Origin of the sequence: Pseudomonas sp. Irchel s3h14 (assembly GCF_900187425.1) — a bacterium.
In the GTDB taxonomy this organism is placed as follows: Bacteria; Pseudomonadota; Gammaproteobacteria; order Pseudomonadales; family Pseudomonadaceae; genus Aquipseudomonas.
The window spans coordinates 1-57,013 of record NZ_FYDJ01000027.1 but is presented as its reverse complement, the minus strand read 5'-3'; the positions used below and the strand labels follow the sequence as shown (position 1 = coordinate 57,013).

Genomic DNA, 57,013 nt, shown 5'->3' with positions numbered 1-57,013 from the left:
GACTTAAGCCGCTTATTTCAGGATTCGCAACACCGGACGGTCATATACAAATTGTTCGGGCAGACAATAACCAAGCGTTAAGTGCTCAAGCAACCGTGGTAGGTGCCAGTAACTGGTCAGTCGCGCTTAATGCGTTAGTGCCCGCGATCTACAGGGCAAAGGTTAAACATTGGATGGCTGGCTACTCGCCGATCTACTCCAATACCTTTACCTTCGACTTGCGCCCGGCACCGTGCATCAGCCTCCCGGGTACGAATGGTGTGATTGAGGTGAGGCCGGTTGTTTCAGGAACGGGTGAGCCAGGTGCGACGGTCTATATCCACAAATCGGGTGATGGTTCGACGGTTTATGGCACCGCAACGGTACACGAAAATCATAACTGGTTGACAACGCTCACTCGCGACCTGCCGCAAGGCGTCTACAAACTTAGTGCAAAGCAGTACAAGGATAATAGTGAAAGTTTGTGGAGTGAGACCCCTCGTCCGGTGAAAGTCCTGGGTGTACCTTCTATCAGCAGTCCAGCCGCGGGGGAGCAGGAGCAAAACTTTACGATGACCGGTGGCAGCGGGTTGGGTATTGAGGAAGTCCAGGTCGAAGTCTTGACTGACTCTACATACAAATCTTGGGGCGTCGGCGATGTCCAGAGTAATGGAAGCTGGAGCGTAGTACTCAGTAACTTGACCCCGGGGCTTCTTTCCCTCACTGCGCTGCAAAAGCTAGAGCCTGTCAGCGGTGAAAAAGCTGCGCCGAGGACGTATAAAATCCGCCCGCCCAAACTGGCCTTCACAGTGTCCTACCCCAACGATAAAACCGTGAGGTTTTCCGGCCCCGGGTACACCGGCGCCACGGCCGAGATTTGGTACAAGAGTAATGCGGGGGGGAGGCAGGGGGCGGCGCTCGTGGGGGATGGCAACTGGCAAATAGAGCTCACAAACCGGATGCCGGGCAGTTATACGATGGTGGCGTGGCAGCAGGTTGCCGATGGCAGTGGTGGCAAGATCTATTCACAAGGATCGAATGATGTGCTCGTGACGGTACCGGTCCCCAAGCCGATGCTCACACCGGTCACTTTGAACGGGCAGATCCCTACGTTCAGAGGTACGCGTGATGTTTGGGAGGGCACTCGGGGTGGGGATATTCAAATCCAGCTCGATGGCCAACCCCATACACTCCTTCCGGACCTGCAAGGTTCGACGACCTCCTGGAACATCACGGCCTCGGACAAGATTGCCCCAGGCACTCACACCGTCAGGGCGCGGCAAGGGATCAACGGCCTTTGGTCCGCGCTGACGGAGCCGGCTACACCGCTGATTATCAAGCCCGATCTGCCGGAGCTCTTCAACCCGCCTGCTGGAGTTGAAATGCCGCGGGCGGTGCAGTTTCATGGCAAGACCTGGCCCAACGCCAAGGTTGTTGTGCGCTTTAAAAGTGGTGTCCTGATCAAAGAGGTGACCTCCAACGCGACGACGGGCGAGTGGAGCTTCAACTACACCTTACCGTTAGGGCGGGTCGAGGTTGAGGTGCTCTCTACGTTTGGTGGGCAGACATCGGACGTCAAGAGTCAATCCTTTCCGGTCAAGACTCCGCTCCCTGTAGTGACCTCCCCGGGGAACAACGGTGAAGTGTCTCCGTTCCCGATCATAGAGGGCATGGGTATTAGCGGGTGCTGGGTTTACGTTTATTCGCCGGGCTCGACTACCTCGATAGGTAATGCTCAGGTGGGTACGGACAATAAATGGAAGGCGCCGCTTACTGAGCGACCCATCGGTAACCTGGATATTTATACGAAGCAGATTTTCAATAACACCTTTGCATCAGAGCCGACTGCAACACTGTCACTCAAGGTGATTGTTCCGGCCCCGGGGATTGACCGACCTGCACAGGGCTCCAGGCCCACGCGCACCATGACGGTTGAGGGCAAGGGGGCTTTGTACGGTGGTTTTATCGATTTGATGTTCAATGACTCGCTTTCGCCTTACAAGGGTATCCAGGTGCGGACGGACGGTTCGTGGCAGGTTGAGGTCCGCGGGATGGAGGCGGGGCCATTAAGGATTAAGGCAATCCAGCACTACAAGACGTTTGCGTCGCTACCCGGCAGCGAGTGCAGCGTGACGGTGGTGCCGGCGGTGCCGGTGGTCGATACGCCCCGAAAAAACGAAGCGCTAGGCGCCATATTAAGGATTTCCGGGTTCGGTTATCGGGGGGATGTCATACATGTCTACAGGCGAAACCGTTATCTCCTCTTGGGTACCGCCACTGTTACGCCTGCCGGCACCTGGTCGGGCAGTTTCCAGCACAACATGGTGGACGGCGACGGCATTAGTGTTTTAGCGCGAGCCGGTGTGGGGCTGGATTCCGGTTTTTTACCCGTGATTACTGTTCCCTTGCGAATTGCCCCGCAAATCACCGCGCCGATGGCGGGCGATTGGGTCGTGGCCAGGCCGCAGTACAGCGGTGTGGCAGCGCCTGACGCCACCATCACCGTTGCCTCATGGTTTAACACCGACAACCTGCTGGCGCCGTCAACGATGGCGGGTCCCGATGGCCGATGGACAGTGACGGGCAACCAGAGTCTGCCCGTTGACGCGGCGTGGGTGGTCGTGCGCCAGACCCTGCCGGACGGTACGGCATCGGAGTGGGCCGAGAGTGGGCGTTTTATGGTGGAGCAATAGCCACCGGTTTGAAGCGCCCGCGAGGGTGATTTTCGGTTGATACCCCGCTGCCCCCCAATGGCCCTCTTGTGAGGGCCATTTTTCTGCTTTCGCTGGCTTTCCAGTACCACTGGATTCCGACCAGTGGTCATCACAACTGTCATTTATGACAGTAGATCGTACCTCATCGGCAAGCGCTAAATCGAGTTGACGAGAGCACCTACCCACTCACGGGTGACGCTCGGTATTGGTTTTTGCCTGAGGGGGAAATACCGCAATGAAAACATCTGACAATCGGCCGATTCATCAATTGATCAAGGCAGTGCTGGGGGAACGGCGCATTGGCGTGTTCGAGCCTTTAGATGACTACATCGCGAAAAACCCCAGCGTGTTCGACCTGATAAAACTAGGGCCTACCGGGTTAGAGAAGCTTGGCCTGAGTCAGGAAGACGCCCACTCCCTGATAGTCCGTGGCAATGCCCTGGCCCTGTACATCGCCAGGGCGTTTCGTGAACAGAGCCTGAGGCCGGGCGGCCCGAATGCGCAGATCGCAGGGTGGGTGATACCCGAGGTTCCGACCTACGCAAATTTGTTCAATCCTGATTTCTCCGGCTGCAGCCCGGTCGACGCTCTTGAGTCCAGCGCCTCGACGACGGCCTATCTGGTGGAACTGCGCGAATGGGTGCGCGACAAGCTTGTCCCCCTCGGCGATGAAGATCGAACGCTACCGCTGGAGGTACGGCGGCCGGATGTGGACACGCATCTGATCGACCCTATGGCGGTGAACCGCACCTTGTCCGCGCTTGAGATCGTCAGGTGTTGAGGCGCTTTTGGGATTGGCAGCCTTTGCCCCCACACTCTCTGAAAATGCCCCTGCGCTGACCGAGCGCGGGTTGACTTGGAAGGTTCATTCAACCTCCGAAATCAGTGCTCGTTTCCAGTTGAACGTGTGCCATGACGAAATGTCGCCTTTTGAGTTGCAGGGGCGACTGCTGTCGAAAACACTTGAGGAAGAGGGAACGTTCGAGTTTGACGACAAGAAGCTGGCCTTCGGAAGCACGGCGTACCCCTGTCTGGGAGGTGCTCACACCTTACGCTTTACTCCCAATCCCGGCAGCCTGTTGATCGGGCTTAAGGTCGCGGCAACGTTGGCCGATGCGTCAAGCCATGCACTCAATCCGGAGCTTGAACCTAAAACTGCGCGAGATCTCACAAGTGACGGCCTGGAGTGGACGCTGGACGGTCGCGACAGCACCGAAAGCGGGATGTTGGGGCTCTCGCTGGAGCTCAATCAGGCCGGGTTTACTTTCCCTCCGGTGCCTATGTCGTTGGGGCACAACCGAGTCGAGATCGCCGGCGAACGTAACCCTTTTGATCCGGAGGTGGGGCAAACCGTCCCACTGCAGCTCAAGGCAAAATCTCACTATACCGAGCAGGCAGTGGCAGAGGTCGAGGTGGGTTTTATGCACGGAGGCACTTCAACACCGATTTTGACCGAGAGTGACGGCTGGGCAAAATTTGATTACCCCGCCACACAACCGGGCGAAGACTCCGTTATCGCCACGCTGCGAAGCCCATACGATGAGCCTGATGCGTTCCCTTCTCATACCTTTGAAATCAAGGTGATAGCCGCTGGCACCGAAGAGTCGGGCACCCGTGTGTCGACTTCAACAATGCAGACGAAAGAGGGATGACTCATGGTCGACCAAAAAGATTTGCAGGATAACCGTGTTGAGATTGGCCAAGTGCGTGAAGCCACTTTTGATCCGGTAGTCGGTGAAAGCGTTGTCCTGTCGCTCAGGGTGCGCTCGTCCAGCACCCAGTTGGCGGCGTCGAATGTGGGGGTGATCTTTACGATTGGAACAACGACTTGGCGGGTGGGTACCGACGATACTGGCTGGGCAACTTTTACCTATAAGGCTGAAAGACCAGGGGACGTTGTAGTGGTCGCTACGCTGGACAGCGTAAACGATGGCCCCCAGGCGGCTTCATTACATACATTCCGCTTCAAGGCACTGGCCGCGGGTGTCTGGGGCGATGCCCGGTTCCAACTGAATGTTGAACCTGAAACGGTCTGGGGCGCCGAGACCAGGTTTCCTCGGGTCGCGCAGCTTCATACCGTCAAGTTATCGGTCACTTCGGATAGCCAATTGATGGGTCGCGACATTTGTCTGGGGTTGAAGGGCTACTCCTCGGCCAGTGAACTGGGATTGACCTCCGTGACGCCACCGTTGGGTGAGTCCCGACGATTGACCTCAGACGGTTTGAGTTGGCAGTGCACCGGCACGATCGGCGGGGCTTATGGGTTGCAACTGGCGGCCTCTCGCCTGCTCAATCAGTCGCCGGTCAATGCGATGTCGTTGGGGGCGTTCATCCCCACGACCGGGTTGCTTGCCGGTATTACTTACCGGGTGGGTGATCAACAGTCCGAGGTGAAGGATTCCGAGATTGTCGCGAGGATTCCGTTGGGAGCCCCTGTTATGTTTAGCATTTCGGTTCCTTCTGAGATGCTGAATGGGATGGCGTCGTTCGAATTGCTTGAGGGGCGAGACGTAGGTTTTTCCTCGATGCTTGATTCCCCACAGCAGTTCAGCCAACTGACTAAAGAATGGGAAGTTCTGGCTTCGGTGTGGGGACTTGACGAGTACATCTTTCGGTTGACGTACTCCGCATTCCCGGATTCTCCACAGATACTGAAATTTCTGGTTGAGTAATCTGACGTTGTCCCCGATCAATGGTCATCAGGCTCCCGCTTTTTTCCAGCTCAAATACCGCGTCACCAACTCGGCCCCCAGTTCCGCGGGTCGAGCATCCACCACCGACACTCCATGAGCACTCAACCGCTCATGGAGTTCCACCCGTTCATTCAAATATTCCACCGTCCCGCAATAGGTCAGCGCCTCCGGCAAGGTTTGCACCGGCGTGTGCCGCAGCGTATCGAGCACGTCTTCGCGCAGACTCGCCACCAGCACCCGATGCTGCTTGCTCAGGCGTTTGACGGCGGTGAGCAGTTCTTCGTCGTCTTCATCCCGCAGGTTGGTCACCAGCACCACCAGCGCCCGGCGTTTTTGGCGGGCCAGCAGTTGGCTGGCGGCGGCTTGGTAATCAGCGGGGCGTTGGGTGCTGTTGAGGTCGTAGACGGTGTTGAGCAGGACCTTGAGTTGATCGGTGCCTTTGACCGGGGCGAGGTAATGCGGTCGGTCGCTGGCGAAGGTGCTCAGGCCTACCGCATCGCCTTGGCGCAGGGCGATGTAGCTGAGCAACAGGCAGGCGTTGAGTGCGTGATCGAAATGCGCGAGTTCGCCATCCTGGCTGCGCATGCGGCGGCCGCAGTCGAGCATGAAAATGATCTGCTGGTCGCGCTCGTCCTGGTATTCCCGGGCGATGGGGGTGCGTTGGCGGGCGGTGGCTTTCCAGTCGATCTGGCGCAGGCTGTCGCCTTCGCGGAATTCACGCAGCTGATGAAATTCCATACCCAGACCGCGTCGTTGGCGTTGGCGCACGCCAAGTTGGCTGAGCCAGTTGTCGACTGCCAGCAGTTGGCCGCCGTAGAGGCGGGCGAAGTCGGGGTAGACGCGAGTGTTGTCGACCACGTTGAGCAGGCATTTGTCGGACCATAAACCCAATGGGCTCGGCAGGCTGATTTCGCAGTGTTCGAAGGTGAAATGGCCGCGCTTGAGCGGGCGCAGGCGATAGCCGGTCTGGCTGTGCTGGCCGGGTTGCAGTTCGACCGACAGGGGCAGGTTTTCGAAGCTCAGACTTTCCGGTACATGGTCGAAGATCTGAATGTTCAGTGGCTGGTGAAAGTCATGCTCGACTTCCAGTCGCACTTCGCTCCATCGGCCGAGCGCCAGGCTGCCGGGCATCTGTCGTTTCACGCGTGGGGAGGGCAGTCGCTTGAGACCGACACCGTCGAGTAATGCCAGGGCCAGCAGCGCCAGCAGCAATCCCCAGTTGATTGACAACAGACTTGATGGAACCGCGAATTCCAATGCCCGCAACGCACCCAGCACGATGCCGATGGCTAGCAGGATCGCGAGCCAGATCAACAGCAGACGCGAGGGTTTCACAGGCGCGGCGCCGGCACTTGATCGAGCAGTTGCTTGAGCACTTGATCGACGTCCAGCCCTTCGATGTCCAGCTCCGGGGCAATCCGCACCCGGTGACGCAACACCGCGAGGGCGCAGCCTTTGATGTCGTCCGGAATCACAAACTCGCCACCGCGCAACAAGGCGCGGGCACGGGCGCAGCGCACCAGGGCGATGGAGGCCCGAGGCCCGGCGCCGAGGATCAGGCCCGGCCAGTTGCGGGTGGTGCGGGCCAGGCGCACGGCGTAATCGAGGACCTGATCGTCCAGCGGCAGATCGCTGGCGATGCGTTGCAAGGCCAACACGTCTTTGGCTTGCAACACGGTACGCAGCGGTTGTACGTCGAGCATGTCGGCCCGGGTCGAGCGGCTGACCTGGCGGACCATGTTCAGCTCCTGATCGGCGTCGGGGTAGTCCATGCGCACCTTGAGCATGAAGCGGTCGAGCTCGGCTTCCGGCAGCGGGTAAGTGCCTTCCTGTTCGATGGGGTTTTGTGTGGCGAGCACCATGAACGGTTGCACGATCGGCAGGGCGCGGCCTTCGAGGGTGACTTGCCGTTCCTGCATGGCTTCGAGCAGCGCGGCCTGGGTTTTCGCCGGGGCGCGGTTGATCTCGTCGGCCAGCAAAAGGTTGGTGAACAGTGGACCTTTGCGCAGTTTGAATTGCTCGGTCTGCAAGTCGTACACCGCGTGCCCAGTGACATCGCTGGGCATCAGGTCGGGGGTGAACTGGATGCGTGCGAACTCGCCGCCGAAGCAGCGGGCGAGGGCGCGCACCAGCAACGTCTTGCCCAGCCCCGGAACGCCTTCGAGCAGTACGTGGCCACCAGCAATCAGAGCGGTGAGGACGTCGTCGATCACTGTGTTTTGGCCGATCACGGCTTTCTGTAATTCGGTGCGTACCGCTTGGGCCAGTTGGCTGGCGCGCTGGCGTTGCTGCGCAGCGTGGCTCAGTGTGCCGGGCTCGATCTGTTCACTCATAAGGCGTTCCTCAAGGTTTGCAGGTGGGCGACCTGACGACTGAATTCAGCGCTGGACAGCCGCTGCTTCGGTCGCGGGCTCATGGCCTGGCTGATAGCGCGTGTGGGTTGGCCGGTCAGGCGTGCGAGCACCAGCCATTGTTCGGCGACGCCGAGTTGTTCGAAACCGGGATGACGGCGCCGCACACGACGCAAGATGTCGTGCTGCAAGGCGTGCACCAGGTGCTGTTGACCGTTTCGGCGCAGCATGAAATCGGCGCTGGCGCGCAGGTGTTCCTGAAGTTGACGGCGGGCTCTCGGGGCCGGTTCCAGCAACGGACCCTGGCGCACACCGACGTGCCAGACGCCAAGGCCGATCAGGGCAAAAAGGGCGACCAATGCTTGAGGGAAATAGCGCAGGAGCAAGGTCAGCAATCCGTCGTGATCGGTGTTGAACAGCAGGGTCACGTTCGTGTCCGCTGTCAGGTACCAGAGCAGCCAGGCGTTGTCGTACTGGTCGATGGCCGGGGTTTTCCACAGGTCGGCGTCGGTGACCACGGTGATCGAACCGAGCCCGTGATTGAGCTGCATCATGTGCGTGGCCTTGCCGCTGTTGGCCCAGGCTTGCGCGAGGTTTTTCGGGTCTTCGAGATGGAATGCGGTATCGAAACCGGCGTAGGCCGGCGCGTCTTCGTCTTCCAGATACAGCTTGGTCAGTTTGGGATAAGGATCGTCGTCGATAGCGGGCGGCGGGTCCTTGAGTTCTTTGCTCAGCGACTGGTGCAGCTGCACCCGGTCGAGCAACAGGTCATTGCTTTGGCCGGTCTTTTCATCCCACAGCGACTGGGCAACAAACAAAAGTCGCCCGCCGGCCCGGGTCCAGTTCAACAGCTGATCGATCTGGCGCGGGGTCATGTTGTACCGGTCCCCGAGCAACAACAGACTGTGCTGATGCGGCTCCAGGGTGGGCAGAATGTCGAGGCTGTTGGCGTGGCTGACGGTCAGGTTCTGTTTGCGCAGAAAATGCTCGGCGGCGAGGTACGGATTGGCCTGGGCTTCGGGCGAGGGGCCGTGATCGATGTCTGCCTGATAGGGCGTCGCCTTGACGTACAGATAAACACTCAGCGCGATCACTAGCACGGCAATGAACACGCCGACCGCCAGCCAGCGTTGCCGGTTCAACGCAACGCTCCCGGGCCGAACAGGGCTCGCCAGCCGTCACAGAGTTCCTGTTGCAAATGCGCGGGAGGCAGGCGATGCCCGTAGGCCATGTTCTGCCAGTGCCCGGTCAGGTTTTTACTGAAGGCAAGCAAGGCAGGTTGTTGCAGGTGTTCGATGCGCTCCAGGACCTGGCCTTCGGTGTCGGCGGGTTTCAGCGCCATGTTGAAGTCGTGCAGCAAGTGGCTTAGCAGACCGCGATAGAGCAATCCGAGGGCCTCGCGAGGGTGGGTTTGCCAGAGACGTTCGGCGCTGGCGGCGATGTCGGCAGGCAGGGTTTCGCGGTTGAGGTCCAGGCCGAAAGCCTGTTGCGGTAATGGCCGCGCGACTTTGCTGTTCAAGGTCGGTCGACGGCTGACGAAGGCTTGCAACCAGTCACGGTAATGCCAGATCAATAAACCGATGGCACCGATCACGACACTCCACAGCACGGCTTCAATCAGCGTGGCCGCTACGCCGAATCGTTGGTTGTCCAGAAGCTTGAGCAGCGCCTCCAGCCATTCGGTTGTTGGGTCATCGTCCGCCGTATCAGTGGCGGGTTTGTCCTCGCCAAACCGATAGCGCGTGACCGATTCCTTGTTCTTGAACGGAGGCTGATCAAGGATCGCCTTGATGCTGTCCCGGGATGCCTGACTGGTTAACGGCTGGTCCATCAGGCGTGGGCTTTCGGGTGAAATGACCGGCTCGGCGGCCCACCCGGTTTGCGCTGTCGGCATCAACAGGAACGCTGCCAGCAGCAGGGTGATGGCGGCGCTGCTCAAGCGTTGGCGCATGCGGCGGAACACCAGCTCGATATCCCAGGCCTCCAGCACCGTGCGCCGATTCAGATAAAGGCTGAAGCCGCAGGCTACATAAATCGGTTCCCAGGCAATGAGCACCAGTGCGTAAAAGGCATTGGTCAGGTGTTCCAGCCATCGCCAGTCCTGTGTGGCAGCGGTGATCAAGGTCTGCCAGCTCCAGTCGAGTTCGACCTGTTGCGGCAAGAACAGGTAGAACAACACCATCAGGCCGATCCATAACGCGCTTTCCAGGTGTACGCCGATGATGGTCAGCCACCGCGCGGCCCCGGCGTTGCGCTGCAACAGCACCTGCAAACGCTGTTGTCGCGCTTGCCCACTCAGCCCTTCGAGTTGCACCACCGGCATCAGGAAACTGCGACTCAGGCTCAGTCGTCGCCAGGTCAGACTCGCCAGCAGTTGCGGTTGGAGCAGCCGCGGAAATTGGCGCAGCGCCTGCTTCAGCGTGGGCGTTTCGCCAAACATGGCTTTGGACAAGATGTACAGCGGCAGGCGGTCGAACGCCGGTTTCAGCCACCAGAAAATGAACACGGCGAGGGAGGGTGAATCCCACAACACCCAACTGAGCAGCGCGAAAATCGGCAAGGTCACGATGGCCCAACTGGTCATCAGCAGACGTCGGTGTCGCTGGCTCAGCAGGACGCCCAGGTCCATGGCTTCCCAGGTCGTGCGCGGGCGGATCACTACCGTGGCGTCACTCAGGCGCATGGCGGGTCCGTCCGGCAAACAGCAGGTAAGTCGCCACCAACAACCAGAGCGCTGCACCGACCAGGTATTTGGTCATTGGCGTGACCCCGACCGTGGACGACCAGTAAGCTTCGATAAACGCCGCAATCAGCAGAAACAGCATGACCCCGCAAATCAGCAGTACGCTCTTGCGCGCCGCCAGCCGCAGGGCTTCGGAGCGGGGCAGACGCCCCGGCGCGATCAGTGCCCAACCCAATTGCAGGCCGGCGGCACCGGCCAGGGCGATAGCACTCAGTTCGAAGGCGCCGTGGCCAACCACGAATGACCAGAAGGTTTGCCCGTAGCCGATGTGCGTCAGGTGCCCGGCCACCGCACCAATCATCAAACCGTTGAAGAACAGGAAAAACGCGCTGCCCAGGCCAAACAGCAAACCGCTGGCGAAGGTCTGAAAGGCGATGCCGATGTTGTGCATGATGTAGTAACCGAACATCACCCAGTCTTCACTGGCCGCCCGTTCCGCGGAGCGCCCCAGATGACCGGCCTCGGGGTCGTACATGCCTTGCATCTCGCTGACCTGCTCGGCCGGGATCAGGTTGTAGACCAGGTCGGGGAACAGATACACCAGCAGTGCGATGCCGATCAGGCTGCCAAAAAACATCAGGCCGGCGGCGAGCACGAAGCGCCACTGTTCGCGCACCAGTCGCGGGAAGTCAGCCAGGATGAAGCCCAGCACGTTGGCACCCAGTCGACTGCGGTGGCGATAAAGCTGTTGATGCCCGCGCAGCACTTGTTGCTGTAACGAGTCGATCAGAAAGCTGCTGTAACCACGTTCCTGGGCCAGCGCCAGATGCTGGCAGAGACGACGATAATCGCTGGGGAAAGCGGCGACTCGTTCGGCTTCCTTGCCTTGCTCCAGCTGTTCAAGCACGAGAGCAAATTGCTCCCATTCGGCCTTGTGGCGACTTTCGAAAAGGCTTTGCTTCATGTGGGGCCCAACAAGCCGCGGGCGATGCCATTGAGTTCGTCCACGGCCCCTGGCGCCGACACCTGCAGCGGTTGCGCGAGTATGGCCGCCAGCTCTTTGCCCCGTGCTTCAGAGAGTTCACCCTGGCGCTCGGCAAACCCGAGGATGGCGCGTTGTTCGGTCAGCGTCAGTGCAAAGGCCGGGCGCCGGGGCTGGACGGCGAGCAGTTGTGGTCGGGCGAGCGGTAGTTCGCGGTAGATCACCAGCGTGCCGGCGGCCAGATCGCCTAGGCGCTTGAAGGTGGGATGTTGCAGGCAACTGATGGCCCCGAGGAAGTAGCCGAACGGCAGCATGTCGACAAATCGCAGCAGGTTGCGCAGCAGCGAAGCAGACCAGCCGATCGGCGTGCCATCGTCCTGCACCACCCGTAGGCCCATCCATTGCTTGCCGGGCGAACGCCCCTGATTGAGCACTTCGAACAGCACCATGTACCACCAGCTCACCACGAACAACAGAATCGAGCCGAGCCCTGCACCGAGTTTCCCGAGGAACGCCAGGACAATAAACAGCAGGCCAACGATCAACCCGCGCAGCCCGAGATCGATGGCGAACGCGAGCGCACGGACCATCAACCCGGCCGGGCGCAGGGGCAAGTCGATGCCTTCCGGCGTTTCGACTTGATACCGCGTATCCAGTGGCGGGGACAGCGTCGCTTTCCTTGGCAGTGCTGTGGTCTCGAGCATGGGCAACCTTGATGTGGCCTGTTCGGGATTCGATGTCCGTCCGATGCTAGCAGCCTCTCGGGGGAAAACGACATAACTATGTATTGCACGGTAAGAGGCCGGAGGTGATTGAATGACGAGATTACTGGCCGGGGCGGGATGTGAACGCCTAGACTTCGCCGATCTTCAGTTCAGGAATAGCCCGTGACCTCTATCTTCTGGTACGACTATGAAACCACTGGCATCAACCCCCGTTGCGACCGCCCACTCCAGATGGCGGGGATTCGCACTGACTTCGATCTCAATGAAATAGACGAGCCGGTCAACCTTTACTGTCAGCCCAGTGAAGACATCCTGCCCCATCCGGCAGCCTGCGTGATCACGGGTATTACGCCCGGTCGACTGGCCGAGCAAGGCTTGAGCGAAGCCGATTTCATGACACGGGTACATGCCCAACTCGCTGCGCCCGGCACGTGCGGGGCGGGGTACAACACGTTGCGTTTCGATGACGAGATGACCCGTTACAGTCTTTACCGAAACTTTTTCGACCCTTATGCACGTGAGTGGCAGGGCGGTAATAGCCGCTGGGACCTGATCGATGTGGTGCGTGCAGCCTATGCCTTGCGCCCTGATGGCATCGTTTGGCCGACGGACGACGAGGGGCGGATAACGCTCAAACTCGAACGCCTGACCGCCGCCAATGGCATTGATCACGGAAATGCTCACGAAGCGCTATCGGACGTTCGCGCCACCATCGCCCTGGCGCGTCTGATTCGGGAAAAGCAGCCGAAGTTGTTTGACTGGTTGTTTCAGTTGCGCGGTAAACAAAAGGTGATGGATCAGATTCGTCTGTTGCAGCCGATGGTGCACATCTCGGGGCGCTTTTCAGCGGCGCGCAATTATGTCGGTGTGGTGCTGCCCTTGGCCTGGCACCCGCGAAACAAGAACGCCTTGATTGTCTGTGATCTGCATCTTGACCCTCAGGGCTTGCTCGATCTTGATGCCGACACCTTGCGTCAACGGCTGTATACCCGTCGCGATGACTTGGCCGAGGGCGAGTTGCCGGTGCCGCTCAAACTTATCCATATCAACAAATGCCCGGTGGTGGCGCCGTTGTCGGTACTTCGCACTGAAGATCAGCAACGTTTGGGGCTGGATATGCCGCTCTACCAAGAGCGCGCGCTGCGGCTAAGTGACGCACAAACAGTTTGGCGAGATAAAGTTCAGGCGATTTACGCCAGCGAAGATTTCACCTCGAGCCAAGACCCTGAGCAACAGTTATACGATGGTTTTATCGGTGATCGGGATCGGCGTCTTTGTGAGCAAGTCAGGTCTGCCGACCCGGCTCAATTAGCGCAACAACAATGGCCTTTCGATGATGAACGATTGCCTGAATTATTGTTTCGATATCGCGCACGCAACTTCCCCGATACGTTGAGTTTCGAAGAGCAAGAGCGCTGGCGAATATTCTGTCAGCAACGTTTGTCAGCTCCCGAGTGGGGGGCGCCAAATACGCTGGAAACTTTTGTAGAGGCCGCAGCCCAATGGAGTATTACGGCTACATCGTTTCAGCGAGAGGTGCTGAATGAATGGCAGAATTATGTCCAGGCATTACGCAAACGTTTGAATCTTTGAAATCGAAAATGTCCGGGGTTGAATTCCGGGCATAAAAAAACGCCAGCAGATGCTGGCGTTCTTTTTTGTTGCGGATGAGTCTGCGACAAGCGCTATGGCTTAGCCCAGCAGGGTAGCCCAGCCTTCAACCACGTCACCGCCCCACTTGGCTTTCCACTCTTTCAGAGTTTTGTGGTTGCCACCTTTGGTTTCGATGACTTCGCCGTTGTGCGGGTTTTTGTATTGTTTAACTTTGCGAGCACGCTTGGTGCCAGTAGTTTTTACTGCGCCGCCGCGTGGTGCTTTGGTTTTGGACTCTGGATCCAATAGCGCAATGATGTCACGCAGAGACTTGGAGTACTCGCCCATCAGGGTGCGCAGTTTGCCTTCGAATTCCAGCTCGGTTTGCAGTTTGTCGTCTTGGGACAGGTTCTTCAAACGGGCTTGCAGCTCTTTGATAGCTTCTTCGGTGGCGCGATATTCGTTGATCAAGGACATGAGGACTACCTTATGTTGGGGCGCTGGATGGCAGGTGACAGTGCGGCAATAATAGTCAGGGTGTTTCACCAAGTAAACATTTAACAGGAGTTTTATTTAAATTAGTTACGGTGAATAGGCATAAATTGCCGGTGTAGTTAAATAGTGTGATGCAGTCATCACGAATATTCACAATTGGGCACTTGAAGATTGGCAACAGGAACACCATCGCGCGGGTTGCAGGTACTGCCAGAGCCTGTGCCGCTTACCTTTGTGTCGGGCCAAACGTCATCAATACTGCAGTTTTGCTGCGCAATCGCTAGAATGGCCGCCTTTGCGAAGTTCTGGAGTTTGACCCTCATGCGCACTTTTCGGCTGGTGATTGCTTGCCCGGACCGCGTCGGCATCGTTGCTAAAGTCAGTAACTTTCTGGCGTCACATAACGGCTGGATCACTGAAGCGAGCCATCACTCGGACAATCTCAGTGGCTGGTTCTTCATGCGTCACGAAATTCGTGCCGATTCGCTGCCCTTTGGTATCGATGCCTTTCGCGAAGCGTTTGCACCGATTGCCGAAGAGTTCTCGATGGACTGGCGCATCACCGATACCGAGCAGAAAAAACGCGTGGTACTGATGGCCAGTCGCGAGTCTCACTGCCTCGCCGACTTGCTGCATCGCTGGCACAGTGATGAGCTGGATTGCGAAATTTCCTGCGTGATCTCCAACCATGACGACTTGCGCAGCATGGTCGAGTGGCACGGGATTCCGTATTACCACGTACCGGTCAATCCGCAGGATAAAGAGCCGGCATTCGCCGAAGTCTCGCGCCTGGTCAAACAGCACGATGCCGAAGTGATCGTACTTGCCCGCTACATGCAAATCCTGCCGCCCGCGTTGTGCAGCGAATATGCTCACAAGGTCATCAACATTCACCACAGCTTCCTGCCGTCGTTCGTCGGTGCCAAGCCGTATCACCAGGCATCGATGCGTGGCGTGAAGTTGATCGGCGCTACTTGCCACTACGTGACCGAAGAGCTGGATGCCGGTCCGATCATCGAGCAGGACGTTGTTCGCGTCAGCCACAGTGACAGCATCGAAGACATGGTGCGTTTCGGTCGGGACGTCGAGAAGATGGTGCTGGCCCGTGGTCTGCGTTATCACCTGGAAGATCGGGTGCTGGTGCACGGCAACAAAACCGTGGTGTTCTGATAGTCGGCTGTTGATCGTTCCCACGCAGACGGTTCGACGCCTCGACGTGGGAACGATCTGGGTAAATAGAGGGCATGACCATGGCCGATCCACTCGACAAAGCGACATCCAAGGCTCCCGCCACGTTGGGCGAGGGGTGTTTGAGTCGTTACGATCCGGATGACATGAACCCCGAAGACGGCACGGAGTTTCCCGGTGCCGCCGAGTTGTGGGAACAGTTGCAGAACGAGTCCGACGATAAAACTAAGCCTGTTTGAACTTCATCAACTTCTTCAGCAGCGGCCGCCCGAGCATCAGTAAAAATACCGGCCCGCCGACGACCAGATAAAAGTAATAAGTCACCGCCCGCCAAATCAGAATCGCCGCCGCCGCGGTGGATTTTCCCACCATCGGCGCCAGCAGCGCCGCCGACGTCAACTCCGCCGCCCCGGCACCGCCCGGCAACAGGCTGAATTGCCCCGCGCTCAGTGAAAGCATCTGGATCAGAAAGCTCCAGGCCCACTGCAAATCCGCCCCGAGCCCACGCAATGCCAGATACAGCACGCTATAGCGCAAGATCCAATGCAGGCAAGTCAGGGCAAACACCGTGATGAGCGTCTGAAAGGGCAGCTTCAATGTGTCCGTGAACGCCGCCAGAAAGTGCAGGAGTTTTCGCGCCCAGCGCAGGCGCGTGGTGGCTTTGACATTCAAACGAGCAAGCAACCGACCGCTCAGACGAATCAGTATTCGATGGTAGCGGGCGACCACGACGCAACTGAACAACCCGCCGAACATCGAAATGGCGCTGACGGTCAGCAGCCATTCCATGCGTTGGCTGAGGTGCTGGAACAACGCATAAATCAGGATCCCGCTCAGCGCGCAAAGAAAAAACAGCAAATCGCTCAGCTGATCCATGGCAAACACGGCGCTGCCCCTGGCCGGACGCACGCCATTGCGCGCCAGCAGCGCCATGATCGTCAGCGGACCGCCGCTGCCGCCCGGTGTTGCGCAATAAGCGAACTCGGCGGCCATCACCACCCCGAGGCTTCTGAGCGGGCCCACCTTGTCGCGTTGATCCCCGAGTAACAGGCGCAAGCGCATCGTGTTCAGCACCCAGCACAGCAGGATCATGCCGAACATGATCAGCAGCCAGTTCAGTGGAAAGTTTCGCAGCCGATACCAGGTTTCGTTACCGCCCAGCAGCGACGGAATCAGCACCGCAGCGAGCAGCGCGACGAGCAGCAGAATCCCGCGACTCATGCGGCGCGACCCATACGGTCGCTTTGCAGCGCCAGCCAGCGTGCCTTGGTCATCGGCACACGTCCCTCGTCGAGAAAGCGCTTGAGGGTTTGCAGCCAGTAAGTGCGCGAGAACTCATGGCGCATATCAATCGGGTGCAAGCCAAGACGAATCACCGGTGCTTGCTGCCAGCGTTGTTCGCGTTGATCGCTGACGAGCTTCGACAACCCACGGCGCCAGGCACTGCGCGCACTCCAGACCAACCCCGGCGCATCAACGGCGGTAAAGTCCGGTAGACGATACAGATGCTGCGAATCGCTGGTGTAACCCAGGGGTAACTGGCGCAAGGCCTGGCGCGTCCCTTCGCTCATCAACCAGGCCGGGGCGACGAAGCCCTCCAGCGGCCAGTGATAACGGTGGAATATTTCGATGCCGGCGCGCAGGCGGGCGAGGGCGGCTGCTTGAGACAGGCCATAAAACTCGCCTTCGTGGGTGTAGATCCGGCGCATGAACCAGTCTCGTGGCGTAGTGGGAGTGGGCGCTTCATCGCAATGAAAGTAACCGTGCAATGCCAGTTCGTCACCTCGGGCGATACGACGGGTGAGCAAACGTCGAAATCCCGGATGCTCCTCCAGATCGTTGTGCTTATGGAAATTGGGCACCACCAGCCAGGTTATTGGCACCTCGCCCAAGGCATCGACGGCTTCGACAAAGGGTTGATAATCGGCCCAGGTTTGCGGAGCGACGTCGTGCAGCACGAGTAACAGGCTGGGCGGGTTCATGGGCTCAACCATTGGCCGTCAGCGGCCAGTGGCTGCCGAGCACGGCGTGATAATGCCCCAGCAGGCTGTTGACCACCGTGTCCCAGGAGTAATGCCGCTCGACATGGCTACGGGCCTGTTTGCCCAAAACGACGCTGCCCGAACTGAACAACTCGCGGACCGCGTTGGCCATCGCCAATGGATTATTCGGCGGGCAGAGCAGGCCGCATTGATCGGTGATGATTTCCTGAAAGGACCCGGCCGCCACGGCCACCACCGGAATGCCGCTGGCCATGGCTTCAAGAACCACCAGGCCGAATGTTTCCTGATCACCGGCGTGCAGCAGCGCATCGGCGCTGGCCATCAATCGCGCCACGTGTGCCGCCGTACAGAATTCACCGATCACGGTAACGTTGTCGGGCACTGCGGCCGGCATCGACGAACCTACCAGCAGCAAGTGATAGCGTCGGCCCAGGCATTTCATGCAGTCGAGCAGCACCGGCAGGTTTTTTTCTTTGGAACCGCGCCCGGCGAAGATCAGCAAATGAGTGTTTTCATCAATGCCCAATTCGGCCCGCAGACCCGTGTCTCGTGCCGTGGGATTAAATGTTTGCAAGTCGACGCCCAGCGGTTGCACGAAAACGTTCTTCACCCCCAGCCCAATCAGTTTGTCGGCCATGACCTGGCTTGGCGCCAGAACCCGATCGAAGTTGCCATAGAGCTTGCTGACATAGGCTTCGACGTTGGTGGTGACCCAGTTGCCCATGCGATTGCTGACCAGCAGCGGCAGGTCCGAATGATAAAAGCCGATCACCGGGACATCGAGTTGCCGCCGGGCGTCGAGGGCCGCCCATGCGGTGAGGTAGGGGTCGCCGACCTCGATCAGGTCGGGCTGTAAATCCTGCAGAACATTGCGCCATGGCGCGAGACGGAGGGGGAAGCGATAACCCTTGCCGAAGGGCAGGGCGGGGGCCGGAACCGTGTAAACGCCATCCTGTTCACTCAAGTAAGCCCCAGGAATTAACAGACTGTGGCGAATGCCCGGCTTGATGCTCAGGCGACGGTGCTTTGCATCCAGATAAGTGCGCACGCCACCGCTGGCAGGGGCGTAGAACATGGTTATGTCAGCGATATGCACGATGAACATCCCTCCGGTCCGTTGTTCTCCCTTGGTTGACCTTTATGAAGGATAGATGTTCGGTTGGGGTTTTGTGGCGGGGTGTCAGTGAGGTTTTTGCGGTGTGTTACAGGCCGCCATCGCGGGCAAGCCTCGCTCCTACAGGGTTTAGCGTGAACCTGTAGGAGCATGGCTTGCCCGCGATGAGGCCAGTTCAGGCGCTAAATACGGAAACTACCTACCAACTGTTTAAGCCGCGCCGCCTGCTGCTCAAGATCCGAACACGCCCGCAACGTCGCCTGCAGGTTTTCCACCCCTTCCTGATTCAGTGTGTTGATCTCGGTAATGTCGACGTTAATCGACTCCACCACCGCCGTCTGTTCCTCGGTCGCCGTGGCCACCGACTGGTTCATCCCGTCAATCTCGCCAATACGCAACGTCACGCTGTTCAACCGCTCGCCGGCCAGGTTGGCGATTTCGACGCTGTCCTGACTGTGGCGCTGGCTGTCGCTCATGGTGCTGACGGATTCACGGGCGCCGACTTGCAGCTCCTCGATCATGGTCTGCACCTGTTGCGCCGATTCCTGAGTGCGGTGCGCCAGGTTGCGCACTTCATCGGCCACCACGGCAAAACCACGTCCGGCTTCACCGGCGCGCGCCGCTTCGATGGCCGCGTTGAGCGCCAGCAAGTTGGTTTGCTGGGAGATGCTGGTGATCACTTCGAGAATCTGCCCGATGTTCACGGTTTTGCTGTTCAGCGATTCGATGTTAGTGCTCGAGGCGCTGAGCATGCTCGACAGTTGATTCATCGCGACAATGCTGCGATCCACCACTTGCTGGCCGTCTTCGGCCAGGCTGCGGGCATCGCTGGCCTGACTCGATGCTTGCGCTGCGTTACGGGCGATTTCCTGAGCGGCGGCGCCGAGCTGGTTGATCGCCGCGGCCACGCTGCTGGTGCGCGAAGCCTGTTGGTCGGAGTTGAACATCGACGAGTTCGAGGCGGCCACGACACGCAGGGCCACTTCGTTGACTTGTCCGGTGGCCGACGACACTTCGCGGATCGAACCGTGAATACGTTCCACAAAACGGTTGAACGCGGTACCGAGGACACCGAATTCATCGTTGTTCACGATGGTCAGGCGTTTGGTCAGGTCGCCTTCGCCGTCGGCGATGTCGGCCATGGCGCGGGTCATGACGTGCAGCGGCTGGATCAGGATGCGGATCAGCATGCCCAGCAGAGCGATGATGATGGCCACGGCAATGACCGTCGCAACGACCGCCGAGGCGCGGAATTCGCTGAGCATCGAGAAGGCTTTGTTTTTGTCCACCGACAGACCGATGTACCAATTGACCGATGGCAGGCCTTTGATCGGAGTGAAGGTGACGATGCGGGTTTTGCCGTCGACCTCCACTTCACTGAAGTCGCTGCTGAGGCGCGGGGTATTTTTCGGGTACGCCTCGCTCAGGGACTTCATCACCATGGTTTTGTCCGGGTGGACAAGAATCTTGCCGTCGGCGTTCACTAGAAACGCGTAACCCATGCCGTTGAAGTCGCGGGCGCTGAGGGTCTCGATCAGGGTTTGCAGGCTCAGGTCGCCGCCCACCACACCGACGCTTTGGCCAGCCTTTTTCGAGGCGGTGGCGATCGAGATGATGGTCTGGCCGGTGGCTGCGTCGATGTAGGGTTCGGTCAGGGTGGCGGTGCTGCTGCTTTCGGCGCCTTTGTACCAAGGGCGAACCCGTGGGTCGAAGCCATCGGGCATCTTCGCATCCGGGCGGATGGTGAAGTGGCCGGTGGCGTCGCCCAGGTAGGACGCCATGAAGGTCGACGTCAGGGCTTTCTGCTCAAGCAGGCTGGAGACAGTGGCCTGTTCGGGGTTGATGGCGATGTTCTGGGCGAGGTTGTCGATCAGCAGGATACGACCGGCGAGCCAGGTCTGGATGTTGTTGGCGGTGACGTCTCCCATCTCATTGAGATAGTTATCCAGGTCTTCGCGAATGGCATTGCGCTGCAAATAGTCGTTGTACAGCGTGAACGAGGCGAAGGCGGCAATGACGATGAGGGCGGCGGCAAGCAGGATTTTATGGCTGAAGCGCAGATTTTTGTTCATGGCTCGGGGGGTCCGCTAAGGTCTTATTGTTCGGGGCGCGTTGCTGCTAATGCGCGCAAAATGAGTGCGCAACGGAGCGAGTCGGTAATTCCTGCTCTCCATAGGGGAATGTCGGACCTTGCTTTCAATTGGGTCTCTCGCTTATTTCTATCGGCCGTGAAGGATCAAAGATTAACCATGGGTGACAAAATGCCTGACTCATTACAACTCGTTATCGGTGCCGATCTCGCCGGGCAGCCCATTGCCCAGGCCATGCGTCTGGCGAACCGTCATGGTTTGGTCGCGGGCGCAACCGGGACGGGCAAAACCGTCACCTTGCAACGGATGGCCGAAGCATTCAGCGATGCCGGCGTGGCGGTGTTCGCCGCCGATATCAAGGGTGACCTGTGTGGTCTGGGCGCCGCTGGCAACCCTCAAGGTAAAGTCGCCGAGCGGATCGCCGGGATGCCCTGGCTGAACCATAAGCCTCAGGCGTATCCAGTGACCCTGTGGGACATTCACGGTCAGTCCGGTCATCCATTGCGCACAACCTTGAGCGAAATGGGGCCGTTATTGATTGGCAGCCTGCTGGAGCTGACCGACAGTCAGCAGTCGGCGCTGTACGCCGCGTTCAAGGTGGCGGACCGTGAAGGGCTGTTGCTGCTGGACCTCAAGGACCTGAAGGCACTGCTCAATCACCTGCGTGATAACCCCGAATTGCTGGGTGATGACGCCGCGCTGCTGACCACCGGTTCCAGTCAGGCGCTGTTGCGGCGTCTGGCGACCCTGGAACAACAGGGCGCCGAAGCGTTGTTCGGTGAGCCGGCGCTGCAACTCGAAGACATTCTGCAGCCGACCGCCGAGGGCCGCGGGCGCATTCATTTGCTCGATGCCAGCCGTCTGGTGCATGAAGCGCCGAAGGTCTACGCAACGTTCCTGTTGTGGCTGCTGGCCGAACTGTTCGAGCAATTGCCGGAGCGCGGCGATGCGGACAAACCGCTGCTGGCGCTGTTTTTCGACGAAGCACATTTATTGTTCGCCGGTACGCCAAAGGCGTTGCAGGATCGTCTTGAACAAGTGGTGCGGTTGATACGCTCGAAAGGCGTTGGCGTTTATTTCGTCACCCAATCGCCGGGCGACTTGCCGGATGACGTGCTGGCTCAACTCGGTTTGCGCATTCAGCATGGCTTGCGCGCGTTCACCGCCAAGGAACAGAAATCCCTGCGAGCAGTAGCCGAAGGCTTCCGACCGAACCCGGCGTTTGATGCCTTGTCGGTGCTGACCGAACTTGGGATCGGCGAGGCGCTGGTTGGCACGTTGCAGGACAAGGGCACGCCGGAGATCGTCCAGCGGGTGTTGGTTGCGCCGCCGCAATCGCGGATCGGGCCGTTGAGCGAGACTGAACGCACAGTGCTGATCGCGGGGTCGCCGTTCAAGGGGCGGTATGACAAACCCGTTGATCGCGAATCGGCTTATGAAGTGTTGATGGGGCGCAAAGGGTTGGCGCCAGAGCCTGACGCTGTTGCGGGCAAACCGGCAGCCGAAGAGCCAAGCTTCACCGACAAGGCCGGGGAATTCCTCGGCACCGCGGCGGGGCAGGCACTGAAATCAGCGATGCGCCAGGCGGCCAATCAATTGGGCCGACAGTTGGTACGCGGCTTGATGGGGTCGTTGCTCGGCGGCAGCAAACGCCGATAACAAGCGGGCACGGTAAAAATGTGGGAGCGGGCTTGCTCGCGAAAGCGGTAGATCAGACAACATCTATTATGTTGAATGTCAGACCGTCTTCGCGAGCAAGCCCGCTCCCACATTAGATTTGCGTCAGGTTTTGGGTTTGGCGTGAGCCGCCAACCGTTCCAGCGCCGCCCGCAGATTCGGATCGCTGATCCCGTCGGCTGTGGCCTGAATGGTCGCGCCTGCATCGGTCGACAAGCTGATGGTATGGCCAGCCGCCCCTTGCTGAACCGTGGGCGGCTGAACCTTGAACAGAATCCGCGTCAGGCTGGCGAATTCGTCGAACATCTGTAGTTGCCGTTGCAGACGCTTTTGCTGATAGCGCAAGCGGGTTGCCCAATGACCGTCGGTCACTATCAGCAACAAACTGCCTTCGCGCCACGACGCCACATGGCAATGCTCGCGGGCGGCGGGCTGCAATTGGCTTTCCAGCAGACGTTGTAAATGACCCAGGCGTTGAGCGTGGCCGAAGATGGCTTTCAGCGGTTTGGCTTCGCGAAGCAGAACGGCGGGTGCTCTGGCCGTAAGAGGGCGAAATGCCATGATCAGACACCTGAAGTAACAGAGCCGCCATGGTAGCAGAAAGCACCGGATGCACCCGAGCCATTGCTTTGCGAGCGCTTTACCCATTAAATCAACAAGTAACTTCTGCCGTGAATGGCTTGAAGTTGAGCAAAAAGCCCTTATTTTAAGTGAGCCCCGTCACAACGCTGTGCCAGCATCGTGGAACAACGCCACTTTCCTCACCATCGTTTCCGGGTAGAATGCTCGTTCGCATGCGGCCATGAGGGCTGCTCGGGCGACTCACGGGGCCGCCCTCCATCCCTTTAGTGTGGAAGATCCTGCCGATATGTTTGCGCCTTTGTTAAAGAAACTTTTTGGAAGCAAGAACGAGCGTGAAGTCAAACGCATGCTCAAGACGGTGCAACTCGTCAATGCCTTCGAAGAGCAAATGGTGGCCCTTTCGGACGATCAATTGCGTGCCAAGACAGATGAGTTCAAGGCCCGCATCGCCAAAGGGGAAACCCTCGACAAGCTGCTGCCAGAAGCCTTTGCGGTCGCCCGCGAAGCCGGTAAGCGCGTCATGGGTATGCGCCACTTCGATGTCCAACTGATCGGCGGCATGACCTTGCATGAAGGTCAGATCGCGGAAATGCGTACCGGTGAAGGCAAGACCCTGGTGGCAACACTGGGCGTTTACCTCAACGCACTGTCCGGCAAGGGCGTGCACGTTGTGACGGTGAACGACTACCTGGCCCGTCGTGACGCCAACTGGATGCGTCCGCTCTACGAATTCCTCGGAATGTCGGTCGGTGTTGTCACGCCGTTCCAGCCGCCGGAAGAGAAACGTCTGGCTTACGCTGCCGACATTACCTACGGCACCAACAACGAATTCGGTTTCGACTACCTGCGCGACAACATGGCGTTCAGCATGGAAGAAAAATTCCAGCGCGAACTCAATTTTGCCGTGATCGACGAAGTCGACTCCATCCTCATCGACGAAGCCCGTACCCCACTGATCATTTCCGGTCAGGCCGAGGACAGCTCCAAGCTGTACATCGAGATCAACAAACTGATCCCGCAGCTCGAGTTGCACATCGAAGAAGTGGAAGGCGAAGTCACCAAGGCCGGCCACTACACCGTCGACGAGAAGACCCGTCAGGTTGAGCTCAACGAAGCCGGTCACCAGTTCATCGAAGACATGCTGACCCGCGTTGGCCTGCTGGCTGAAGGCGAGAGCCTGTATTCGGCGCACAACCTCGGTCTGCTGACTCACGTTTATGCCGGTCTGCGCGCTCATAAACTGTTCAATCGCAATGTCGAATACATCGTGCAGGATGGCCAGGTTGTCCTGGTCGACGAACACACCGGTCGTACCATGCCGGGTCGCCGTCTGTCCGAAGGCCTGCACCAGGCCATCGAAGCCAAGGAAAACCTGAACATTCAGGCCGAAAGCCAGACCCTGGCCTCGACCACGTTCCAGAACTACTTCCGTCTGTACAACAAGCTGTCCGGGATGACCGGTACCGCCGACACCGAAGCGTTCGAATTCCACCAGATCTACGGTCTGTCGGTGATGGTTATCCCGCCGAACAAACCGCTGGCGCGTAAAGACTACAACGACCTGGTGTTCCTGACCGCCGAAGAGAAATACGCGGCGATCATCAATGACATCAAGGAATGCATGACCCAGGGCCGTCCGGTGCTGGTGGGTACTGCAACCATCGAAACTTCCGAGCACATGTCTGCGCTGCTGGAAAAGGAAGGCATCGAACACAAGGTCCTGAACGCCAAGTTCCACGAAAAAGAAGCCGAGATCATTGCCCAGGCCGGTCGCCCAGGCGCACTGACCATCGCCACCAACATGGCCGGTCGTGGTACCGACATCCTGTTGGGCGGTAACTGGGAAGTTGAAGTGGCAACCCTGGAAGACCCGACTCCTGAGCAGATTGCCCAGATCAAGGCCGACTGGCAGAAACGTCACCAGCAAGTGCTCGAATCGGGCGGTTTGCAGGTGATTGCTTCCGAGCGTCACGAATCGCGCCGTATCGACAACCAGCTGCGTGGTCGTGCCGGTCGTCAGGGTGACGCCGGTTCCAGCCGTTTCTACCTGTCGCTGGAAGACAGCCTGATGCGCATCTTCGCCTCTGATCGGGTGAAGAACTTCATGAAGGCCCTGGGCATGCAGCCTGGCGAGGCGATCGAGCACCGCATGGTGACCAACGCCATCGAGAAGGCTCAGCGCAAGGTTGAAGGCCGCAACTTCGACATTCGTAAGCAACTGCTCGAGTTCGACGACGTCAACAACGAACAACGTAAAGTGATCTATCACATGCGTAACAGTTTGTTGGCCGCCGACAACATCGGTGAAACCATCGCCGACTTCCGTCAGGACGTGCTCAACGCAACCGTCAGCGCCCACATTCCACCGCAATCGCTGCCTGAGCAGTGGGACGTGGCCGGTCTGGAAGCGGCGTTGCAGAGCGACTTCGGTGTGGCGCTGCCGATCCAGAAATGGCTCGACGAAGACGATCACCTGTACGAAGAAACCCTGCGCGAGAAGCTCATGGCCGAGCTGCTGGCCGCGTACAACGAGAAAGAAGAGCAGGCGAGCGCCGAAGCGCTGCGCACCTTCGAGAAGCAAATCGTTCTGCGTGTGCTCGACGACCTGTGGAAAGACCACCTGTCGACCATGGATCACCTGCGTCACGGCATCCACTTGCGTGGTTATGCACAGAAGAACCCGAAGCAAGAGTACAAGCGCGAGTCCTTCACGCTGTTCTCCGAGCTGCTGGATTCGATCAAGCGCGACTCGATCCGTGTGCTGTCCCACGTTCAGGTTCGCCGCGAAGATCCGATCGAAGAAGAACAACGCCTGCGTCAGGAAGCCGAAGCGCTGGCTGCACGCATGCAGTTCCAGCACGACGAAGCACCGGGGCTTGAGCAACCGGAGCTGCTGGGTGAAGAAGTCGATGTCGCCCTTGCCATCGCGCCGGTACGCAACGAACAGAAGCTGGGCCGCAACGAACTTTGCTACTGCGGTTCGGGCAAGAAGTTCAAGCATTGCCACGGGCAGATCCAGTAAAACCCGTTTCATACGCTGAAATACCCGCGCCGCGACCGGCTTATGCCGTCGCGGCGTTTTGCCATTTAAACCACCGTTCTTCCTGAAAGCGGTGCTGACATCATTTATTAAGGAGCGCATTCATGGCTGTTGGTCTTGGTCCTTTGCCAACGTTGCACCCGGTTGCCGGTTTTGAACTCGGTATCGCCTCGGCTGGCATCAAGCGCCCGGGGCGCAAGGATGTTGTGGTCATGCGCTGTGCCGAAGGCTCCACGGTCGCTGGCGTGTTCACCCTGAACGCTTTTTGCGCAGCTCCTGTGATCCTGGCCAAGCAGCGTGTGCAAGGTCCGGTGCGTTACCTGTTGACCAATACCGGCAATGCCAATGCCGGCACTGGCGAACCGGGCCTTGCCGCCGCCGAGCGTACGTGCGCCAAGCTGGCTGAGCTGACCGGCGTCGACGCCAGCCTGGTGTTGCCGTACTCCACCGGTGTGATCGGCGAGCCGCTGCCGGTCGAGAAAATTGAAGGGGCTCTGCAAGCCGCCCTCGACGACCTGTCGGTCAACAACTGGGAAGCTGCCGCCACCGGCATCATGACCACCGACACCCTGCCCAAAGGTGCCAGCCGCCAGTTCCAGCACGACGGCGTGACCATCACCGTCACTGGTATCAGCAAAGGCGCGGGCATGATCCGCCCGAACATGGCGACCATGCTCGGCTACATCGCCACCGACGCCAAAGTCTCCCGCGACGTGCTGCAAAACCTGCTGCTGGACGGTGCCAACAAGTCGTTCAACCGCATCACCATCGACGGCGACACCTCGACCAACGACTGCTGCATGCTGATCGCCACCGGTCAGGCGGCACTGCCGGAAATCACCCGCGCCGAAGGCGAGTTGTTTGCCAAGTTGAAGCAAGCGGTGTTTGAAGTGTGCATGGACGTGGCCCAGGCCATCGTTCGTGACGGCGAAGGCGCGACCAAGTTCGTCACCGTGGAAGTCAACGGCGGCGGCAATCACCAGGAATGCCTGGACGTCGGTTACACCGTGGCTCATTCGCCGCTGATCAAGACCGCACTGTTCGCCTCCGACCCGAACTGGGGCCGCATTCTGGCCGCCGTGGGCCGTGCCGGCGTACCGAACCTGGACGTGAGCAAGATCGACGTGTTCCTCGGTGAAGTGTGCATCGCCAGCCGTGGCGCTCGCGCATCGACCTACACCGAAGCCCAGGGCGCGGCAGTGATGCAGCAGGAAGAAATTACGATCCGTATCGAGCTGGGTCGCGGTGATTGCAGCGAAACCATCTGGACCACGGACCTGTCCCACGAATACGTGAAAATCAACGCCGAATACCGCACGTAACCAACGTCAGGACCGAGTTGCTCCCTTCGCGAGCAAGCCCGCTCCCACATTTGACCGGGTTCCTCCAGAAGAAATGCGATCGAATGTGGGAGCGGGCTTGCTCGCGAAGGCGGTCGACCAGACACTAAAGATTCTGGCCCATACCCCTATCAAAAGGTCCCGAACATGAGCCTCCACCTGATCATCGGCGACAAACTGCATTCCTCCTGGTCCCTGCGCGGCGCGTTGGCTCTCGACCTGGCTGGCGTTCCTTACACCGAAGAACTGATCAAGCTGAACCTGCCGGATACGCGTGAGCGTCTGCTCAAGCACTCGCCGACCGGCAAAGTCCCGCTGTTGAAAACCGAACACGGCACCATCGCCGACTCCCTGGCGATTGCCGAGTATCTGGCAGAGCAGTTCCCCGACGCCGGCCTCTGGCCCAAAGACACCGCCGCCCGTGCCCAGGCCCGCTCGGCGTGCGCGCAGATGCACAGTGGTTTCTTCGCCATGCGCGGCAACATGCCATTCGACTTGAGCCGCGACGCTGCGCTGTCGCCGGTACCGGCTGACGTCCAGGCTGACATCGAGCGGATGTTGGCGTTGTGGGCCGAGTGCCGCGCTGCCGCCACCGAAACCGGTCCGTTCCTGTTCGGCGGCGCGACCCTGGCCGATGCCTTCTTCGCACCAATCGCCGTGCGCCTGCGCACCTATCAGGTGAGGCTACCTGCAGCGGACGCGGCCTACGTCGAAACCATCTACCAATGGCCAGCCTTCAAGGCGTGGCAGAAGGCGGGTCTGGAGGAGGTCGGGCAGTGAAGCGAGTACACGTAGCCGCCGCTGTCATCCGCGATGGCAGTGGCAAGATCCTCATCGCACGCCGTGCCGATACCCAGCATCAGGGCGGTTTGTGGGAGTTTCCCGGTGGCAAGGTCGAGGCCGACGAATCCGTCGAAACCGCCCTGGCTCGCGAGCTCCATGAAGAGTTGGGCATCGTGGTCAACGCGGCTCGCCCGCTGATCAAGGTCCGGCACGATTACCCGGACAAGCAAGTGTTGCTGGACGTTTGGGAAGTGTCGGCCTTTACCGGCGAACCACACGGCGCCGAAGGCCAGCCGTTGGAATGGGTCGCGCCCCGCGATCTGCTGAACTACGAGTTCCCGGCGGCCAACCAGCCGATTGTCGCGGCTGCACGGTTACCCGCGCAGTATTTGATTACCCCGGAAGATCTGGAAACCCCGGCCTTGCTGCGCGGTATTCAAAAAGCCATTGCCGGCGGCATCAAGCTGATCCAGTTGCGGGCACCCAACGGTTACGATCCGAAGTACCGCGATCTGGCGGTGGACGCGGCGGGGCTGTGTGCTGGCAAGGCGCAGTTGATGATCAAGGGGCCGTTCGAATGGCTGGGAGATTTCCCGTCCGCCGGTTGGCACATTACCTCTGCGCAACTGCGCAAGTACGCGGCAGCTGGCCGCCCGTTACCGGCGTCGCGCTGGCTGGCGGCGTCCTGCCATAACGCTGAAGAGCTGGCGTTGGCCGAGCAGATGGATGTGGATTTTGTGACCCTGTCACCGGTGCAACCGACCCTGACTCATCCGGGGGCTCAGCCGCTGGGTTGGGAGCAGGCTTCAGTGTTGATCGAAGGTTTCAGCAAACCGGTGTTCCTGCTCGGTGGTGTTGGCCCGGCGGATCTTCAGAAAGCCTGGGAAGCAGGTGCACAGGGTGCGGCGGGGATTCGGGCGTTTTGGCCTGAGGCATAGCACCCGATCGTTCCCACGCTCCGCGTGGGAATGCATCAACGGACGCTCCGCGTTCGGCTCTTGATGGGACGCAGAGCGTCCCGGGCTGCATTCCCACGCAGAGCGTGGGAACGATCAGTTAGAAGGTTTCGCCGCCGGCTGCCAAAGTATCTCGGCAATCCCCTGCCGCTTGGCAATCAACCGCGCCACCACAAACAACAAGTCCGACAACCGATTGATATACGCCAACCCAACCCCGGCCAACGGTTCGACGGCATTCAATTGCTGACACCGCCGCTCCGCACTGCGCGCCAGGCATCTGCACACATGGGCCTGGGCAATCAACGCCGAGCCACCCGGCAGAATGAAATTCTCCAGCGGCCCCAGTTCTTCATTCCACACATCGATTGCCGCTTCCAGCCGTTCGATTTCTGCCGTGTTCAGTGCCTGGTACACCGGCATCGCCAGTTCACCACCCAAGTCGAACAACCGATGCTGGCAAGGCGCCAAAACCTCGATCACTTCGTTCAAGCCCGGATGCTCGCCACTTTCCGCCGCCAACCCGGCCAATAGCACACCCACCTGACTGTTCAGCGTATCGACTTCGCCAATGGCTTCGATCCGCGGATGGTCCTTGGGCACGCGGCGGCCGTCACCCAGCCCGGTTTCGCCTTTGTCGCCGGTGCGGGTGTAAATCTTCGACAAGCGAAAGCCCATGGTTACCTCGATAGCTGATTGAGTTCTTGAGAGACGAGCGGGGTGCCCGCCAAGGGCAGGCGCAAGGTGAAACACGTGCCTTGGCCCAGGGTCGATTGCACTTCCATCTGACCCTTGTGGTTGTTGGTAATGATGAAATACGAGACCGACAGGCCAAGGCCGGTGCCCTGACCGATTTCCTTGGTGGTGAAGAACGGTTCGAAGGTGCGTTTGCGCACGCTCTCGCTCATGCCGATGCCGTTGTCCTCCACCTGGATTTCCGCCCACGGCGGATTCAACTTGGTGCGCAGAATGATCCGTCCCGGCTCGCGGTCGTCTTCACGTTGGTGAATCGCCTGAGCGGCGTTTTTCAGCAGATTGAGCAGCACTTGCTCCAGTTCGTTCGCGGTCCCGGGCACGGGGCCCAACGCTGGATCGAACTGGCGAATGATCGCCTGGCCCTTGAAGTCGAAACCGATCGCCAGGTCGAAGTCGTTGCCGGCGATTTCCACCGCCTGATCGATCAGCGCCGGCAGGTCGCACGGGGCCATTTGCCGGGTACTGCGGCGGCTGAAGCTGAGCATGTGCGTGACAATCTTTGCCGCCCGGGCGCCAGCCTGTTGAATGCCGTCGAGCAACTGCGGCACTTCGCGCGCTTGCAGGTATTTGTTGACCGTATCCAGCGCGATCCCGGTTTGCTCGGCTTGTTCGAGGTTCTTCGGCAGATCAGGCGAAAGGCGTCGGCGAATGTTCTGCACGTTGTGCAGGATCGCGCCTAACGGGTTGTTGATCTCGTGGGCCATGCCCGCTGCAAGGCCACCGACCGAGAGCATTTTTTCCGACTGCACCATCATTTCTTCCAGCGACAGGCGCTGGGTGATGTCGTCGATCCGGATCACCACACCACGCCCGGCGCCACCCATCAGCGGGTAGAACGTCAGCGCGTAGTGCTTGGGTTCTTCGTCCTTGAACCAGGTGACACGCTCGATCTTGGCCACCGTGTGCTGCTCGACGGTTTGCTTGAGTTGCGGCAGAAACGGCTTGAGCGGTTCGAAAGCGAGAAAAATCGGCTGGTTCAAAGCTTCGTCGAGGCGTGTACCGGAGAGGGCGCTGGCTTCCTGATTCCACTGCGTCACGTAGAGCTGTTCATCAAGGGCGATCAGCGCCGATGGCATCGAATCGATGATGCTGTTGAGGTAGTTCTGGAAACCGGTGAGCTTCTTCTCGATCTTGCTGCGCACCTGGACTTCGAGTTCCAGTTTGCGATTGGTATGACGGGTTTCTTCGGCCAGGCCCTGGGCCTGGTCATACGCGGCCTGGGAATCATCTCGTGCCCGTTTGAGTTGCTGCTCACGGGCCTCGATCCGCGAGAGCATGGTGTTGAACGCCTCGGCGAGGCTGCCGATTTCGTCATGGTTGCCGCGGGAGGCGCGCAGGGCGTAGTTCTCTTCCCGGGTCACTTGCCGGGACAACTCTTCGAGCTGATGGATCGGCCGGGTAATCAGGCGTTTGATCTGCCGGGCGATCACCAGCCACAACAGCACACTGAAGATCAGAATCCCGAGGCTGGCGGTGAGGGTGCCGGTGTAGAACGCCATCGGCAGTTCGCTGCTGGCGACCAGTAACAGGTGGCCGGGCGCGGTGCCGGGGCGGGGCAGGGTGATCACTTGATTGCTGCGAAACTCGGTGGCTTGCCAGGATTCGATGTGCCGGTAGCGCTCCGGCAGGCTCAGATTTTCGCCATGCTGCAACTGCGCCAGACGCTCGCCCTTGCCGTTATAAAGGGCCGCTGCGCGCAGTGGTGAATAGCTATTGAGTTCATTGAGCAGGCGTTCGGCGCTTTGCGGTGACTGCAAGGCTTCGGACACCAGGCTGGGGTTGGACACCAGGCGGCCGATGGTCTGCAAGGCCTGAGGTGCCATGCTTTCCTGGGAGATGTAGTACGCGGCGCTGATAAAGGTCAGGTTGGCGACCAGCAGGACGGTGGTCAACAGCACCAGCAGGGCGGCCAGCAATTTCTGGCCGACCGGAAGGTTTTCAAGGCGCTGGCGCAATGGCATCAGGTTCATCGCTGAAAAGGAACAAGTGGCCAGCGTAGCCGCTGCTCAGTCGCTGGGCAATCCAAGGCTGTGCAGATGGGTGATCAACCGTTGCTCAAGTTGATTGAGGTGCGGCAGGTTCAACTGATGCCTCGCGGCGACTTTGCAGGCATGACCCAATAGATAGCTGATTTCGGTGCGGCGCTGGTTCGCGACGTCCTGATACATCGAAGAGTAGTTGGCGGCGGTCGCGTGAATCACCCGTTCGACTTCCTGTTGAAGGTCCTCGGCCGCTGCTGGCTGACCGCAGCGCTCAAGCAACTCGGTCAATTCGCCGCAAAGGGTGGCGACTTCGCAGCGATGTTCCTGTAAACCGCCATTACGGCAATCGTGCAGCACGGTCAGCGGATTGATCGCACAGTTGAGCGCCAGTTTTCGCCACAGCCGGGTCAGAATGTCGGTGCTCCACTCGTGGGGAATCCCGGCGGCGCTCACGTCATCCAGCCAGATCGGCGCCACGGGATGTCCGGCATCCCCCAGCCAGGTGTAACCGTGGCCGGCGAATACCACGCGCCAGTCGCCATCGCGAAAGGCACCTTCGGTGCTCGACGCACAAATGCAGCGAGCCTGCGGTACCTGCGTGGCGACGGCGTCCTGGCTACCAAGACCGTTCTGCAACAGGATCAGCTCGGCGTCGGGAGCCAGGCGCGGTGCCAGTTGGGCCACGGCTTTCTCGGCATCGTAGGCTTTACAGGCCACCAGCAGGCGGTTGATCGGTTCACCGCTGTCGGGTGTCTCGGCAGGCACTGGATAGCACTGCGCTTTACCGTGTTCGACCAACGTCAACCCACCCGCCGCCTCATACGCCTCTAAGCGTGCAGCGTCCCGCACGATCAGCTTGACCGGCACGCCGGCCCGCGCCAATCGCGTGGCCCATAAGGTGCCAAGACTGCCGGCGCCCAGAACATGCCAGGTGGTGGACATCAGCTTTTTGCTCTGTTTATCGCGCGCATGGGAGGCTCGCAGTGAATGATGGGAAAGACCCGTTATAATCAGCGCGGATTTTAACCGCAAGCCAGGCGTGCTCCATCGTGATCGAGCATGCCCTTTTATTGGAGAGATTACATGCCGTCGTTCGACGTGGTATCCGAACTGGACAAACACGAAGTCACCAACGCGGTCGAGAACGCCGTCAAGGAACTCGATCGTCGTTATGACCTGAAAGGCAAAGGCACCTTCGAGTTCAAGGAAAAGGACCTGACCGTCAACCTGACCGCTGAAGCCGATTTCCAGCTCGAAGCGATGATTGAGATCCTCAAGCTGGCCCTGGTCAAGCGCAAAATCGACGTGCAGTGCCTTGAAGTCAAGGATGCCTATGCGTCGGGCAAACTGATGAAGCAGGAAGCGGTCCTCAAGGAAGGCATCGACAAAGAGCTGGCGAAGAAAATCGTCGCTCATGTCAAAGACGCCAAGCTCAAGGTTCAGGCTGCCATTCAAGGCGAGCAAGTGCGCATTACCGGCAAGAAGCGTGACGATTTGCAGGAAGCCATCGCGGCCCTGCGCGCCAAGACGTTCGATATGCCGCTGCAGTTCAACAACTTCCGCGACTGACCTTTCAGGCGGGACCTGTGGGATCGCCGCCCGTCGCTCCCACAGGGATTGTGCTTAACCCAGGAGAATGTAGATGGATTTGAATACTGAAGTGGACAACCTGGTCAAGGCCTCTCAAGCCTGGATTCCGATGATCATGGAATACGGCAGCCGCGTGCTGCTGGCGGTGATCACCCTGGCCATCGGCTGGTGGCTGATCAACAGAGTCACGCAAAAACTCGGCGGCCTGTTGGCGCTACGTAACGCCGACCTCGCGCTGCAAGGCTTCATCAGCAGCCTGGCAAACATCATTCTCAAGGTTCTGCTGATCGTCAGCGTAGCCTCAATGATCGGCGTGGAAACCACTTCGTTCGTCGCCGCCATCGGTGCGGCAGGTCTGGCCATCGGTCTGGCCTTGCAGGGCAGCCTGGCGAACTTCGCGGGTGGTGTGCTGATTTTGTTGTTCCGTCCGTTCCGCATTGGTGACTGGATCGAAGCCCAAGGTGTTGCCGGCACGGTCGACAGCATTCAGATCTTCCACACCGTCCTGCGCACCGGCGATAACAAAACCATCATCGTACCGAACGGCAACCTGTCGAACGGCATCATCACCAACACTAACCGTCAACCGACGCGCAAAGTTGTGTTTGATGTGGGTGTGGATTACGAGGCGGACTTGCAGAAGGCCCGTCGTGTTTTGCTGGACCTGGCCAAAGATGAGCGTGTTTTGGCTGATCCGGCACCTCAGGCAGTAATTTCTACTCTGGGCGACAGTTCAATTACTGTTTCCCTGCGAGTGTGGGTGAAGACTGCGGATTATTGGGATGTGATGTTCATGTTCAACGAACAGTCCCGTGATCGATTGAAAACGGCCGGTATCGATATCCCGTTTCCACAGCGGGTGATTCGAGTGGTTCAGGAATCGGCGGTGCAGTAAGTAACAAACAGGCAACAAAAAAAGGCCCATCCGAAGATGGGCCTTTTTGTTTGTTACCGCAAACTAACTGGATGCGATTACAAAATCGACAGCGGGTAGTCGACGATCACACGGAACTCTTTCACGTCGCCTTCACCTTCGTCGGCGTTAGCAAAGTGCCAAGCTTGACGGAAGCGGACGGACAGATCTTTTGCCGGGCCAGACTGAACAACGTACTTGGCTTCGAAGTTGGTTTCGTTGTGCTTGCCATCTTCACCGTACAGGCCGGCGTAAGCGCTGCCTGCTGGAGTGTTGGTACCGTCGATGTCCCAACCTTTCACGTAACGGGTCATGAAGCTCAGACCAGGAACGCCGTACTCAGCCATTTTCAGATCGTAACGGATCTGGGCAGACTTCTCGCCAGGGGCGTTGAAGTCAGAGTACTGGATGGAGTTGGCGAGGAAGATCGAGTCGCCGCCGCGGTTGTTCTTGCCAATACCGATGTAGTCGAACGGGGTATCGCCATTAACCTTTTGGAAGGCCAGGGTGATGGTGTGTGCTTTCAGGAACGACAGAGCAGTGGCCAGCGAGAATGCTGTGTTGCTGATCTCACCGGCTTTCGCGTCACCGGTGTCGGTGGTGCGGTAGATGTTGAAGTCGGTGTTCAGCGACGTGTCACCACCAAATGGAGTGGTGAGGTTCACGTTGGCGTAGTACTGGTTCCAGATGTCTTCCAGCTTGGCGCCATACAGCGATGCGGAAAGGTTATCGGTAATGCCGTACTTGCCACCGAAATAGTCGATGCTGTTGGCTTCAACGCCAGCGTAGTTTGCATACAGGCCGCCGTCACGGGCGTTTTTGTCCTGGCTGGAACCCGAGTAGAAGTGACCGGCTTCGAGGTCAAGGTCTTTGACTTCGCTGCTCTGCAGTTGGAAACCGGTGGCAACTTGAGGAAGGATACGGGAACCGCCAACAGCAAACACTGGAGCAGTGCTTGGCGACATGTCGCCGAATTTCAGCTCGGTTTTGGAGACGCGGAGTTTAATGGCTCCCCCGGCTTTACCCTGGCTGTCGTTGACGTCGCGGCCACCGTTGGCGTTGACGGTGTCGCTACGGCTCATGTTGCCCGAACCGGAAGTGCCATCGCCGCCATCCAGTTTGATGGCCAGGTAACCGAACGCATCAACGCCGACACCTATGAGACCTTGGGTGTAACCGGAGTTGTAGGTGCCCCAAATACCTTGGGTCCAGTCTTTGACGTCGCGGGCGCCATCTTTGTTGTCACGGTTGAAGTAGTAGTTGCGAACCAGCAAGTTCAGCGTGCTGTCTTCAACAAAACCTTTGGCTTCAGCCTGGTCACTTACGAAAGGTGCGGCCGTAGCCATTTGAGTACTGGCTGCTGCTGCAACTGCCAGTGCGATCATGCTCCACTTCATCACGCGCATCGTGATTTGCTCCTTTGGTTTTAGAAGAGTACTGCCGTCCCACCTGATTTATTATCTGGGCGGCTCTTTCTTTTTGTGTCGGCGCAAACTTATATCACGCCGACCATGTTGGCGATACTTGCGCATCTAACCTTTCAGCTTCTTTACGACCCTGTCGCAAACGGCTTGGTAGATGTCGCAAATTTAAAGCCTCGACGCAAGCGGACTGACAACTTTTAACGTTGTTTTCCAAGGCCTGAGCATCGGTAAAAAGAGTCCCTGGTGAAACGCTTGAATCTCCATCGGGCAACCCTGCCACTGTTTTTATTTGCCTTGAAGCTTCCACTTCCAGCGGACGCTTTAGAGGCGATGTGGGTGTGAATGCAACAAGCGTGCACAAATCAGAATCCTGCTGGTTTTTTTTCTGAAAGCCTGCCTGTCACTGTAAAAACCTCATAAAACCGGGGGGTTCAAGCACGTTTTGTTCGGGCTTGACGCCATGGTTTGTATCGTGTTGTACCTTCGTGGTCGACTGCGTGACAACCCCAAACGTTACCGGTTCACCCCGCCAGTGAGTAAATGGCGGATACCTGACCGACTCAGCGTAGACGCACTGTGCGGTTTTGGTGCAAAAAATTTTAATCGCTGTACTGATTTCATACAGTGCGGCCGTTTGCCAAATTCGAACGCGTCGTTGTTTATCAGTCAGTTCGGCGTTTTTTGTGTGGTTGCTGGTTCTGTAATGGTGCGGCCTGAACGAAAGTGACTCATGTCGGGGCGCGTGACCGGTTGTTTGTAGTTTCTCGGGTTGGCTTCGACCATGGTTCGTCGTGAAGCCAGCGGCGTTCGCAGGTATGCTGCCGTCCTGTCGCTTGGTGCGCCGTCTTTCGGGATGGGCGCTAAGCTGAAAAATGATGACCAGGCGGGAGTGCGCGCAGTGTTCGCTTTAGATCCACGGCTTCAACAAGACACGTTACCGATCGGGGATTTCCCACTGTGCCGGTTACTGCTGTCCAATGATTCGAACTACCCCTGGTTCATTCTCGTGCCACGTCGCGACGATATCAGTGAGATATTTCAGTTGGATGTCGCAGATCAACAGCAGCTGTGGCAGGAAACGACCGCACTGGCGGAAATGCTCAAGGACTCGTTCGACGCGGACAAGTTGAATGTCGCGGCCCTGGGTAACGTCGTCAGTCAGTTGCACATGCATGTGATTGTGCGCAAGCGTGAGGATGCCGCCTGGCCGGCGCCGGTCTGGGGTAAACACCCAGCCAAGCCTTATGGCTCAGAGCAGATCGCGTTGATTCGCGAGCGGTTGCGCCTGGTATTGACCGATGATTTTACGTTTCTGGAGGGTTGAATCATGAGCCTGGAAGATCGCGTTACCGATCTGGAGAGCCAGCTGGCGTTTCAGGATGACACCATCCAGGCATTGAGTGATGTGCTGGCGACGCAGCAGCGTGCGGTTGAGCGCCTGCAACTGCAAATGGCGGCCTTGCTCAAGCGGCAAGAGGAAATGGCCGGTCAATTCGAGACGTTTGAAGAAGAAGCGCCACCGCCGCATTACTGAGTGTGACCAACAGACGGGCAATAAAAAACCGCGAACAGCCAGGCTGTTCGCGGTTTTTTTTAGCCTTGGATCAGCGGCGCGGCAGAGCGGCGATCACATCTTCGGCTTGCAGGCCCTTGTCACGGTTCATGACAGAGAACTCCACACGCTGGCCTTCGACCAGAACACGATGACCTTCGCCACGAATGGCCCGGAAATGCACGAAAATATCATCGCCGGAATCACGGGAAATAAAGCCGAAGCCTTTGGAGGTGTTGAACCACTTTACGGTACCGGTATCGCGGTTGCTCATGTCATAGCTTGGCGAGGCGGCGGCCGGTGAAGATTTGTAGAAGCTGATGGCCAGGTGCAGAAGAACGGCAATCAGGGCAGCGACCAGGCTGAACAGAACAGCAGGTTGACCGGCAATGACAGGCATTGGCGCGATCAGCGTCAGTGTTTGCAGGACGACGGCCAGAACCAGCAGGGCGCTGACCAGGTTTTGCAGTTGATGACGCGGGCCTTTGTTCCAGTAAGGGATAACAGGAGCGAGGGTGAGGTTGAGCAGGCCGAAAAAGGCCAGGTACAGCGCATCGGGTTGTTGCAGGTAAGGTAAGGCTTCGGATCGCAGGCTAGGGATGAAGGACAACAGCAAGGCTGCTGCGCCCATTAGCAGGTGGACAATTTTCAACATTTTGAGTAACTCACGTTAAGACGGATCACAAGGAAGAGCTGATTGAGCACGGTTCGCTTCAGAACAATAAGAGGCGTTGGACACGTACCCGGTACCAGCCTATGCGCAGCCCCCGGAAAATAGGCGGTAGCGACACACTGCCTATTTAACAGTAAAGCCTGCGGCTACTCAAATCAGGCAGTCCAGCGGTGCCCTGAGGGTCGATTTGTTGCAGGTAACCGGGCGCCCTCGATAAAGTCAGCGACGAACCGACGGCTGACCTGCTGACCCCTCTTGTCTCCTTAAACCCCTTTCGCGTTAGTCAAACAGCGTCTGACTATGTAGGAAAATGGCCGGCCTAGGACGGTCTCCATGATCGCCCTTCAGTTGTTGGCTTCTCCTACATTGATGGTCATAAAGTCATCTGGATATACCTTTGCGCCTGCGCTTTTATAGACCAACAGATATTGCTCTTAAAGAAGGCAAGGATGGCTAAGGAGTGTCAACGATATGGATTACGAAGACAGGAGAAGCGAGGGGAGGGTCGGCCCGGTCAAGGAGATAAGGATCGATCCATTTGTCAGCGAATTTGATATGGGCCTGGCCCAGCCTTTATCCCGGTCGGTGCGTTTGAATGGCTTCGCCACCTGCTTGCGGCTTGAGCAGGTCTATTGGGATATTTTGGGCGACATGGCCAAGGTCAACTGCTGTACGGTCAGTGCGCTGTTGTCCCATGTGGACCGCGAGGTGCATTTGCGTCACGGCGGGGTCAAGAACTTCACCGGGCTGGTGCGGGTTGTGTGCGTCGTGCACAGCCTGAAGGAAGGCGGCTGCGTCGCCATGCCTTAGCCACAGGGGTGGAATGGGTAGAGTGTCGGTCTGTGCAGTCTTACGGCTGCACAGGCTGCATTTAATGGATATAATCCCGCTCTTTGCCGCAAAACCCAGCGTGTGCGGTAGCAATCTGATCGCCGAGACAACCCCCATGCCGATGTACGACTATCAATGTGCTTCCTGTGGTCATCAGTTGGAAGCCATTCAAAAGATCAGCGCAGCACCGCTGGTCGACTGCCCTGCCTGCCAGGCGCCAGAGCTTAAGAAGATGCTGTCCATGCCGGGCTTCCGCCTTAGTGGCACCGGCTGGTACGAAACCGATTTCAAGACCGGTTCCAAGAAGAATCTGGCCGGCGGCGACAAAGCTGACTAGGGTCTTGAACCTGAGTTGAACGACACGTGCGAGCTCTTGCATCATCTGGCGCCTTTCACAAGGGCAGGATATGAGCAAGGTCTCCAACCGAATTTCGAATTACGAGAAGCGAAACCACTACCATGATGCGCAGCCATTATTGCGGCCAACTGAACGAAAGCCTGGAAGGCCAGGAAATTACCCTTTGCGGATGGGTTCACCGTCGCCGTGACCACGGTGGGGTGATTTTCCTCGATATCCGTGATCGTGACGGTCTGGCCCAGGTGGTGTTCGACCCGGACCGCGCTGAAACCTTCGCCGCCGCCGATCGCGTGCGCAGCGAGTACGTGGTCAAGGTCACCGGCAAGGTTCGCCTGCGTCCGGCCGGTGCCGGCAATGCCAACATGGCGTCGGGCATGATCGAAGTGCTGGGCTACGAGCTGGAAGTATTGAACGAAGCGGAAACCCCGCCATTCCCGCTCAACGAGTTCTCCGACGTCGGCGAAGAAACCCGCCTGCGTTATCGCTTTATCGACCTGCGTCGTCCGGAAATGCTCGAGAAGCTGCGTCTGCGTTCGCGCATGACCACCAGCATCCGTCGCTTCCTGGACGAGAACGGCTTCCTCGATGTCGAGACGCCGATTCTGACCCGCGCCACGCCAGAAGGCGCTCGCGACTACCTGGTGCCGAGCCGTACTCACGCAGGTAGCTTCTTCGCCTTGCCGCAATCGCCACAGCTGTTCAAGCAGCTGCTGATGGTCGCCGGCTTCGACCGTTACTACCAGATCGCCAAGTGCTTCCGCGACGAAGACCTGCGCGCCGACCGTCAGCCGGAATTCACCCAGATCGACATCGAGACCAGCTTCCTCGATGAAAAAGAGATCATGGGTATCACCGAACAAATGATCCGCAACCTGTTCAAGGAAGTGCTGGATCTGGAATTCGGCGACTTCCCGCACATGACCTTCGAAGAGGCCATGCGTCGTTACGGTTCCGACAAGCCGGACCTGCGTAACCCGCTGGAACTGGTTGACGTTGCCGATCAACTGAAAGAAGTCGACTTCAAGGTGTTCAGCGGCCCTGCCAACGACCCGAAATGCCGCGTTGCCGCTCTGCGCGTTCCAGGCGCGGCGAGCATGCCGCGCAAGCAGATCGACGACTACACCAAGTTCGTCGGCATCTACGGTGCCAAGGGCCTGGCGTACATCAAGGTCAACGAGCGCGCCAAAGGCGTTGAAGGTCTGCAATCGCCGATCGTCAAGAACATCCCTGAAGCCAACCTCAATGTGATCCTTGATCGCGTTGGCGCGGTTGACGGCGACCTCGTGTTCTTCGGTGCCGACAAAGCCAAGATCGTCAGCGAAGCCCTGGGCGCGCTGCGGATCAAGGTCGGTAACGATCTGAACCTGCTGACCTGCGAGTGGGCACCGATGTGGGTTGTCGACTTCCCGATGTTCGAAGAGAACGACGACGGCAGCTTCACCGCCTTGCACCACCCGTTCACCGCGCCGAAGTGCACCCCGGAAGAACTGGAAGCCAACCCGGCGACCGCTCTGTCCCGCGCCTACGACATGGTACTGAACGGCACCGAGCTGGGTGGCGGTTCGATCCGTATCCACCGCAAGGAAATGCAACAGTCGGTGTTCCGTCTGCTGGGTATCAGTGAAGCGGAACAGGAAGAGAAATTCGGCTTCCTGCTCGACGCCCTGAAATACGGCGCGCCGCCGCACGGTGGCCTGGCCTTCGGTCTGGACCGTCTGGTGATGCTGATGACCGGCGCCCAGTCGATCCGTGAAGTGATCGCCTTCCCGAAAACCCAGAGCGCCGCTTGCGTCATGACTCAGGCTCCGGGTGTGGTAGATGCCAAGGCATTGCGCGAACTGCACATTCGTCTGCGCGAAACGCCTAAAGCTGAGTAAGGCTGACCAGAAGGGCGCATCTTCGGATGCGCCCTTTCTTTATAGAATGGTCGAGATTTTTGTTTGCTGGCTGGCGCGTCATGGCGCGGCGGGCAATGTTTCAAAGAGAATTCGGAGCGAGATATGGCGGGTCATTCCAAGTGGGCGAACATCAAGCACCGCAAAGAACGTCAGGATGCCAAGAAGGGCAAGATTTTCACCAAGTGGATTCGTGAACTGACCGTTGCTGCCCGTCAGGGCGGTGGTGATCCGGGTTCCAACCCGCGGTTGCGTCTGGCGCTGGACAAGGCCCTCGGCGCGAACATGAGCCGCGACATCATTGATCGCGCGGTCGCCCGCGGCGCCGGTGCTGCCGATACCGACGACATGGTCGAGCTGAGCTACGAAGGCTACGGCCCGGGCGGCGTGGCGGTGATGGTCGAGTGCATGACCGACAACCGCAATCGCACCGCAGCGGCTGTTCGCCACGCGTTCAGCAAGTGCGGCGGCAACCTTGGTACGGACGGTTCGGTGGCCTATCTGTTCGAGCGCAAGGGGCAGATTTCCTTCGCCCCGGGCGTCGATGAAGATGCGCTGATGGAAGCGGCGATGGAGGCCGATGCTGATGACGTGGTGACCCACGAAGACGGTTCCATCGACGTATTCACCTCGTTCGCCGGTTTCTACTCGGTACGTAACGCGCTGGAAGCGGCCGGTTTCAAAGGCGATGACGCGGAAATCGTGATGCTGCCGACCACCAGTGCCGAACTGGACCTGGAAGGCGCCGAGAAGGTTCTCAAGCTGATCGACATGCTTGAAGACCTGGATGACGTGCAGAACGTCTACTCCAACGCGGACATTCCAGAGTCGGTAGCCGCGCAGCTCGGTTGAGGGCGACTAAGATTCAATGTGGGAGCGAGCCTGCTCGCGAATGCGGATTTTCAGGCAACATTGTTGCTGAATATGAAATCGCTTTCGCGAGCAGGCTCGCTCCCACATTTGTTATTCGTGTATTGAATACCGTGCTTTTACTTAACCCGCAGGCGTTATGACTTTAATTCTTGGTATCGACCCCGGTTCGCGCATTACCGGTTATGGCGTGGTGCGTGATACCGGGCGTGGTTGCGTGTACGTGGCGTCGGGCTGCATTCGCACAGGTTCCGGCGAGCTGCATGAACGCCTGCAAATCGTCTATCGCGGTGTACGCGAAGTCATCCAGACCTACGGCCCGGTGACCATGGGCATCGAAAAGGTCTTCATGGCGCGCAACGCCGACTCTGCGCTGAAACTTGGCCAGGCCCGCGGCGCAGCCATCGTTGCCGGGGCGGAAGAAAGCCTGGAAATCGCTGAGTACACGGCGACCCAGGTCAAGCAGGCGGTGACCGGGACCGGCGCGGCGAACAAAGAACAGGTGCAAATGATGGTCATGCACATGCTGAAGCTGACCAGCAAACCGCAAATCGATGCCTCGGACGCCCTGGCCATTGCCATTTGCCATGCTCACACCCGTTCCAGCCTGTTGCCCCATGGCTTGGGTACGGCACGCAGTCGTGGCGGGCGCCTGCGTCTCTGATAGCATCAGCAATCATTTTTTATGGAACGAGGGTTTTGCGCCTGTGTCGTCGGCGCAAAACCCTTGTTCTGTCAGTCGCCAGCACTGATCTGGCCAACGCTCAAGGATCTGAAACGTGATTGGACGCTTGCGCGGCACACTGGCTGAGAAACAGCCGCCGCATCTGATTCTGGATGTAAACGGTCTGGGGTATGAGCTGGAAGTGCCCATGACCACGCTGTATCGCTTGCCGTCGGTCGGTGAACCGCTGACCTTGCACACCCATTTGGTCGTACGCGAAGACGCGCAGTTACTCTATGGCTTCTTCGGCAAGCGCGAGCGAGACTTTTTTCGCGAGTTGATCCGTCTAAATGGTGTAGGGCCGAAATTGGCCCTGGCCCTGATGTCGAGCCTGGAAGTCGATGAACTGGTTCGTTGCGTACAGTCCCAGGACACTTCGGCGCTGACCAAGGTGCCGGGCGTGGGCAAGAAGACTGCCGAACGTTTGCTGGTGGAACTCAAGGATCGCTTCAAGGCCTGGGAAACGGTGCCGGCGATGTTCGCTTTGGTACCAAACCAGCCGGGTGGGCCAGATACGACGCCGGTCGCCACCGCCGAAAATGATGCAGTCAGCGCGCTGATCTCCCTGGGCTACAAGCCGCAGGAAGCCAGCAAGGCGATTTCTGCGATCAAGGAGAAAGGTTTGAGCAGTGAAGACATGATTCGTCGTGCCCTGAAGGGAATGATCTAAGTGATTGAAGCTGATCGTCTGATTACGGCCACACCTGGCCCTCGTGACCGTGAGGAAGTCCAGGACCGGGCGATTCGTCCTGTCAGCCTGGCCGAATACATTGGCCAGCCGACCGTTCGCGAGCAAATGGAGTTGTTCATCCAGGCCGCCCGTGGGCGCAACGAATCCCTGGACCACACGCTGATTTTCGGCCCGCCGGGTCTGGGTAAAACCACGCTGGCCAACATCATCGCCCAGGAAATGGGAGTCTCGATCAAGAGCACCTCGGGCCCTGTGCTTGAACGTCCGGGTGACCTGGCTGCGCTGCTGACCAATCTTGAGCCACACGACGTGCTGTTCATCGACGAAATCCATCGGCTCTCGCCGATTGTCGAAGAAGTGCTGTACCCGGCCATGGAAGATTTCCAGCTCGACATCATGATCGGCGAAGGGCCGGCCGCGCGCTCGATCAAGCTTGATCTGCCACCGTTCACCCTGGTCGGTGCGACGACGCGGGCGGGGATGCTGACCAATCCGCTGCGCGACCGTTTCGGGATCGTTCAGCGCCTGGAGTTCTACAACACCGCTGACCTGGCAACGATTGTCAGTCGTTCGGCGAATATCCTCGGCTTGCCGCTGGACCCGGAAGGCGCCTTCGAAATCGCCCGCCGTGCCCGTGGTACGCCGCGGATTGCCAACCGCTTGCTGCGCCGGGTTCGGGATTTTGCCGAAGTTCGCGCCAAGGGCCACATCACCAAACCGATCGCCGACCTGGCCTTGAACCTGCTGGATGTCGACGAGCGCGGCTTCGATCACCAGGATCGACGTCTGTTGTTGACCATGATCGAGAAGTTCGACGGTGGGCCGGTCGGGGTCGATAGCCTCGCCGCCGCCATCAGCGAAGAGCGCCACACCATTGAAGACGTGCTGGAGCCGTACCTGATCCAGCAGGGCTACATCATGCGTACGCCGCGGGGGCGGGTGGTGACCCGGCATGCGTACCTGCACTTCGGTTTAAACATCCCGTCACGATTGGGCGAGATGCCCGTGGTAGACGAGTTCCTCGATGCCGTGGACGATTAATAACCTTTGCGCGCTGATTTATTCGGGGTTTGTGCGGTCCCAGGACCGTACTTTCGCCAGAAAGCCGTGAATCAATGAAAAACAGTTGCCTGGCCGGATTGGCAACCTGAGGAGTAAGCACTAGAGTATGCGCGCGCAAAACGGGCTTGAGCCTTTCGCACTTCGTTGTCGCGTTTATTACGAGGACACCGATGCGGGCGGCATCGTGTATTACGTTAATTACCTCAAGTTTATGGAACGGGCTCGAACCGAGCGGCTCCGGGAGCTGGGCTTTGCCCAATCCCAGCTTGCAGGTGAGGACCTGTTGTTCGTCGTGCATTCCAGCGAAGCGCGTTACCACGCGCCGGCGCGACTGGATGACGAACTGCTGGTAAGCGCTGAAGTAATCGAATTGAACCGTGTCAGCCTGCGCTTCAAACAGCAGGTCAGGCGGGCTACGGATAATGCGCTGCTCTGCGAAGGGCAGTTTTTGGTGGCCTGTGTGCGCACTAACAGTTTGAAACCCCGGGCCATTCCCGAAGCTCTACGTGCGGCCTTTGCCGACGTGAGCGGCGCGGGTACACACTCAAAGCAGGAGATAAAGCGTGGAAGCTAACGTCGTCGACCATTCCTCCATGTGGAGCCTGGTCAGCAATGCCAGTATCGTGGTGCAACTGGTAATGCTGATCCTGGTAGCCGCATCGGTGACCTCATGGATCATGATCTTTCAGCGCAGCAACCTGCTGCGCGCCGGTCGACGCGCCCTGGAGAGCTTTGAAGAGCGCTTCTGGTCGGGTATCGATCTGTCCAAACTCTACCGTCAGGCCGGCAGCAACCCTGATCCGGATTCGGGCGTAGAGCAGATCTTCCGTGCCGGTTTCAAGGAATTCTCCCGTCTGCGCCAGCAGCCAGGCGTTGACCCGGAAGCGGTCATGGAAGGCGTGGCCCGTGCCATGCGCGTCGCCATTTCCCGTGAAGAAGAAAAGCTCGAGCAGAGCCTGCCGTTCCTCGCGACCGTAGGTTCCGTCAGCCCGTACATCGGTCTGTTCGGTACTGTCTGGGGGATCATGAACTCCTTCCGTGGTCTGGCCACTGCCCAGCAAGCAACCCTGGCCACTGTGGCTCCAGGTATCGCCGAGGCACTGATTGCAACCGCGATCGGTCTGTTCGCCGCCATCCCGGCCGTTATCGCTTACAACCGTTTTGCTGCTCGCAGTGAAACCCTGCTGGGCCGTTACTACACCTTCGCCGATGAATTCCAGGCGATCCTGCACCGCAAAGTGCACACCAGCGAAGAATAAGCAGGTAATTTCCAATGGCTTTAATCGCTCGAGCTCGCAAAAAGCGCAAGCCGGTTGCCGAGATGAACGTGGTGCCTTACATCGACGTGATGTTGGTGCTGCTGGTCATCTTCATGGTGACCGCTCCGATGCTCAATCAGGGCGTGAAAGTTGATCTGCCCAAGGTTTCCAGCGAAGCCTTGCCGCAGGACAACAACACCCAGGTCCTGACCATTTCGATCAAGTCTGACAAGACCTACTACTGGAACCTTGGCAGCGAAGTCGACACTGAAAAGCAACAGGACAAGGCCATGACCTTGCCGCAGATGACTGACGCCGTGACCAAGATCATTCGCGCCGGCACTGAAGGTGGCAAGCGTACCCAGGTGTTCATCCGCGGCGACAAGACCGTCGACTACGGTTCCGTCATGGGCGCCATGGGCGGGTTGCAGAAAGCCGGGGTCGGTAATGTTGGCTTGATTACCGAGGCACCCTGATGCAGCAAATGCGAGAGCCGTCCGCCTCGGAAAGCTACTTCTGGCCTAGTGTCTGGGCGCTTGTCTTGCACGTGCTGGTTTTCGGCATGCTGTTTGTCAGTTTCGCCTTCACGCCCGAACTGCCGCCGGCCAAGCCGATTGTCCAGGCGACCCTGTACCAACTGAAATCGAAAAGTCAGGCGACCACCCAGACCAATCAGAAGATTGCGGGTGAGGCGAAGAAATCCGCCGCACGCCAGACCGAAGTCGAGCAGATGGAACAGAAAAAGATCGAGCAGGAAGCGATCAAGGCCGCGGAACAAAAGAAGGAAGATGCGGCTCAAAAAGCCGAAGAATCCCAAAAGGCCGACGAGACGAAGAAAGCGGAAGAGGCTAAAAAGGCTGATGAAGCCAAGAAAGCCGATGAAGCGAAGAAGACCGCCGAAGCTAAAAAGGCCGAAGAGAAACAATTGGCTGATATAGCCAAGAAGAAGTCTGAAGAAGAAGCCAAGAAAGCAGCTGAAGAAGAGGCCAAGAAAGCGGCCGCTGAAGAAGCGAAGAAAAAGATCGTCGAAGACGCGAAGAAGAAAGCCGCGGAAGACGCCAAGAAGAAATCTGAAGCTGAAGACGCGAAGAAGAAAGTCGCGGAAGACGCGAAGAAGAAAGCTGCTGCCGATGCTGCGAAGAAAAAATCGCAGGAAGCGGCACGTAAATCCGCCGAAGAGAAAAAGGCTCAGGCCTTGGCAGATTTGCTTTCCGACACGCCGCAGCGTCAGCAGGCCTTGGCGGATGAGCAGGGTGACGAAGTCGCCGGTAGTTTCGATGATCTGATCCGTGCTCGTGCAGCGGAAGGCTGGGCTCGTCCACCTTCGGCCCGTAAAGGCATGACAGTCGTGTTGCAAATCGGCATGTTGCCGGACGGTACGTTGACTTCGGTCAGCGTGGCCAAGTCCAGTGGCGATGGTCCGTTTGACGCTTCCGCTGTAGCGGCGGTCAAGAACATTGGACGTTTGACAGAAATGCAGGGAATGAAGCCGAGCGATTTCGCTCCGTATCGTTCATTCAAGATGACATTCACACCTGAGGATCTAGCCTTGTGAGAAACCTTCTTCGAGGAATGCTTGTCGTTATCTGCTGCATGGCAGGGATAGCGGCAGCAGATGAAAAAAACATTCTGGTCACCAGCGGCAGTGATCGGGCCACCCCGATCGCAGTCGTTCCGTTCGGCAATCAGGGCGGCAGCGTGCTGCCGGACGACATGGCCGAAATCATCGGTAACGACCTGCGCAACTCGGGTTACTACTCGCCGATTCCAAAACAGAACATGATCAGCCAGCCAAGCCAGGCCAGCGAAATCATCTTCCGTGACTTCAAGGCGCTGGGCGCCCAGTACGTCATGGTCGGCAGCATTGCTCCTGCGGGCGGTCGCCTGCAGGTCCAATACGCTCTGTTCAACGTCGCCACGGAGCAGCAAGTGCTGACCGGCAGCGTGTCGGGTAGCGTCGATCAACTGCGCGACATGTCGCACTACATTGCGGATCAGTCGTTCGAAAAACTCACCGGTATCAAAGGTGCGTTCTCGACTCGTCTGCTGTACGTGACGGCTGAGCGTTTCTCCGAGAAGAACACTCGCTACACGCTGCAACGTTCGGACTATGACGGTGCCCGTGCCGTGACCCTGCTGCAATCGCGCGAGCCGATCCTGTCGCCGCGTTTCGCACCGGATGGCAAGCGCATCGCTTATGTGTCGTTCGAGCAGAAGCGTCCGCGTATCTTCATGCAAAACATCGACACCGGTCGCCGTGAGCAGATCACCAACTTCGAAGGCCTGAATGGCGCGCCAGCATGGTCGCCTGATGGCAATCGTCTGGCATTCGTACTGTCGAAAGACGGCAACCCGGACATCTACGTGATGAACCTGGGTTCGCGTCAGATCACGCGTGTCACCAACGGTCCTGGCATCAACACCGAACCGTTCTGGGGCAAGGATGGTTCGACCATCTACTTCACCTCGGACCGTGGCGGCAAGCCGCAGATCTACAAAACCAGCGCAGGCGGTGGTGGTGCGGAGCGTGTGACCTTTATCGGTAACTACAACGCCAACCCTAAGCTTTCGGCTGATGAAAAGACCCTGGTGATGATCCATCGTCAGGAAGGTTTCACTAATTTCAAGGTGGCGGCCCAGGATTTGCAGCGCGGAAGCGTAAAAATCCTCACTGATAGCACTCTGGACGAGTCGCCTACTGTTGCGCCCAACGGCACCATGGTAATCTACGCCACCCGCCAGCAGGGCCGGGGAGTCTTGATGCTCGTGTCCATTAATGGACGCGTAAGGCTCCCGCTTCCTACCGCACAAGGCGAAGTCAGAGAACCTTCCTGGTCCCCTTACCTGAACTGACGCGGCGCTACACGTTGTACTTAACACATTGGGGTTCATTAGGAGTTTTACGATGGAAATGCTGAAGTTTGGTAAATTTGCTGCGCTGGCTCTGGCCATGGCTGTAGCTGTAGGTTGCTCGTCCAAAGGCGGCGACAATGCCGGTGAAGGCGCTGTAGATCCAAACGCTGGTTACGGCGCAAACACTGGTGCAGTTGACGGCTCCCTGAGCGAAGAAGCTGCTCTGCGCGCAATCACCACTTTCTACTTCGAATACGACAGTTCGGACCTGAAGCCAGAAGCCATGCGCGCTCTGGACGTTCACGCCAAAGACCTGAAAGCAAACGGCGCTCGCGTTGTTCTGGAAGGCAACACCGACGAACGTGGTACTCGTGAGTACAACATGGCACTGGGCGAGCGTCGTGCGAAAGCCGTTCAGCGTTACCTGGTACTGCAAGGTGTTTCCCCAGCTCAGCTGGAACTGGTTTCCTACGGCGAAGAGCGTCCAGTTGCTACCGGCAATGACGAGCAGTCCTGGGCTCAAAACCGTCGCGTCGAACTGCGTAAGTAATTCGTCATGCGAACGTGCCGTCGTGCTGTAACTGTTTTGGCTCTCAGCCTCGCACCGCTTGCGGTGTGGGCTGCGGTTCCTGTGGTCGATAACGACTCCGGCTATACCAATAGCGGGACTAGTAATCCGCCTGCAGGTTACGGTACGAACGGCGCCTATGCCGGGGGAGGGGTTTCGGCCCCTGTCTCGGCACAGGGCGAGCTGTTCAACCAACTGCAATCGATGCAGGAGCAGATCTCGCGCCAACAAGGCATCATCGAAGTTCTGCAAAATGATGTAGCGCGCATGAAGCAAGAGAACCTGGAGCGATATCAGGATCTTGATCGGCGCATAGGAACCGGCGTTGCACCAGCCGCGACTCCTGATAATTCTTCCGCCGGTGGCAGTTTGAATGCCCCCGGTGCAGCAGCGGGCGCAGCCGCAGGAGCGGCAGCCGCTCAGGCACCTGCCGCGGGTAGCGAACCGGCTGATCCGGCGAAGGAAAAACTGTATTACGATGCAGCCTTCGACCTGATCAAAGCCAAGGATTTCGACAAGGCCAGCCTGGCTTTTGCCGCATTCCTGCGCAAATACCCGAACAGCCAGTACGCGGGCAATGCTCAGTACTGGTTGGGCGAAGTGAACTTGGCCAAAGGTGATCTGCAAGGTGCAGGTCAGGCTTTTGCCAAGGTTTCGCAACTGTATCCCAAGCATCCAAAAGTGCCTGACTCGCTGTACAAGCTGGCTGATGTAGAGCGTCGCCTTGGTCATCCCGACAAGGTCAAAGGCATTCTGCAACAGGTTGTGTCGCAATACCCGGGCACTTCCGCCGCTCAACTGGCCCAGCGTGATCTGCAAAAGATGTAAGGGCTGCTTGACCTGTTTTGAAGAAACCCGCGCTTGTCGCGGGTTTTTTCGTTAGAATTCACGCCCTTTTTATGAAACACGCTTTTTGGGATCTGCGCGTTGGCGGGGTTCCTTGAAGTGCCTGACGGAGGCGGACAGCCTGTTTAGCTGTTATGCCCGTGGCGACTATGCAAGACACATTGAGAATTACCGAAGTTTTCTACTCGTTGCAGGGTGAAACGCGGACTGCCGGGCTGCCCACTGTTTTTGTGCGCCTGACCGGTTGCCCATTGCGTTGCCAATACTGCGACAGCGCTTATGCTTTCACTGGCGGCACCATTCGCCCGCTCGACGATATCCTCGAGCAAGTGGCCGGTTTTCGTCCGCGTTACGTTTGCGTCACCGGCGGCGAGCCGCTGGCACAACCCAACGCCATCCCATTGCTCAAGCAGTTGTGTGACGCCGGTTACGAGGTCTCGCTGGAAACCAGCGGTGCCCTGGATATCTCGGCGGTCGATCCACGGGTCAGTCGCGTCGTCGACCTGAAAACCCCGGGTTCGAAAGAAGCCCACCGCAACCGCTACGAGAACATCGAACTGCTCACGCGCAACGATCAGGTGAAGTTTGTCATCTGCTCGCGGGAAGACTACGACTGGGCTGTGTCCAAGCTGATCCAGTACGGTCTGGATCAGCGTGCCGGCGAAGTCCTGTTCTCGCCAAGTCACCATGACCTGAACGCTCGGGATCTGGCTGACTGGGTGGTGGCGGACAACCTGCCAGTGCGTCTGCAATTGCAGTTGCATAAATATCTTTGGAATGACGAGCCGGGGCGCTGAAATGACTGAACAACTGAATACTGCTGAAAAACGTGCGGTCATCCTGCTGTCCGGCGGCCTGGACTCGGCGACCGTCGTGGCGATGGCTCGTGCTGAAGGTTACAGCTGCTACACCATGAGCTTCGATTACGGTCAGCGGTCTCAAGCAGAGTTGCACGCCGCTGCACGCGTTGCCCGTGACCTGGGTGTGGTCGAGCACAAGGTGATCGGTCTCAACCTGAACGGTATGGGCGGCTCGGCACTGACTGACAGCAGCATCGACATTCCGGAGGAGCTGGGGGAGGGCATTCCAGTCACTTACGTGCCGGCGCGCAACACCGTGTTTCTCTCCTTGGCGTTAGGCTGGGCCGAAGTGCTGGGCGCGCGTGACATCTTTATTGGTGTGAACGCCGTGGATTACTCCGGTTACCCGGATTGCCGTCCCGAGTTCATCGAGTCCTTCGAGCGCATGGCCAATCTGGCGACCAAGGCCGGTGTAGAGGGGAATGGTTTCCGCATTCAGGCGCCATTGCAGAACCTGAGCAAGGCACAGATCGTCCAGGCAGGCGTGAAGCTGGGTGTTGATTATGGGCTGACTGTTTCCTGCTATCAGGCCGACGATAACGGCCGCGCTTGCGGTAAATGCGACAGCTGCCGACTGCGTGCAGAAGGCTTTGCGGCAGCCGGAATCAGCGACCCAACACCTTATTTTTGATTTATTTCAAATTAGGTGTTGAATAGTCCTTAAAAATCAGTATTATACGCGCCACCACACAGCGGGTCGTTAGCTCAGTTGGTAGAGCAGTTGGCTTTTAACCAATTGGTCGTAGGTTCGAATCCCACACGACCCACCATTTTTGTAGCAGTTTTAAAAGTCTGGAAGGCCCACGCAAGTGAGGATTTCCGGATTTTTTTTTGCCCGCGATTTGAGCTTGCCCTGTTCCGGGCTGCGACCCGTGACGCAGGTCAGAATCATCTTTTGCATCAACGGGATATTCTGTAGCCTTGCGCAGCTTCAACGTTGTCCGTGCCTGATGATACTCACTCTCCCGGCGGTACCCTGAAGGGTCCGGAGCCGGGTGTATACTCGACTTTCGCGCGAAAGCGCCTGCAGGTCTTGCGAACATGACGCAGATTTCCGAACGCCTTCTGGTTCAAGCCCACCTCGACGCCAAGCAGCCCAAGCCGCTGACTGCCGAGGAGGAGGCCTATTACCGTGCCGCCATCGCTGCCGAGCTCAAGGCTCAGGACGCGGTGCTGGTTGCTCACTTCTATTGCGATCCGGTCATTCAGGCCCTGGCCGAAGAAACCGGTGGTTGCGTCTCCGACTCGCTGGAGATGGCTCGCTTTGGCAGCGCTCACCCGGCCAAGACCGTGGTGGTCGCCGGTGTGAAGTTCATGGGCGAGACCGCCAAAATCCTCAACCCTGAAAAGCGCATCCTGATGCCAACCCTGGAAGCGACCTGCTCGCTGGACCTGGGTTGCCCGGTGGACGAGTTCTCGGCGTTCTGTGATCAGCACCCGGAACGTACCGTGGTGGTGTATGCCAACACGTCGGCGGCGGTCAAAGCCCGGGCGGATTGGGTGGTGACTTCAAGCTGCGCGCTGGAGATCGTCGAAAGCCTGATGGATAACGGCGAAACCATCATTTGGGGTCCGGATAAACACCTGGGCACCTACATCCAGCGCCAGACCGGCGCGGACATGCTGCTGTGGGACGGTGCCTGCATCGTTCACGAAGAGTTCAAGTCCAAACAGCTCGAAGACATGAAGGCGCTGTACCCGGACGCAGCGATTCTGGTGCATCCGGAGTCGCCGACGTCGGTGATCGAGTTGGCGGATGCCGTCGGCTCCACCAGTCAATTGATTGCGGCAGCGCAGAGCCTGCCGAACAAGACCTTTATCGTCGCCACTGATCGCGGCATCTTCTACAAGATGCAGCAGCTGTGCCCGGACAAGGTCTTCATCGAAGCGCCAACGGCCGGTAACGGCGCAGCATGCCGTAGTTGCGCACATTGCCCGTGGATGGCAATGAACACCCTTGAGCGCACGCTGAAGAGCTTGAAAGAGGGGACTAACGAGATCTTTGTTGATCCAGCGCTGATTCCTCAAGCGATTCGGCCGCTCAAGCGCATGCTCGACTTCACGCAGGCAGCGCGGATGAAATTGGCTGGCAACGCCTGATTCGCCGACAGTGAGCCAAAAAAAACGCCCCGATTTGATCGGGGCGTTTTTGCATCTGCTGGATTACTTGGTTTTCTTTGGAATCCGCACGAGCTGGGTATTGGAGTAGATGTCATGCCAGCTGCGCTTCTGTTTGTCGAACAGCGACCAGAAGAAACCCAGCCCGACGCACAGCAAGGACGCGATCGACACCACAAAGCGCAGCAACGCCTGCCACAGGCTGATGGATGAACCGTCGGCGTTTTGCACGCGTATGCACCAGACCTGCATCCCCAGGGTCTGACCGGACCAGGTCCAGAACTTGGCGAAGAAGCCGAACAGCACAAACAGCAGCACCGTTGAGAGCAATGGATCGCCGTCCAGCGCGCCGGCTTCGGTCAGGGTGCGCATTTTGTCTTCGCCGAGGATCGCCATCTGGATCATCTTGTAAATGCCGCTGGTGACGATCAGCAGGGCGGTACACAACAAGAAGTCATAGAACATCGCTGCCAGGCGACGGCCCAGGGTGGCGGCGGGAAAGTCGCCCTGGGGTTTGAGCAGGTGTTTCGACATGGCAGCCTCTGGATGGAAAAAAGAAGCCATTTTACGGATTTACGCGCACAAAAAAGCCCCTGATGTCAGCATCAGGGGCTTTTTCGTTACAGAAGATCAGGCTTCTGCTTGTACTTCGTCAGCCTGCATGCCTTTCTGGCCTTGCACAGCAACGAAAGTCACTTTCTGGCCTTCTTTCAGGCTCTTGAAGCCGTTGCCCTGAATAGCGCGGAAATGCACGAACAGATCCGGACCGCTTTCTGGAGTGATAAAACCAAAACCTTTCTCGTCGTTAAACCACTTGACGGTACCGCTCTGACGTGTGGACATTTCTTATTCCTTTGACGCAAAAAATTAATGACAGTCTCCTTCTTGTGAAAGAGTACTGGGGCTGGTTGCAGGAGAGTAAGAAGACGTCGAACGGGATGTAGCTAACTTGTAGGCTACTGCCCAGGTCACGATTCCAAGCGACCCATGCAAACACAGTGGACAAACTCTACGCCAACTACGGGAGAAAAAACAAGCCCTGTGGAGGGCCCGGATTTGCTCGCGTCGGGGCGTTTATGTCGCAACTAGTGTTGGCTTATGCGATAGAGGTGTTCAATTGTTTTCGATCGTTATAAGCAAAGTTCGTAATCGAAGGTATGCACTGTTTTATGGCGGTTGCGTTACACATTAGTGCGCTGTTAACGCAACCGCGTTACTTATAGAAACAGTCAATCAACCGCGGTAGTAGCGTTGTGGAACAAATGGCATTTTGCTTACAAGCAAAGGCACCTTTTTCCCACGAACAATCGCCCATACCGGCGTATCGAGTGCGATATAAGCACTGTCGACGTAACCCATCGCCAAAGGGCCACCCAGGGTCGGACCGAAGCCGCCACTGCAAACCACGCCAATGATGTCGCCTGCTTCATTGACGATCTCTGCACCTTCGCGCACCGGCGTGCGTTCCTGAGGCAACAGGCCAACGCGTTTGCGGCTGACACCGGCTTGTTGCTGTCCGAATACGGTTTCTGCGCCAGGGAAGCCGCCGGCACGTGCGCCATCAGCGCGACGAGGCTTGGAGATGGCCCACAGCAGGCTCGCTTCGATCGGGGTGGTCTCGGTGTTCATGTCGTGGCCGTAGAGGCACAGACCGGCTTCCAGGCGCAGGGAGTCGCGAGCGCCAAGGCCGATGGCCGCCACTTCAGGTTCGGCCAGCAGGGCGCGAGCCAGGGCTTCGGCGTTGGCGGCCGGCACGGAGATTTCGTAACCGTCTTCACCGGTGTAGCCCGAACGGCTGACAAAGCAGTCCACGCCCAGCAGTTTTACGCGGGCGAATTGCATGAAGGTCATCTTCGCGGCTTCAGGGGCCAGGCGTGCGAGTACGGTGACGGCAGCCGGACCTTGCAACGCCAGCAGGGCGCGTTCTTCAAACAGCGGCTCGATGGTGCACTGGTCGCCGATGTGCTTGCGCAGATGCGCCAGGTCCTGATCCTTGCAGGCGGCGTTGACCACCAGGAACAGTTCGTCGTTACCCAGGTTGGCGACCATCAGGTCGTCGAGGATGCCGCCGGTCTCGTTGGTGAACATCGCGTAGCGCTGCGTGCCCACTGGCAGGTCGATGATGTCGACTGGCACCAGGGTTTCCAGCGCCTTGGCGGCATTGGCGCCGGTCAAGCGGATCTGGCCCATGTGCGAGACATCGAACAGCCCGGCCTGATCGCGGGTGTGCTGGTGTTCTTTCATCACGCCCAGCGGGTATTGCACCGGCATGTCGTAGCCGGCAAACGGCACCATGCGGGCGCCGAGTTCGATGTGCAGTGCGTGCAGCGGGGTTTTCGACAACTGTTCGGTGGACATATTCAGCTCCTGAAAAAGTGTGCAGATGTGCGTAAACATCAGCACTCGATAATGTTGACCGCCAAACCGCCACGGGCGGTTTCCTTGTATTTGCTTTTCATGTCGGCGCCGGTCTGGCGCATGGTGCGGATGACCTTGTCGAGGGAGACGAAGTGCTGACCGTCGCCGCGCAGGGCCATGCGTACCGCATTGATTGCCTTGACCGACCCCATGGCGTTGCGCTCGATGCAAGGCACTTGCACCAGCCCGCCAATCGGGTCGCAGGTCAGGCCGAGGTTGTGTTCCATGCCGATTTCGGCGGCGTTTTCCACTTGCTGCACGGTGCCGCCGAGGACTTCGCACAAGGCACCGGCGGCCATGGAACAGGCCACGCCAACTTCACCCTGACAGCCGACTTCTGCGCCGGAGATCGAGGCGTTTTCTTTATAGAGAATGCCGATCGCGGCTGCGGTCAGCAGAAAACGCACGACGCCGTCTTCGTTGGCGCCGGGGATGAAGCGCATGTAGTAATGCAAAACAGCGGGGACGATCCCTGCTGCACCGTTGGTAGGCGCAGTCACCACGCGCCCGCCGTTGGCGTTTTCTTCGTTGACCGCCAGTGCGTAGAGGTTGACCCAGTCCAGCACCGACAGCGGATCGCGCAGGGACGATTCCGGGTTCTTGCACAGTTGTCGATGCAGCGCGGCCGCCCGACGTTTGACCTTCAAACCACCAGGAAGGATGCCTTCGTTACGACAACCGGCGTCGACGCAGTCCTGCATCACTTGCCAGATTTTCAACAGGCCGGCGCGGGTTTCCGCTTCCGGACGCCAGGCACTTTCGTTGGTCAGCATCACCTGGCTGATCGACAGACCATAGGTGGCGCAGTGACCGAGCAGGTCCTTGGCGCTTTTGAACGGGAAGGTCAGTGGTGTGGCGTCTTCGACGATACGGTCAGCGCCGGCGGCGTCTTCATCGACCACAAAACCACCGCCGACCGAGTAGTACTCGCGGCTGCGGATTTGTATGCCCGCGGCATCGAAGGCGCGAAAGATCATGCCGTTGGGGTGATAGGCCAACGGTTTGCGGATCATCGCCAAATGTTCTTTCTCGTTGAACGCAATGCTGTGTTCGCCGAGCAGGTTCAAGCGACCATTGCCACGAATCTCTTGCAGACGGGCGGCGACGGTTTCGGTGTTCACGGTATCCGGGTGTTCGCCTTCCAGGCCCAGCAACACAGCCTTGTCGCTGCCGTGGCCTTTACCGGTGGCGCCGAGTGATCCGTAGAGCTCGACTTTGACGCAGGTGGTCGCGGCCAGCAGTCCTTCACGACGCAGACCTTCAGCGAAACGCGCAGCAGCACGCATCGGGCCGACGGTGTGAGAGCTGGAGGGGCCGATGCCAATCTTGAACAGGTCGAACACGCTTAAAGACATGGTTGTTCTCCGGTTTCTTGTTATAGGTGCAGTGCGAACCCGTAGGAGCAAAGCTTGCTCGCGATGAACGATGACGCGGTTCGTCAGATAGACCGTGTAACGGCTATCGCGAGCAAGCTTTGCTCCTGCAGGGGTATGCGGTGTCCTTGTGGGGGCGAGCGAACCCGCCCCCCTATAGATCAAGCGTAGCTTTCGATCGACGGGCAGGCGCAGATCAGGTTGCGGTCGCCGAACACGTTGTCGACGCGACCGACCGGTGGCCAGTATTTGCCTTCGATCAGCGACGCAACCGGATACACCGCTTGCTCACGGCTGTACGGATGCGTCCACTCGCCGACGATTTCCGCCGCGGTGTGCGGGGCGTTTTTCAGCGGGTTGTCGTCCTTGTCCAGGGTGCCGTTTTCCACTGCGCGGATTTCTTCGCGGA

General features: G+C 58.5%; 55 protein-coding genes and 1 tRNA gene (1 of these 56 cut by a window edge). 34 read left to right on the top strand and 22 right to left on the bottom strand.

Going from position 1 to position 57,013, the window contains the following annotated elements; all coding sequences use genetic code 11:
• The 4 genes from CKW16_RS28955 to CKW16_RS32365 all read left to right on the top strand — a co-directional run.
• Positions 1-2,672 carry the 3' portion of a hypothetical protein gene (locus tag CKW16_RS28955; RefSeq protein ID WP_095132737.1) on the top strand. The gene continues 406 nt to the left of window position 1, outside the view, so only the last 2,672 of its 3,078 coding nucleotides appear in the window; its start codon lies off the left edge, out of view; the stop codon is at positions 2,670-2,672.
• Positions 2,673-2,928: 256 nt separating this feature from the next.
• Positions 2,929-3,474 (top strand): Tc toxin subunit A, encoded by a 546-nt coding sequence (locus CKW16_RS28950; protein ID WP_095132735.1) that lies wholly within the window; start codon positions 2,929-2,931, stop codon positions 3,472-3,474.
• Between the two features lie 13 nt (positions 3,475-3,487).
• Entirely contained in the window at positions 3,488-4,345 is an 858-nt protein-coding gene (locus CKW16_RS28945; protein ID WP_141232786.1) for a hypothetical protein, read from the top strand.
• Between the two features lie 3 nt (positions 4,346-4,348).
• Positions 4,349-5,365: an Ig-like domain repeat protein gene (locus tag CKW16_RS32365; RefSeq protein WP_176471615.1), complete on the top strand. Its 1,017-nt coding sequence runs from the start codon at positions 4,349-4,351 to the stop codon at positions 5,363-5,365.
• A gap of 27 nt (positions 5,366-5,392) precedes the next feature.
• Here CKW16_RS32365 and CKW16_RS28935 read toward each other — a convergent pair whose 3' ends face one another.
• From CKW16_RS28935 to CKW16_RS28910, 6 genes are read right to left on the bottom strand one after another with little or no spacing between them, the layout of a single operon-like run.
• Positions 5,393-6,721, bottom strand: a complete 1,329-nt coding sequence (locus tag CKW16_RS28935; protein ID WP_095132731.1) for a DUF58 domain-containing protein — start codon at positions 6,719-6,721, stop codon at positions 5,393-5,395.
• On the bottom strand, positions 6,718-7,719 hold the full coding sequence (locus tag CKW16_RS28930; RefSeq protein WP_095132727.1) for a MoxR family ATPase: 1,002 nt from the start codon (positions 7,717-7,719) through the stop codon (positions 6,718-6,720). Before CKW16_RS28930 ends, CKW16_RS28935 begins: the two co-directional genes overlap by 4 nt.
• Positions 7,716-8,879, bottom strand: a complete 1,164-nt coding sequence (locus CKW16_RS28925; protein ID WP_095132725.1) for a DUF4350 domain-containing protein — start codon at positions 8,877-8,879, stop codon at positions 7,716-7,718. Before CKW16_RS28925 ends, CKW16_RS28930 begins: the two co-directional genes overlap by 4 nt.
• Positions 8,876-10,420, bottom strand: coding sequence for a DUF4129 domain-containing protein (locus CKW16_RS28920; protein ID WP_095132723.1), 1,545 nt, complete (start codon positions 10,418-10,420; stop codon positions 8,876-8,878). The genes CKW16_RS28925 and CKW16_RS28920 overlap by 4 nt, the downstream gene beginning before the upstream one ends.
• Positions 10,407-11,384, bottom strand: coding sequence for a stage II sporulation protein M (locus CKW16_RS28915; protein ID WP_095132746.1), 978 nt, complete (start codon positions 11,382-11,384; stop codon positions 10,407-10,409). Before CKW16_RS28915 ends, CKW16_RS28920 begins: the two co-directional genes overlap by 14 nt.
• Complete coding sequence (locus CKW16_RS28910) at positions 11,381-12,106, bottom strand: RDD family protein (RefSeq protein WP_095132721.1); 726 nt, start codon at positions 12,104-12,106, stop codon at positions 11,381-11,383. The genes CKW16_RS28915 and CKW16_RS28910 overlap by 4 nt, the downstream gene beginning before the upstream one ends.
• Before the next feature lie 183 nt (positions 12,107-12,289).
• On the opposite strand from CKW16_RS28910, the gene sbcB reads away from it, so the two are divergent.
• Positions 12,290-13,720, top strand: coding sequence for an exodeoxyribonuclease I (sbcB, locus tag CKW16_RS28905; RefSeq protein WP_095132719.1), 1,431 nt, complete (start codon positions 12,290-12,292; stop codon positions 13,718-13,720).
• Between the two features lie 99 nt (positions 13,721-13,819).
• On the opposite strand, the gene mvaT is transcribed toward sbcB, so the two are convergent.
• Complete coding sequence (gene mvaT, locus CKW16_RS28900; protein ID WP_007933316.1) at positions 13,820-14,197, bottom strand: histone-like nucleoid-structuring protein MvaT; 378 nt, start codon at positions 14,195-14,197, stop codon at positions 13,820-13,822.
• Between the two features lie 339 nt (positions 14,198-14,536).
• On the opposite strand from mvaT, the gene purU reads away from it, so the two are divergent.
• Both purU and CKW16_RS32360 read left to right on the top strand, forming a co-directional pair.
• Positions 14,537-15,385, top strand: coding sequence for a formyltetrahydrofolate deformylase (gene purU, locus CKW16_RS28890; protein ID WP_095132717.1), 849 nt, complete (start codon positions 14,537-14,539; stop codon positions 15,383-15,385).
• An 80-nt stretch (positions 15,386-15,465) separates the two neighbouring features.
• Positions 15,466-15,642 carry a hypothetical protein gene (locus tag CKW16_RS32360; RefSeq protein ID WP_176471614.1) on the top strand — a complete coding sequence of 59 codons (177 nt, stop codon included), beginning with the start codon at positions 15,466-15,468 and terminating at the stop codon, positions 15,640-15,642.
• Here the strand turns inward: CKW16_RS32360 and CKW16_RS28885 are convergent.
• The 4 genes from CKW16_RS28885 to CKW16_RS28870 form a co-directional block, all read right to left on the bottom strand.
• Positions 15,629-16,624, bottom strand: coding sequence for a lysylphosphatidylglycerol synthase transmembrane domain-containing protein (locus CKW16_RS28885; RefSeq protein WP_095132715.1), 996 nt, complete (start codon positions 16,622-16,624; stop codon positions 15,629-15,631). The two genes, CKW16_RS32360 and CKW16_RS28885, sit on opposite strands and share 14 nt — an antisense overlap.
• Positions 16,621-17,397 (bottom strand): DUF2334 domain-containing protein, encoded by a 777-nt coding sequence (locus tag CKW16_RS28880; RefSeq protein WP_095132714.1) that lies wholly within the window; start codon positions 17,395-17,397, stop codon positions 16,621-16,623. Before CKW16_RS28880 ends, CKW16_RS28885 begins: the two co-directional genes overlap by 4 nt.
• The gene (locus CKW16_RS28875; RefSeq protein ID WP_095132712.1) at positions 17,390-18,511 is read right to left on the bottom strand and encodes a glycosyltransferase family 1 protein; all 1,122 of its coding nucleotides are present in this window, start codon (positions 18,509-18,511) and stop codon (positions 17,390-17,392) included. The genes CKW16_RS28880 and CKW16_RS28875 overlap by 8 nt, the downstream gene beginning before the upstream one ends.
• Before the next feature lie 191 nt (positions 18,512-18,702).
• Entirely contained in the window at positions 18,703-20,592 is a 1,890-nt protein-coding gene (locus CKW16_RS28870; protein ID WP_095132710.1) for a methyl-accepting chemotaxis protein, read from the bottom strand.
• 189 nt (positions 20,593-20,781) lie between these two features.
• On the opposite strand from CKW16_RS28870, the gene CKW16_RS28865 reads away from it, so the two are divergent.
• The gene (locus CKW16_RS28865; RefSeq protein ID WP_095132744.1) at positions 20,782-22,269 is read left to right on the top strand and encodes a helicase HerA-like domain-containing protein; all 1,488 of its coding nucleotides are present in this window, start codon (positions 20,782-20,784) and stop codon (positions 22,267-22,269) included.
• A 123-nt stretch (positions 22,270-22,392) separates the two neighbouring features.
• On the opposite strand, the gene CKW16_RS28860 is transcribed toward CKW16_RS28865, so the two are convergent.
• Positions 22,393-22,848 (bottom strand): DUF721 domain-containing protein, encoded by a 456-nt coding sequence (locus CKW16_RS28860; RefSeq protein ID WP_008147416.1) that lies wholly within the window; start codon positions 22,846-22,848, stop codon positions 22,393-22,395.
• A gap of 307 nt (positions 22,849-23,155) precedes the next feature.
• Here CKW16_RS28860 and secA point away from each other — a divergent pair, with 307 nt between their 5' ends.
• The 4 genes from secA to CKW16_RS28840 all read left to right on the top strand — a co-directional run bounded on the left by secA (position 23,156) and on the right by CKW16_RS28840 (position 28,970).
• Positions 23,156-25,891, top strand: coding sequence for a preprotein translocase subunit SecA (gene secA, locus CKW16_RS28855; RefSeq protein ID WP_095132708.1), 2,736 nt, complete (start codon positions 23,156-23,158; stop codon positions 25,889-25,891).
• A gap of 122 nt (positions 25,892-26,013) precedes the next feature.
• On the top strand, positions 26,014-27,231 hold the full coding sequence (gene argJ, locus CKW16_RS28850) for a bifunctional glutamate N-acetyltransferase/amino-acid acetyltransferase ArgJ (protein ID WP_095132706.1): 1,218 nt from the start codon (positions 26,014-26,016) through the stop codon (positions 27,229-27,231).
• A 165-nt stretch (positions 27,232-27,396) separates the two neighbouring features.
• The gene (locus tag CKW16_RS28845) at positions 27,397-28,029 is read left to right on the top strand and encodes a glutathione S-transferase family protein (protein WP_095132704.1); all 633 of its coding nucleotides are present in this window, start codon (positions 27,397-27,399) and stop codon (positions 28,027-28,029) included.
• Positions 28,026-28,970: a Nudix family hydrolase gene (locus CKW16_RS28840; protein ID WP_095132702.1), complete on the top strand. Its 945-nt coding sequence runs from the start codon at positions 28,026-28,028 to the stop codon at positions 28,968-28,970. Before CKW16_RS28845 ends, CKW16_RS28840 begins: the two co-directional genes overlap by 4 nt.
• 114 nt (positions 28,971-29,084) lie before the next feature.
• Here the strand turns inward: CKW16_RS28840 and CKW16_RS28835 are convergent, their stop codons facing one another.
• From CKW16_RS28835 to CKW16_RS28825, 3 genes are read right to left on the bottom strand one after another with little or no spacing between them, the layout of a single operon-like run.
• Positions 29,085-29,666: a cob(I)yrinic acid a,c-diamide adenosyltransferase gene (locus CKW16_RS28835; protein WP_095132700.1), complete on the bottom strand. Its 582-nt coding sequence runs from the start codon at positions 29,664-29,666 to the stop codon at positions 29,085-29,087.
• A 2-nt stretch (positions 29,667-29,668) separates the two neighbouring features.
• Positions 29,669-31,705, bottom strand: a complete 2,037-nt coding sequence (locus CKW16_RS28830; protein ID WP_095132743.1) for a PAS domain-containing sensor histidine kinase — start codon at positions 31,703-31,705, stop codon at positions 29,669-29,671.
• Between the two features lie 45 nt (positions 31,706-31,750).
• Positions 31,751-32,668, bottom strand: coding sequence for a putative 2-dehydropantoate 2-reductase (locus tag CKW16_RS28825; protein ID WP_095132698.1), 918 nt, complete (start codon positions 32,666-32,668; stop codon positions 31,751-31,753).
• A gap of 141 nt (positions 32,669-32,809) precedes the next feature.
• On the opposite strand from CKW16_RS28825, the gene CKW16_RS28820 reads away from it, so the two are divergent.
• Positions 32,810-33,295, top strand: coding sequence for a YajQ family cyclic di-GMP-binding protein (locus CKW16_RS28820; RefSeq protein ID WP_007906601.1), 486 nt, complete (start codon positions 32,810-32,812; stop codon positions 33,293-33,295).
• Positions 33,296-33,368: 73 nt separating this feature from the next.
• Positions 33,369-34,211, top strand: a complete 843-nt coding sequence (locus tag CKW16_RS28815; protein WP_095132696.1) for a mechanosensitive ion channel family protein — start codon at positions 33,369-33,371, stop codon at positions 34,209-34,211.
• Between the two features lie 77 nt (positions 34,212-34,288).
• Here the strand turns inward: CKW16_RS28815 and CKW16_RS28810 are convergent, their stop codons facing one another.
• On the bottom strand, positions 34,289-35,635 hold the full coding sequence (locus CKW16_RS28810) for an OprD family porin (protein ID WP_095132694.1): 1,347 nt from the start codon (positions 35,633-35,635) through the stop codon (positions 34,289-34,291).
• 916 nt (positions 35,636-36,551) lie between these two features.
• On the opposite strand from CKW16_RS28810, the gene CKW16_RS28805 reads away from it, so the two are divergent.
• Complete coding sequence (locus CKW16_RS28805; RefSeq protein ID WP_095132741.1) at positions 36,552-36,977, top strand: HIT domain-containing protein; 426 nt, start codon at positions 36,552-36,554, stop codon at positions 36,975-36,977.
• Positions 36,978-36,980: 3 nt separating this feature from the next.
• Positions 36,981-37,187 (top strand): SlyX family protein, encoded by a 207-nt coding sequence (locus CKW16_RS28800; protein WP_056741397.1) that lies wholly within the window; start codon positions 36,981-36,983, stop codon positions 37,185-37,187.
• A 70-nt stretch (positions 37,188-37,257) separates the two neighbouring features.
• Here CKW16_RS28800 and CKW16_RS32780 read toward each other — a convergent pair whose 3' ends face one another.
• Positions 37,258-37,860 (bottom strand): cold-shock protein, encoded by a 603-nt coding sequence (locus tag CKW16_RS32780; RefSeq protein ID WP_095132692.1) that lies wholly within the window; start codon positions 37,858-37,860, stop codon positions 37,258-37,260.
• A 489-nt stretch (positions 37,861-38,349) separates the two neighbouring features.
• Here CKW16_RS32780 and CKW16_RS28790 point away from each other — a divergent pair, with 489 nt between their 5' ends.
• The 18 genes from CKW16_RS28790 to nadA all read left to right on the top strand — a co-directional run bounded on the left by CKW16_RS28790 (position 38,350) and on the right by nadA (position 52,795).
• On the top strand, positions 38,350-38,688 hold the full coding sequence (locus CKW16_RS28790; protein WP_095132690.1) for a ribbon-helix-helix domain-containing protein: 339 nt from the start codon (positions 38,350-38,352) through the stop codon (positions 38,686-38,688).
• Positions 38,689-38,824: 136 nt separating this feature from the next.
• Complete coding sequence (locus CKW16_RS28785) at positions 38,825-39,046, top strand: FmdB family zinc ribbon protein (RefSeq protein ID WP_010457489.1); 222 nt, start codon at positions 38,825-38,827, stop codon at positions 39,044-39,046.
• 122 nt (positions 39,047-39,168) lie between these two features.
• Complete coding sequence (gene aspS, locus CKW16_RS28780; RefSeq protein WP_046049663.1) at positions 39,169-40,944, top strand: aspartate--tRNA ligase; 1,776 nt, start codon at positions 39,169-39,171, stop codon at positions 40,942-40,944.
• A 123-nt stretch (positions 40,945-41,067) separates the two neighbouring features.
• Positions 41,068-41,814, top strand: a complete 747-nt coding sequence (locus tag CKW16_RS28775; protein WP_056741401.1) for a YebC/PmpR family DNA-binding transcriptional regulator — start codon at positions 41,068-41,070, stop codon at positions 41,812-41,814.
• A 157-nt stretch (positions 41,815-41,971) separates the two neighbouring features.
• Entirely contained in the window at positions 41,972-42,496 is a 525-nt protein-coding gene (gene ruvC / locus CKW16_RS28770) for a crossover junction endodeoxyribonuclease RuvC (RefSeq protein ID WP_008147379.1), read from the top strand.
• Between the two features lie 115 nt (positions 42,497-42,611).
• The gene (gene ruvA / locus CKW16_RS28765) at positions 42,612-43,226 is read left to right on the top strand and encodes a Holliday junction branch migration protein RuvA (RefSeq protein ID WP_046049661.1); all 615 of its coding nucleotides are present in this window, start codon (positions 42,612-42,614) and stop codon (positions 43,224-43,226) included.
• Positions 43,227-44,288, top strand: a complete 1,062-nt coding sequence (gene ruvB / locus CKW16_RS28760; protein WP_046049660.1) for a Holliday junction branch migration DNA helicase RuvB — start codon at positions 43,227-43,229, stop codon at positions 44,286-44,288. It abuts the gene before it with no gap.
• A gap of 127 nt (positions 44,289-44,415) precedes the next feature.
• Complete coding sequence (gene ybgC, locus CKW16_RS28755) at positions 44,416-44,883, top strand: tol-pal system-associated acyl-CoA thioesterase (RefSeq protein WP_008147372.1); 468 nt, start codon at positions 44,416-44,418, stop codon at positions 44,881-44,883.
• Positions 44,873-45,568 (top strand): protein TolQ, encoded by a 696-nt coding sequence (tolQ, locus tag CKW16_RS28750; protein WP_008147369.1) that lies wholly within the window; start codon positions 44,873-44,875, stop codon positions 45,566-45,568. The genes ybgC and tolQ overlap by 11 nt, the downstream gene beginning before the upstream one ends.
• A gap of 23 nt (positions 45,569-45,591) precedes the next feature.
• Positions 45,592-46,044: a protein TolR gene (tolR, locus tag CKW16_RS28745; protein ID WP_162556275.1), complete on the top strand. Its 453-nt coding sequence runs from the start codon at positions 45,592-45,594 to the stop codon at positions 46,042-46,044.
• Positions 46,044-47,123: a cell envelope integrity protein TolA gene (gene tolA, locus CKW16_RS28740; RefSeq protein ID WP_095132688.1), complete on the top strand. Its 1,080-nt coding sequence runs from the start codon at positions 46,044-46,046 to the stop codon at positions 47,121-47,123. The genes tolR and tolA overlap by 1 nt, the downstream gene beginning before the upstream one ends.
• A 17-nt stretch (positions 47,124-47,140) precedes the next feature.
• Positions 47,141-48,421 (top strand): Tol-Pal system beta propeller repeat protein TolB, encoded by a 1,281-nt coding sequence (gene tolB / locus CKW16_RS28735; protein ID WP_166675809.1) that lies wholly within the window; start codon positions 47,141-47,143, stop codon positions 48,419-48,421.
• Between the two features lie 52 nt (positions 48,422-48,473).
• The gene (gene pal, locus CKW16_RS28730; RefSeq protein ID WP_003178634.1) at positions 48,474-48,971 is read left to right on the top strand and encodes a peptidoglycan-associated lipoprotein Pal; all 498 of its coding nucleotides are present in this window, start codon (positions 48,474-48,476) and stop codon (positions 48,969-48,971) included.
• Between the two features lie 6 nt (positions 48,972-48,977).
• Positions 48,978-49,817: a tol-pal system protein YbgF gene (gene ybgF, locus CKW16_RS28725; protein ID WP_095132686.1), complete on the top strand. Its 840-nt coding sequence runs from the start codon at positions 48,978-48,980 to the stop codon at positions 49,815-49,817.
• 167 nt (positions 49,818-49,984) lie between these two features.
• Positions 49,985-50,632 (top strand): 7-carboxy-7-deazaguanine synthase QueE, encoded by a 648-nt coding sequence (gene queE / locus CKW16_RS28720; protein ID WP_046049720.1) that lies wholly within the window; start codon positions 49,985-49,987, stop codon positions 50,630-50,632.
• A 1-nt stretch (position 50,633) separates the two neighbouring features.
• A complete protein-coding gene (queC, locus tag CKW16_RS28715) occupies positions 50,634-51,326 on the top strand; it encodes a 7-cyano-7-deazaguanine synthase QueC (protein ID WP_095132684.1) in 693 nt (230 codons plus the stop codon).
• A gap of 63 nt (positions 51,327-51,389) precedes the next feature.
• Positions 51,390-51,465, top strand: a tRNA-Lys gene (locus CKW16_RS28710).
• A gap of 271 nt (positions 51,466-51,736) precedes the next feature.
• A complete protein-coding gene (gene nadA, locus CKW16_RS28705) occupies positions 51,737-52,795 on the top strand; it encodes a quinolinate synthase NadA (protein ID WP_095132682.1) in 1,059 nt (352 codons plus the stop codon).
• 63 nt (positions 52,796-52,858) lie between these two features.
• On the opposite strand, the gene CKW16_RS28700 is transcribed toward nadA, so the two are convergent.
• The 5 genes from CKW16_RS28700 to CKW16_RS28680 all read right to left on the bottom strand — a co-directional run.
• Positions 52,859-53,347 carry an RDD family protein gene (locus CKW16_RS28700; protein ID WP_008146921.1) on the bottom strand — a complete coding sequence of 163 codons (489 nt, stop codon included), beginning with the start codon at positions 53,345-53,347 and terminating at the stop codon, positions 52,859-52,861.
• Positions 53,348-53,443: 96 nt separating this feature from the next.
• Positions 53,444-53,656, bottom strand: a complete 213-nt coding sequence (locus tag CKW16_RS28695) for a cold-shock protein (RefSeq protein WP_003227496.1) — start codon at positions 53,654-53,656, stop codon at positions 53,444-53,446.
• A gap of 390 nt (positions 53,657-54,046) precedes the next feature.
• Complete coding sequence (gcvT, locus tag CKW16_RS28690) at positions 54,047-55,171, bottom strand: glycine cleavage system aminomethyltransferase GcvT (protein ID WP_095132680.1); 1,125 nt, start codon at positions 55,169-55,171, stop codon at positions 54,047-54,049.
• Positions 55,172-55,209: 38 nt separating this feature from the next.
• Positions 55,210-56,586, bottom strand: coding sequence for an L-serine ammonia-lyase (locus CKW16_RS28685; RefSeq protein WP_095132678.1), 1,377 nt, complete (start codon positions 56,584-56,586; stop codon positions 55,210-55,212).
• 179 nt (positions 56,587-56,765) lie between these two features.
• Positions 56,766-57,013: hypothetical protein (locus CKW16_RS28680; protein WP_141232784.1), on the bottom strand; the 248-nt coding region annotated here is incomplete at its 5' end.

Bases quoted from the DNA above. Each gene is read 5' to 3' on its own strand.
- CKW16_RS28950 (WP_095132735.1), top strand. From the start codon at position 2,929: ATGAAAACATCTGACAATCGGCCGATTCATCAATTGATCAAGGCAGTG.
- CKW16_RS32365 (WP_176471615.1), top strand. From the start codon at position 4,349: ATGGTCGACCAAAAAGATTTGCAGGATAACCGTGTTGAGATTGGCCAA.
- CKW16_RS28930 (WP_095132727.1), bottom strand. From the start codon at position 7,719: ATGAGTGAACAGATCGAGCCCGGCACACTGAGCCACGCTGCGCAGCAA.
- CKW16_RS28920 (WP_095132723.1), bottom strand. From the start codon at position 10,420: ATGCGCCTGAGTGACGCCACGGTAGTGATCCGCCCGCGCACGACCTGG.
- CKW16_RS28915 (WP_095132746.1), bottom strand. From the start codon at position 11,384: ATGAAGCAAAGCCTTTTCGAAAGTCGCCACAAGGCCGAATGGGAGCAA.
- CKW16_RS28910 (WP_095132721.1), bottom strand. From the start codon at position 12,106: ATGCTCGAGACCACAGCACTGCCAAGGAAAGCGACGCTGTCCCCGCCA.
- mvaT (WP_007933316.1), bottom strand. From the start codon at position 14,197: ATGTCCTTGATCAACGAATATCGCGCCACCGAAGAAGCTATCAAAGAG.
- purU (WP_095132717.1), top strand. From the start codon at position 14,537: ATGCGCACTTTTCGGCTGGTGATTGCTTGCCCGGACCGCGTCGGCATC.
- CKW16_RS32360 (WP_176471614.1), top strand. From the start codon at position 15,466: ATGGCCGATCCACTCGACAAAGCGACATCCAAGGCTCCCGCCACGTTG.
- CKW16_RS28885 (WP_095132715.1), bottom strand. From the start codon at position 16,624: ATGAGTCGCGGGATTCTGCTGCTCGTCGCGCTGCTCGCTGCGGTGCTG.
- CKW16_RS28880 (WP_095132714.1), bottom strand. From the start codon at position 17,397: ATGGTTGAGCCCATGAACCCGCCCAGCCTGTTACTCGTGCTGCACGAC.
- CKW16_RS28875 (WP_095132712.1), bottom strand. From the start codon at position 18,511: ATGTTCATCGTGCATATCGCTGACATAACCATGTTCTACGCCCCTGCC.
- CKW16_RS28870 (WP_095132710.1), bottom strand. From the start codon at position 20,592: ATGAACAAAAATCTGCGCTTCAGCCATAAAATCCTGCTTGCCGCCGCC.
- CKW16_RS28865 (WP_095132744.1), top strand. From the start codon at position 20,782: ATGCCTGACTCATTACAACTCGTTATCGGTGCCGATCTCGCCGGGCAG.
- CKW16_RS28860 (WP_008147416.1), bottom strand. From the start codon at position 22,848: ATGGCATTTCGCCCTCTTACGGCCAGAGCACCCGCCGTTCTGCTTCGC.
- secA (WP_095132708.1), top strand. From the start codon at position 23,156: ATGTTTGCGCCTTTGTTAAAGAAACTTTTTGGAAGCAAGAACGAGCGT.
- argJ (WP_095132706.1), top strand. From the start codon at position 26,014: ATGGCTGTTGGTCTTGGTCCTTTGCCAACGTTGCACCCGGTTGCCGGT.
- CKW16_RS28845 (WP_095132704.1), top strand. From the start codon at position 27,397: ATGAGCCTCCACCTGATCATCGGCGACAAACTGCATTCCTCCTGGTCC.
- CKW16_RS28835 (WP_095132700.1), bottom strand. From the start codon at position 29,666: ATGGGCTTTCGCTTGTCGAAGATTTACACCCGCACCGGCGACAAAGGC.
- CKW16_RS28830 (WP_095132743.1), bottom strand. From the start codon at position 31,705: ATGCCATTGCGCCAGCGCCTTGAAAACCTTCCGGTCGGCCAGAAATTG.
- CKW16_RS28825 (WP_095132698.1), bottom strand. From the start codon at position 32,668: ATGTCCACCACCTGGCATGTTCTGGGCGCCGGCAGTCTTGGCACCTTA.
- CKW16_RS28820 (WP_007906601.1), top strand. From the start codon at position 32,810: ATGCCGTCGTTCGACGTGGTATCCGAACTGGACAAACACGAAGTCACC.
- CKW16_RS28815 (WP_095132696.1), top strand. From the start codon at position 33,369: ATGGATTTGAATACTGAAGTGGACAACCTGGTCAAGGCCTCTCAAGCC.
- CKW16_RS28810 (WP_095132694.1), bottom strand. From the start codon at position 35,635: ATGCGCGTGATGAAGTGGAGCATGATCGCACTGGCAGTTGCAGCAGCA.
- CKW16_RS28800 (WP_056741397.1), top strand. From the start codon at position 36,981: ATGAGCCTGGAAGATCGCGTTACCGATCTGGAGAGCCAGCTGGCGTTT.
- CKW16_RS32780 (WP_095132692.1), bottom strand. From the start codon at position 37,860: ATGTTGAAAATTGTCCACCTGCTAATGGGCGCAGCAGCCTTGCTGTTG.
- CKW16_RS28790 (WP_095132690.1), top strand. From the start codon at position 38,350: ATGGATTACGAAGACAGGAGAAGCGAGGGGAGGGTCGGCCCGGTCAAG.
- CKW16_RS28785 (WP_010457489.1), top strand. From the start codon at position 38,825: ATGCCGATGTACGACTATCAATGTGCTTCCTGTGGTCATCAGTTGGAA.
- aspS (WP_046049663.1), top strand. From the start codon at position 39,169: ATGATGCGCAGCCATTATTGCGGCCAACTGAACGAAAGCCTGGAAGGC.
- CKW16_RS28775 (WP_056741401.1), top strand. From the start codon at position 41,068: ATGGCGGGTCATTCCAAGTGGGCGAACATCAAGCACCGCAAAGAACGT.
- ruvC (WP_008147379.1), top strand. From the start codon at position 41,972: ATGACTTTAATTCTTGGTATCGACCCCGGTTCGCGCATTACCGGTTAT.
- ybgC (WP_008147372.1), top strand. From the start codon at position 44,416: ATGCGCGCGCAAAACGGGCTTGAGCCTTTCGCACTTCGTTGTCGCGTT.
- tolA (WP_095132688.1), top strand. From the start codon at position 46,044: ATGCAGCAAATGCGAGAGCCGTCCGCCTCGGAAAGCTACTTCTGGCCT.
- tolB (WP_166675809.1), top strand. From the start codon at position 47,141: ATGCTTGTCGTTATCTGCTGCATGGCAGGGATAGCGGCAGCAGATGAA.
- pal (WP_003178634.1), top strand. From the start codon at position 48,474: ATGGAAATGCTGAAGTTTGGTAAATTTGCTGCGCTGGCTCTGGCCATG.
- ybgF (WP_095132686.1), top strand. From the start codon at position 48,978: ATGCGAACGTGCCGTCGTGCTGTAACTGTTTTGGCTCTCAGCCTCGCA.
- queE (WP_046049720.1), top strand. From the start codon at position 49,985: ATGCAAGACACATTGAGAATTACCGAAGTTTTCTACTCGTTGCAGGGT.
- queC (WP_095132684.1), top strand. From the start codon at position 50,634: ATGACTGAACAACTGAATACTGCTGAAAAACGTGCGGTCATCCTGCTG.
- nadA (WP_095132682.1), top strand. From the start codon at position 51,737: ATGACGCAGATTTCCGAACGCCTTCTGGTTCAAGCCCACCTCGACGCC.
- CKW16_RS28700 (WP_008146921.1), bottom strand. From the start codon at position 53,347: ATGTCGAAACACCTGCTCAAACCCCAGGGCGACTTTCCCGCCGCCACC.
- CKW16_RS28695 (WP_003227496.1), bottom strand. From the start codon at position 53,656: ATGTCCACACGTCAGAGCGGTACCGTCAAGTGGTTTAACGACGAGAAA.
- gcvT (WP_095132680.1), bottom strand. From the start codon at position 55,171: ATGTCCACCGAACAGTTGTCGAAAACCCCGCTGCACGCACTGCACATC.
- CKW16_RS28685 (WP_095132678.1), bottom strand. From the start codon at position 56,586: ATGTCTTTAAGCGTGTTCGACCTGTTCAAGATTGGCATCGGCCCCTCC.